Genomic DNA, 41,953 nt, shown 5'->3' on the forward strand with positions numbered 1-41,953 from the left:
GGCACAGGAACCGGTGCGTGAGCACCGGGCTGCCGGCCGCCTCGTCGGCGTGGTGCCTGGCCAGGGCGTCGCCCATGGGCAGCGAGGTGGGCGGGAACAGTCCGGCGTCGTCCACCAGATCCGTAAAGAGCCGGTTCATCCCGTACTCCAACATGTCGTCAACGGGCCCAAGTCCAAGCGTAGGCCGAATCCTCACAGGCCAGCGCGGCGGGGCCGAGGTCCAGCGGGCGGAACGTGTCGATCATCACGGCCAGCTCGCTGGTGGTGCCGACCCCGCGGGACACCGCCTCAACGACCGCCTCGACCGCGCCCGGCTGCGGGCCGTGCGTGAAGCCGGCCGGGTGCAGCGAGATGGACCCGACGTCGATGCCCGACCCTTTGCGTGCGCTGTAGTCGCCGCCCACGTAGAACATGAACTCGTCGGAGTCCACGTTGTGGTGGTTGTAGGGGATCGGTATCGCCTCGGGGTGGAAGTCCAGCGGGCGCGGGCAGAACGAGCAGATCACGAACCCCGGGCCCTCGAACGTCTGGTGGACCGGCGGCGGCGCATGGGTGCGCTTCACGATCGGCTCGAAGTCGGCGATGTTGAACGCGTACGGATAGAGGTAGCCGTCCCAGCCCACCACGTCGAACGGGTGGTTCTTGTACGTGAGCCGGGTCAGCCCGCCCCGGGTGCGGACCAGCACCGGCACGTCGGTGCCGTCCCGCTGCAACGGCTCGGTGGGCCCGCGCAGATCGCGCTCGCTGTAGGGGGCGTGCTCCAGCAGCTGCCCGTACTGCGACAGGTAGCGCTTGGGCGGGCGGATGTGCCCGGCGGCCTGGACGGCGAGCACCGTCACCGGCTCGCCCGCCGGGACCCATCGGTGGATCGTGCCGGTCGGGATCACCAGGTAGTCGCCGGGACCGGCGTCGATCGCCCCGTAGGTGGTCTCCAGCCGGACCTGGCCGCTCTGCACATAGACGCACTCGTCGCCCATGGAGTTGCGGTACAGCTCGCTGGCGCTGCGCGCCGAAGCGTACGAAATGCGGACGTCTCCATTGCCCGCCAGCAGGTGCCGGCCGGTGACGAGGTCGCCGGTCTCGGGGAGTTCGGTGGTGCGGAAGTGGCGCGGCGACAGCGGCAGGTTGGCCGCCAGCTCGCTGCGCGGCTCCTCGGCGACCGCCTCGGACTTGATGATCGCGGTGGGCAGGTAACGGTGGTACAGCAGCGAGGAATCGGAGGAGAAGCCCTCCTCGCCCATCAGCTCCTCGGCGTACAGGCCGCCGTCCGGCCGCCTGAACTGGACATGGCGCTTACGTGGTACCTCGCCGACGACTCGGTAATACGGCATGCCTGTCAACTCCGGGCTCGTCCGTTTATCGGACACGTATGTCCTATATACGTACGACCCTCTGAGATTGGCAAAGCATTGTCAAGCGAGCGCCCGGGACAGTTCCCCGGCGGCGGCCAGTACCCGCGGCCCGGCCACTGCGGCGTCCAGCGCCCCGAACGTGACCACCCCCACCGACGCCTCCAGCCCCGGTGGGCCGCTCAGCGGCGCGGCCAGCCCGCGCGCCCCCTCCTGGAGCTGGCCCTCGGTGACCTGGTAGCCGCCCCGGCCCTCGCGCAGCGCCAGGATCGCCAGCCCGGCCGCGCCGCTGGTCAGCGGATGCCGCGCGCCCTCGCGGTAGGCCACGTGCATGTCGGTCCAGGACGGTTCCACCACCGCCACGGCCAGCCCGTCGTCCCCCTCGGCCACGGTCAGGTGCGCGGTCGCGCCCGCCCCCTCGGCCAGGGCGCGCAGCGTGGGCAGCGCCGCCGCGCGCAGCAGCGGATGCACCGCCCGCGCCAGCGCCAGCACGCCGAATCCCAGGTGCACCCGGCCGCGCCCGTCGCGGCGGGCGAACCCCTCGCTCTGCAACGTGGTCAGCAGCCGGTAGAAGACCGGGCGGCTCAGCCCGAGCGCCCCCGCCAGCTCCGAGGGCGTGCGCCCGCCGTGCCCGTCCGCGAGCAGGCGCAACAGGCGCAGCCCGCGTTCCATGGTCTGTGACGACTCCGCCATTGTTCGATTATGAAAGGCATGAGGTCTGCGGTGGTGGCAGGGGCCGGGATCTGGGGCGCGTCGGTGGCGCTGGCCCTGGCCGAGGACGGATGGCGGGTCACCCTGGTCGAGCGGCACCAGCCGGGGCACCTGCGGCAGGCCAGCGCGGGGGAGACCCGGCTGCTGCGCTGCTCGCACGGCGACGACGAGTGGTACGCGAAGCTGGCCCGGCGGGCCAGGGACGGCTGGCGGGAGCTGTCCCGCCGGGCCGGGGAGGAGCTGTACACCGAGTCGGGGGTGGTGTGGTTCGCCCGGCGGGCGGACGGCTGGGAACGGCGCAGCGCGGCCGTCCTCGCCCGGCTGGGCATCCCGCACGAGGTCTGGGAGCCGGACCGGGCCGCCCACATGTTCCCCGGCTTCCGCGGCGATGACCTGACGTTCGCGCTGTGGGAGCCGCTGGCGGGGGTGCTGCGGGCGCGGCGTGCCGTCCAGGTCACGGCCGGGCTGGCGCTGGACGCGGGCGTGCGGCTGGTACGCGGGCGGGCCGAGCCCTACGGCGCGGGCGCGGTCCGCGTCGGCGAGGAGGTGATCCGGGCCGACCGGGTGGTGTGGGCGGTCGGCGCCTGGCTGCCGGAGGTGTTCCCCGAGGTCGCCCGGCGTACCGGGCTCATGGTGACCCGGCAGGACACCCTGCACTTCGCCGCGCCCGCCGAATGGGCGCTGCCGCCGGTGCCCGCCTGGCTCGACTACGACGGCTCGATGTACGGGCACGGCGATCTCGGCGGGGCCGGAATGAAGGTCACCTCCGATGAGGAGGGCCCGCCGTACGAGCCGGAAGGCGGCGACCGGCGGGTGTCCGCGCGCGGCGAGCAGGTCGCCCGCGCCTACCTGGAACGCCGCTTCCCCGCGCTGGCCGGGGCGAACGTGCTGCTCGGCCAGGTGTGCCAGTACGGGCTCACCCCGGACGCCGAGTGGATCATCGCCGAGGTCGCCGAGGACACCTGGGTGCTGGGCGGGGATTCCGGACATGGCTTTAAGCACGCTCCGGCGCTCGCGGCGTACGTCCTGGCGGTCCTGAACGGCGAGCGCGAGCCGGAGACCCGCTTCGGCCTGCACGGACGTACGGCGACGCGCGGACTGCGGACCAGCGGCGGCACCGACCTGTCATCCGGAGTTAAGGGCGATCTTGACTCTTAGGTCTGGCTTGTCGGGTTACGGATGGGTAAGGTTTCTGGCGATCTCCGTTCCGGCGACCGCGCCGGTTCCAAAGCCCCCCGGGGAGCAATACGACATGCGATGGAACCTCCGCAGGACGCTCGCCCTGGGGGCGGCCGTCACACTGATCGGCGTGGGCCTGCCCAGCGCGGCGTACTCGGAGCGCGACCCGAACCTGTGCAAGGAGCTGTACGGCCCCAGCGCGCCGGACTACATGGTCTGCGACAACATGACCGCGCCGGAGGACGTCCTGGACGTCGTCAACTTCTGGCTGAAGGACGACGGCAAGAACCTCAAGGACGCCGAGCCGAACCCGCCCAACGTCGCCGACTGCTCCGAGCCGGGCGCGGTCTGCCCCGAGGACGGCGAGGGCGACGGCACGCCGCGCGGTGACGGCGACCCCGCGCCGGACGACTACAAGGAGCCCGAGGGCAAGCCGGAGTGCGACACGCCGGGCTCGATCTGCTCCATCGACGGCACCCCGGTGGACGCCCGCAAGCTCGCGGTCGGCGCGGCCGACATCCAGGGCGCCGCGCAGACCGCCGAGGGCCGCGCGCTGATCTCCGCCAAGGACGCCGGGCTGCGGGCGTGGATCGACACCGAGCTGGCCGACGACTGGAAGGCCGGAGCCGAGCAGTTCGCCGCCGCCGTCAAGCGGGTCGGCGCGCTCGCCGCCCAGCCGGGCGTGCAGGGCATCAGGTTCACCTCCCAGCTCGGCTACAACCAGACGTTCACCGACGCCGGCCAGATCGCGAAGTTCGTCACGGCCACGTCGGCGGCGCTGCGGATCGCCGCGCCGGGCAAGAAGCTCGCCGTGCACACGGTGGTGCCCGAGCTGGCCTGCGGCGCCGACGACACCTGCAAGCAGGCGATGGCGCAGAAGTACCCGCTGCTCACGCCGGACAAGGTCGAGTCGTACCTGACCACCGGCGCGGTGGACCACCTCGCGCTGGACAGCGGCCTGATGCGCAGCGAGTACGCCCCCTACAAGCTGGACGCCAAGCGGGCGCTGCGCAACCAGTGGGTGCAGATCCGGGCCCGCGCCTGGGACGCCTTCCTGCACATCGCGGCCGAGGACGCGTCGTTCGCCGGGGCGGGCGGCTCCAAGCTCACCGCGCAGCAGACCACCGGCGTGATCGCCGAGCGGGTCAGCCAGGCGATCATGGACGGCGCGGCCGAGACGGTCAACCTGTGGAGCCGCTGGCAGGACGACCAGGGGCAGGTCTACCGGATCATGGGCGAGAAGCACGCCGGCAGCGCGAGCTGGGACCAGCTCACCAAGCTGGACGAGATCCGGCCCCGGCTGGCCACCCTCTACAACCCGGGCGCGCCCGAGGTGGACCCGGCCGCCGACCTGAAGAAGCTGTCCGAGGCGTTCGGCCAGGTCTTCGTGACCGTCGGCTGAGCTGTACGTGGAGAAACGCCCCGGTTCGCCGGGGCGTTTCTCATGGGGCGTCCAGTGTGCGAGCGAGCACCCCGGCCAGCACGGCGTGTGCGTCCGGCCCCGCAGGGTCGGAGGTCCGCCAGGCGATGAACCCGTCCGGCCGGACCAGCGTCGCCCCCTCCGGGGACGTACCGGACATCTCCGGCCAGCGGCCCTCCACGTCGATCGCGTCGCCGCCGATGACATCGCCGATGACATGGCCGGTGAGCGGCAGGCCGCGGGCCCTGGCGACCGCGTCGGCCGCCCGCGCCCATCCCCCGCCCTCGGCCCCGGCCAGCAGGACCATCCCCCGAGCCCACAGGTCCACGGTGGACAGCCGCTCGCCGCCGATCTCCAGCCACACGTGCGGCACCCGGCTCCCCGGCTCGCCGCCCGGCCGCCGCGGGTCCTCCACGAGCGGCCCGTCCGTGCCCGGCGGCGGATATCGGTAGCCGAACAGCAGGCTGACCTCGTCCAGCAGTTCCGTCTCGGGCGTGCCGGAGGGGTTCGCCCGGCCGAACCACGCCGTCCGGGTGGCCACCGCCTGGTTCATGGTGATCTCGGCGATCGGCCGCCGCTCGGCGTCGTAGCCGTCCAGCAGGGCGGGACCGGCCCAGCCGCGGCTCACGTACGCGAGCTTCCAGGCCAGGTTCGCCGCGTCGTGGATGCCGGTGTTGCCGCCGTAGGCCCCGGCGGGCGGCATGACGTGCGCGGCGTCGCCCACCAGGAACACCCGCCCGTCGGCGAACCGGTCGGCCACCGCCGCGGTCGTCTGCCAGGGCGTGACGTCGAGGACTTCGACGTCCAGGCCGGGGATGCCGGTGGCGGCCCTGGCCAGCTCCACACAGCGGGCGGCGGGGAACAGGTCGGCGGCGTCGCCGTCCGCCGGCCGGTACCGGACGTGCAGCGAGATCCGGTCGCCGACCACCCGGACCATCCCGGAGAAGCCCGGATTGCTGACCTGGCCGATCACGAACCGCTTGCCGCGCAGCGCGTCGCCGAGGTCGGCCCGGACCATGATGGCGGCCACGTTCTCCAGTACGCCGGGACCGTGCCGGTCGATCTTGAGCCGGTCGCGGATGGCGCTGTCCGCCCCGTCGGCGGCCACCAGGTACCCGGCCTCCACCTCGGTACGCGCCCCGGTCGCGCGGTCGGCCAGCACGGCGGTCACGCCGCCGGGGTCGTTGGCGAACGCCACCAGCTCGGTGCCGAACAGCAGGTCCGCGCCCAGGGCCTCGGCGTGCTCGCGGAGCACCGGTTCGAGCACGTCCTGGGACAGGATCGCGTCGTCGGCCGGGCTCACGTCGGAGTAGTCGGCCTGCGCGCCCCGGGCGTTGGGCGGCCGCAGCCAGCGGTGGTTCGGGCTGGTCAGGCTCTCGGCCCAGAGCAGGCCGGTGCCGTCCAGCGCCCAGGGCCCGGCCGCGCGCACGGCGTCCTCCACCCCGGCGGCGCGGAACAGCTCCAGCGTCCTGGCGTTGTAGCCGGGGGTGCGCGGGTGGATCGAGGTGCCGGGATGGCGTTCGGCCAGCGTGACGTCCAGCCCGTGGCGGCTCAGGAACAGCGCGGTGCACAGGCCGCTCAGGCTGCCGCCCACGACCAGCACCGGCGTCGTTCGGACGGACATGAGGTCCCCTTGCGTCGGCGAAGGGCTTAGGTCGAGCCAATCATCGCCCGACATGTCCGGCAATCAACGGACTGAAAAGACTTTCTCCGGGTTCTCGGGTACGGAGAGGGATGTGGCGGACAAACTCGGCAGGTACCGCGGCAAGCGCGACCCCCGGCGCACGCCGGAACCCGTGCCGGAGCACGCGCGGCCCCCGGGGGAGGGCGACACGTTCGTGGTCCAGGAGCACCACGCCCACGCCCTGCACTGGGACCTGCGGCTGGAACGGGACGGCGTACTGGTCTCCTGGGCCGTCCCCAAGGGCCTGCCGCCCGACCCCCGGACCAACCACCTGGCCGTGCACACCGAGGACCACCCGATGGAGTACGCGGCCTTCGAGGGGGAGATCCCGCAGGGGGAGTACGGCGGCGGGACGATGACGATCTGGGACCGCGGCACGTACGTCACCGAGAAGTGGACCGACCGGGAGGTCAAGGTCGTACTCGCCGGGGAGCGGGTCTCCGGGCGGTACGTGCTGTTCCACACCAGAGGCCGCAACTGGATGATCCACCGGATGGACCCGCCCGCCGCCGGGTGGGAGCCGCCGCCCTCGCCACTGGCCGCGATGCGCCCGGTCACCCGGACCCGGCTGCCCCGCGACCAGGGGGCCTACGCGTACGAGTTCGCCTGGCCGGGACGGCGGGCCTTCGCGTACGTGTCGGGCGGGCGGCTCACCCTGCACGCCGGTTCAGACGACATCACGGGGGACCACCGCCGGCTGCGCGCGCTCGGCGGCGAGCTGGGCAGCCGCGCGGTGGTACTGGACGGCGAGGTCGTCCCCCTCCAGGGCGACGAACTGTACGTCTGTTACGACCTCGTCTACGACGACGGCCGGTCCCTGCTGGACGAGCCGTGGTCGCGCCGCCGCGCCGCGCTGGAGGCCCTGTCCGTGCGGGGCGCGCGCTGGCAGACCGCGCCCGTCTGGCGCAGCGGCCCGCAGGACGTACGGCGGGCCGCCCGCGAGCAGGGCCTGCCCGGCATCGTCGCCAAGCGGCTGGACTCGCGCTATGAGCCGGGCGCGGAGTCGGCCGCCTGGGTGTACGTGCCGGGCTGAACGGCCACCGTCAGCGGCTCACGCCGACGATGCGCCGGGCCTCCTCGACGTTGGCGATCGGACGGCCGATCTGCTCGGCCATCTTGACCACGTTCTCCACCAGCTCGGCGTTGCTGCGCGAGGGCTCGCCGCCGGGCAGGTACGGGTTGTCCTCCCAGCCCACGCGTACGTGCCCGCCCAGCGCGATGGCCAGCGGCAGCAACTGCCACTGCGCCACCGGGTCCATCACGCTGATGTTCCAGTTGGTGTCCGGCGGGAGGTGCTTGACCATGTACATGAGCGCGTCCGGGGTGGGCGGGGTCCACGCGCCGCCCTGCCAGCCGAAGAAGAGCGTCGCCCAGGCCGTCTCCTTCAGCAGGCCCTGCCGCCGGACGTACTCAAGGTTCCAGAACGCGCCGGTGTAGAAGCACTCGATCTCCGGCTTGACGCCGTTCGCCTCGGCCGCGGTGACGAACTCGACCAGCTCGTCACGCGGGTGCAGGGAGTACATCTCGTTGGCCGGGTACGCCGGGTCCGGCTGGAAGTACTCGTCGTGCACGTTGAACGCGTACGACATCATGTCCGGGTTCAGCGACATCAGCTCCACCTTCTCCGGAAGGCGGGCGCTGGCGATGCCGAACTGGATGATCGGGTCGGTGCCGACCGTCCGGATCTTGTCGGTGAGGTCCTTCCACCCGGCAAAGTCAATCTTGGACAGCTTCTTGCCGTCCGCCTGGATGGCGTCCTCCAGGTAGTGCACACCGTGGTGGTGGCACAACGTCGCACCCGCGTTCACCGAGTCGATGTACTCCTGGCCGACCTTGCCGGTGTCCTCGATCGGCGGCATCCCCTGGTAGCCGGGATAGGACATCGTGCTGTCCACCGTGACGGTGATGACGAGCGGATCCATGGGGTCTTCTCCTTTATGTGCGTGTTGTTGGGGGGCTGGCTCAGAGCGGCACGGGCCGGCCCGTGGCCACCGACTCGTAGGCGCGCTCGATGACGCGCACCGCGTACGCGCCGTCCTCCGGCGCGACGGCGGTCGGCTCGCCGTTCGCGATCGAGTGGGCGAAGCTCTCGATCCCGGCCGCGATCGACTCGTACTTCCAGGTGTTCGGCGCGTAGGCGGTGCCGGGCAGCGGCGATCCTGCGTGGTCGCGCTTGCCGCGGAAGATCATCGCCGGGGGGTTCTGGTGCTGGTCCACGACGATCAGGCCCTTGGTGCCGTGTACCTCAAGGCGCTCGTTCCACGGCCCCCCGGAGGTGAACGTGGACTCCACCGAGAACAGCGCGCCGGACCGCATCCGGCCGCACACCACCGACCAGTCCTCCACCTGGCTGACCCCGACCAACTGCTCCGACAGCGCCCGCAGCGACGCGATCTCGCCGAACATCCACTTGAGCAGGTAGAAGGAGTGCGCCCCGGCGTCGATGATGGTGCCGCCGCCGGAGCCGTCCTGGCGTCCCTTCCACAGCTTCGGGTTGCCCAGCCGCTCGAACTCGTTGCCGCTGATCAGCGTGCGGACCAGCGTCACGTCGCCGATCTCGCCGGCGTTGACGGCATCCAGAGTGGCCTGGTAGGCGGGGATGAACCGGGTGTTCTCGTTGACGGTGAACGTGAGGCCCTTCTCGGCCGCGAGCGCGACGAGTTCGGCGGCGTGCGCCGCGTCCACGGTCATCGGCTTCTCGATCACGACGTGCTTGCCCGCCTCCAGGAACTCGCGGGCGACCTCGTAGTGGACGTTGTGCGGGAGCACCAGGTCCACGGCGTCGATCCGGTCGTCTTCCAGGAGCCGCCGGTGGTCCGTGCACGCCTCCGCGCCGAGCGCGGCGGCCGTCCGCTCGGCCACCGCCTGGTCGAAGTCGCAGACGACGACGGCGGCGAGGCCGTCCGCCCGCTGGTAGGCCAGGTGGTGGGCGAGCTGGTAGATCTCTCCGAGGCCGACGACGCCGAACCTGACGGGTCCGCTCACTTGGCCACGCTCCCTTCGAGGCGTTCGCGGATGATGGCGCGGTTGTGGGTGAGGGAGTCCATGACCCGCGACTCGTGCCGGAAGACCGCCACCGAGAGCACCCCGTCGAAGCCGGTGTCGCGCAGCGCGGTGAAGACCTCGTCCCAGTCGATGTCGCCCTGGCCGATGTCGAGGTGCTGGTGGTTGCGCACGCCGGGGCTCGACGGGTTGAGGAACGTACGTCCGGGCAGCAGCGTGTCCGCCAGGTGGACGTGGTCCATGGTGTCGCCCGCGTAGGCGATGATGTCGCGGTTGACGCCCTCGATGTGGCCGCGCTCGTCCTCCACGCCGGTGAGGTAGTAGGTGTGCGGCACGCAGTGCAGGTAGGTCACGTTGTCGCTCTGCAACCCGCGGATGAAGTCGACGGCCCCGACGCCGGACTCCACCCAGTCGCCCGGGTGCGGTTCGAGCGCGATCGTGATGCCCTCCGCCTCGGCGAGCGGCAGCACATCCTCAAGGGAGCGGCGCATCGCGGCCTCACCGGCCTGCGGGGCGGCCGGGTGCCCGGTGAACTCGGAGTTGATCCGGTCGCAGCCGAGATCGACGGCCAGCTGGACGGTCTGCTTCCAGTAGCCGACCGCCGCCCGCCGGATGTCCTCCTCCGAGCTGCCCCACGCCTGCTCGATGAAGATGGACGCGATCTCGACGCCGTGTGTCTTCGACGCCGCCGCGATCTCGGCGATCTTGGCCTTGGACGCCCGCCTGCCGCCGTAGCTCGGCATCACGTCCGGCCGGGGGGACAGCTCCAGGTACTCGAAACCGGCCTCGCGGACGGTCGAGAACACCGTGTCGATGGGGTGTGGACGCAGCATCCACGTATCGGTCGCGATCTTCATCTCGCTCCTCGTTGATCGGTTGCCGTGCTTGTGCGGTGGTCGCGCAGCGCCTCGTGCGTGATCACGACCCGGCCGCTCGCCTGTCCGCTGCGCAGGCGGGCCAGCGCCTCGTTGGAGCGCTCCAGCGGGTACTCCTCGTCCAGCGGCGGGGTGATGACGCCCTTGGCGAGCAGCCGCAGCGCGTCCTGCTGGTCGCGGCGGTCGCCGTTGCGCGAGCCGACGATCTCCAGCTCGCGCTGGGCGATGGTCGTCGAGCTGATGCCCGGGAAGTCGGGTTCCTCGCCGACCACGACGATCCGGCCCCGGCGGCGTACGTACTGGGCCGCGTCGGCCATCGACGCCGACGTTCCCACCAGGTCGATCACCAGGTCGGCCCCGTCGGTCCACGCCTGGATCCGTGCCACGCGATCCGGTGCCGAGGCCAGGGCGGTGAGAGCGGCCCCGTTGCGGGCGGCCAGCGCCAGGTTGTCCTCCCGCGTATCGACGGCCGCCGCCGCGATACCGGCGTCGGCCAGGATCTGCAGGACGATCTGCCCGATGCCGCCCGCGCCGATCACCACCGCCGTCTCCACCGGCGTCACCGTGCCGCGGCGGTAGGCGTGCAGGGCGGTGACGACCGCGCAGCTCGACAGCCCGGCGATCCTGGGGTCCAGCCCCTCGGGGACCTTCAGCAGGTTGCCGGCCGGGGCCGTGAAGTACTCGGCGAAGCCCCCCGGCAGCGTCACGCCGATGATGCCGCGCAGGTGCAGGGCCTGCGCGTGGGCGCCCTCCCGGGTGAACCGGCACTCCCGGTCCGCGACGAACAGGTGGGGGACGACGACCTCGCCGACCTCCACCTCAGACACCGCCGCGCCGCGTTCGACCACGACGCCCGCGGGCTCGTGGCCCATGATGTGCGGCAGTTCCGGGACGTAGGCGAGGCCGTCCTGGATGTGCAGGTCGGTCCGGCACACGCCGCTGGACAGCGTGCGGATCAGCACCTCGTCGGGGCCGATCCGGGGGACCGGCACCTCGCGGATCTCCAGCGGGCGGCCGATGCCGGTCAGCAGCGCGGCGCGCATGAGGGCGCTCATCGCCACCGCTCCGCCCACGCGTCGAAGAACCGGGTCGCGGCAACGGCGGTCGAGTCGTAGTAGCCGTAGCAGCCCTCGGTGGTCACCAGCGTCGGCAGGCGTAGCCCGGCGATCCGGTCGGCCAGGACGGCGAAGTCGTCCACCTCCAGGCGGAGCAGCCCGAACCCCTGTTCCTGGTGGGCGTCATAGCCCAGGGCCAGGACCAGGTACTTCGGCGCGAAGCGGCCGATCGCGGAAAGCGCGGTCGCCAGGGCGGCCTCGTAGGCGGCGAAGCCCGAGCCGACCGGCAGCGGGAGGTTCAGGTTGGCGCCCGGCGCGGCGGGGCCGCCGGTCTCCTCGGCGAACCCGGCGACGTGCGGCCAGCCCTCGGCGTGGATCGAGACCGTCAGGACCGAGGGGTCGTCGTAGAACGCGGCCTGGGTGCCGTTGCCGTGGTCCTGGTCGATGTCGAGCACGGCGACCCGGCCGTCCCGGGAGAGTTCGCGCGCGGCGATGGCGGCGTTGGCGAACAGGCACAGGCCGCCCCCGATGGCGGGCAGCGCATGGTGGCCCGGGGGACGGCACGGCACCAGCACCATCGCCGGGTCCCCGCCGCGCCCGGCGAGCCAGCGGGCCCCCTGATGGGAGGCCGCCGCGCTGTGCAGCGCGCCCTGGCACACCGCGGGCGTGGCCCGGGTGACCTCGTCGAAGAAGTACTGGATGTGCCGGCCCTCGAAGGTCCGCGGCTCGGACACCCGCAGCTCGGGCATCGCGATGACGTTCAGCGGGAACTTCGTGGCGCCCTCCGGCCGCCCGGCGCCCTCCTTGACGAACTCGACGTAGCCGGGGGCGTGCACGGTGAGCGCCGCCGCTCCGTCGTCCGTCTCGGGCACGAGCCGCGCCGCGTCCGGGAACGCCCGCCGGAACGCCGCCAGCGTGGCCGTCACCGACGTCGGATAGACGAGGTCGGGGAACTCCTGGTGCTCGACGTAGGGTTCGGTCATCTCCGCGAAGACCGGGTTGAAGCTCATGAGTCCCCCATTCGGCTCAGTGCCACGCGTACGGTGCGCACGAGCCAAGCCATGACGAACCGGAGGAGTACCGCGACCGCTCCCGCGCCGAGCAGGACGACGGCGACGACGGCTGTCCTCGGGCTCACTTCGAGTTTGATGTCCTGGAACATCCGCAGCGGCAGCGTCACCGCGGTCGGCCCGGACATGAAGGTGGCCACGACGACGTCGTCGAACGCGGTGAGGAAGGCGAACACGAAGCCGCTGACCAGCGCCGGGCGCAGCGCGGGCAGCATCACGTGCCGCAGCACCGAGATCGGCCCCGCGCCCAGGCTGCGCGCGGCGTTCTCCAGCCGGACGTCGAGGTTACGCAGCGCCGCCGCGGTGATGGACACCGCGAAGGGCAGCCCGAGGACCACGTACGGCAGGATCAGGCCCTGCGGCGTGCCGACCAGGCCCTGCGGCGCCACCAGCAGGAAGAAGCCCAGGCTGTAGATCATCGGCGGCACGATCATCGGCATCGCGACCAGGATCGCGACCGGCCCCCGGGCCCGCCGCGGGCCGCGTACCAGGCCGAACGCCCCGAGGCCGCCGATGACGACGCCGATCGCGGCGGACCCGGACGCGACGGCCAGGCTCAGGAACGTGGAGTCGAGCCACGCCGTGTCGGCGAAGTACTCGGCGAACCACCGGGTGGAGTACTCCTGCGGCGGGAACGTCAGGTACGTCGCGTCGCTGAACGACCAGATCGCCACCACGACCAGCGGCGTGACCAGCAGCGCCGCCCCGGCGACCCAGCTTCCCACCAGGATCGGCAGGCGCAGCCGCCCGGCGAGGCCGAGGCCGGTGTCCAGCACCCGGGCCCACAGCCCGTCGAACCGTCCGCCAGCCCGGACGCGCCGGGCCGGGCGTACATCGCCCGACGGTTCGACGGCGAGCTGCGGCGCGAGGAAGCGGAACAGCACGGTGAACAGCGCCAGCACGATCAGCAGCAGCAGCGCGGCCTGCGCCGCGGCCCCGGCGGGATCGACGAGGTTGGAGAACTGCACCAGGATCGACTGCGCGATGAGCGTGTCCCCGGGCCCGCCGAGCAGCGCGGGCGTCACGTAGAAGCCCAGGGTGCTGATGAAGACGAGGGCCGCCGCCGCCAGTACGGCCGACGAGGTGGCGGGCCGGTAGACGTGCCAGTGCGCGACGGCGGGCGCGGCCCCCAGGCTCTGCGCGGCGCGCACCGGGGCGCGGTCGATGCCGCTCATCACGCTGTAGATCGGCAGCAGCGCCAGCGGCAGCAGGATCTGCACCGTGCCGATCAGCATGCCGGTCTGGTTGAACACCAGCTCGGGGGGCGAATCGACGCCGAGCAGTTCGAGCGTGCCCGCGACCAGCCCGTTCGGCGCGAGGATCGCGATCCACGCGTAGGAGCGGATCAGGATGCTGGTGAAGTACGGCACGAGCACCACGACCATCAGCACGCCGCGCACCCGCTTGGGCATGCGGGTGAGCGCGTACGCCATGCAGTACCCGAGCACCACGCAGATCACCGTGGACAACGCGGCGATGACGAGGGTGCGGCGGATCGCGCGCCAGAAGACCGGCGAGGTCACCTGCTCGCGGTAGTTGTCCAGGGTGAACCCCTGCCCGCCGCCGAAACTGTCGGCCAGCAGCGTGCCCAGCGGGACGACGAACAGCAGGATCAAGACCGCGAGGAGCGGCACGAGGGTGAGCCACCGGCGGTCCGGCCGGCCCCGCGAACGGGAGGCCAGACCACCGGTGACCCGCACCGGGGAGCTGTCGACCGACATGGATCTCCTAGATCGAGGTCGTCTTGTCGCAGGAGGTCATGGGGCTACTTGGAGACCCACGCCTGCCAGCGCTCGATGGCGACTTCCTCGTTGCTCTTGTCCGACCCGGGGGCGGTGGCGGTCCACCACGCGTAGTCCTGGGTCACGGCGGACTCGATGTTCTTCGGCGACGTCGGCAGCAGGGCCGCGCGGTCGGCGGAGAGCGTGTCGAACGCCGCGGAGTTGGCCGGGGAGTAGGTGATCGCGTTGGCGAACTCGGCCTGCGGCCCGGCCTCCATCATGAAGGCGAGCAGCTTCTGCGCGTTCGCGGCGTTCTTGGCGCCCTTGAGCACGGCCCAGTTGTCGTACTGGAGGATCGCCCCGTTCCACGTACCGGCCACCGGCGCGCCCTTGTCCTCGGCCCCGGCCACCCGGCCGTTCCAGGCGCTGGCCGCCGTCGCCTGACCGCCGGTGAGCAACTGGATGGGCTCGGCCCCGGTCTCCCAGAACTTCACCAGGTTCGGCTTGAGCCGGTCCAGGCTCTTGAACACGCGGTCGTAGTCGATCGGGTAGAGGTCGTCCGGCGCCACGCCGTCGGCCAGCGCGGCGATCTCGAACGTCCCGCTGCCCGCTCCCCACGAGCCGGGGGCGAGGGTCCGCTTGCCGGGGAACTTCGCAACGTTCCAGAAGTCGGCCCAGGAGGTCAGCTTCTGGCCGCCCAGCTTGTCGGTGCTCCAGGCCGGGATGACGGAGATGAAGTACGCCGGTACCGCGTCGTCGGCGGCCTTGACCGGGGCGATCTTGTCGCGGACGCCGTCCTTCCAGACCTTGTAGTCGATCGGCTCCAGCGCCTTGTCGTCGCGGAACCGCTGGAGCACCGCGCCGTTGATGTTCACCAGGTCGAAGGCGGGGGCCCCGGCCTTGACGCCGGTGAGCACCACGGCGGCGTCGAACTCGCCGGAGGCGAGCACCACGTCGATCCCGGTCGCCTTCTCGAACGGGTCGAAGAACGCCTTCTTCATCGCCTTGCCCAGGTCGCCGCCGGGGTCGGGGACGATGACCTTACCGGCGGAAGAGGTCTTCCCGGAGTCGGCGCCGCCGCCACAGGCGGCCGTCGTGAGCAGCGTGCTGACCGCCACCACCGCCCCCAGCGCGGTCTTGCGAGACATCTTCATCAGCCGAACCTTTCTGTCGTGCAGATCTCTGAAGGGGATTTGGCCGGCGGCCTGTCACGAGGCCCGGTCCGCCGCGGGGTAGCCCCGTGCGGCCCGGGCGTCCCAGTGGACGGCGACACGGTCGCCCACGTCCCACCGGGTCTCCCGGATGCTGCCGAGCGAAAGGCGGGCGCTCAGATCGCCGATCGGCGTCTCGACGACGTGCAGGGCGGTCGCGCCCTCGTACAGCACGTCGCTGACGGTGCCGGGTACGGCCGGCGCTTCGGCCTGGTCAGGGGGGAGCAGGGAGACCTGCTCCGGGCGTACTCCGACCTCGACACCGGAGCCGGGCCGCAGCGACGCCACGTTCTCGACGTCCCTGTGGTGCTCGGGCCGGTCGCCGTCGAGGACGACGCGGACGCGGCCGTCGGGGTCCAGCACGGCGCGGCCGGTGAAGAAGTTGGTCTCTCCGACGAAGTCCGCGACGAAGGCGCTGGACGGGCGTTCGTACAGGTCATCGGGGGTGCCGAGCTGTTCGACGACGCCGTCGTTCATCACCGCGACCCGGTCGGCCATGGTCAGCGCCTCGTTCTGGTCGTGGGTCACGTAGATGACGGTCGCGCCGAGGTTGCGCTGGAGGCGTTTGATCTCCACCCGCATGTGCTCGCGCAGCCGCTTGTCGAGCGCGCCGAGCGGTTCGTCCATGAGGAGCAGGGCGGGGCGGAACACGATGGCCCGGGCCAGCGCCACCCGCTGCTGCTGGCCGCCGGAGAGCCGGTCGGGGAACCGGGCGGCGTACCCCTCCAGCTTGACCAGTTCGAGGGCGTGCTGGATGTGGCCGCGCTGCTCCCGCATCGACATACCGCGCATACGCAGCGGGAACCCCACGTTCTGGGCGACCGTCATGTGTTTGAATAGCGCGTAGTGCTGGAACACGACGCCGATGCCGCGCTTGTGCGGGGCCAGGCGCGCGACGTCCCGGCCGTTGATCCGGATCGCACCGCTCGTGGGCTTCTCGAAGCCGGTGAGCATGTTGAGCAACGTCGTCTTTCCCGCGCCGGAGGGCCCAAGGATCGCCAAGAACTCACCGCGGCGGATGCTCAGCGAGATTCCCCGTACCGCCTCGACCGTTCCGTACTTCTTCGTCAGGCCGTCCAGCTCAACCTCACCGCCCGTCGCGGCCCCATCCAGGGTGCGGTCCCCAGCTTGGACGCCCTCCGAGACCTCGGACATCCTCAACTCCTCAACTAAGTTGCAGCCATTGCAACGCGTTTGGCTGAACATAGGCAGCCCAAGTGGGCGTGTCAAGAGGCTTCGTGCTGGCTTATGGCCATATGTCCGGCTCTACCGGCGGATCTGACCGCCATCTTCCCGTGTGGCGCACAGCGTGCTATGTTGCGGACAGCGCAACGCCGCTCAGTCTCTGGCGTGTGCCGTTGCGTAGTGAGAAGATTCCGCGAAGACGGTCCGTCCTGGATCTTGGTAAGGAGAGAATCATCTCTATGCCAGACAAGCGATCACCGGACGACGACCTCGGGAACATGTCGCACATCCGGCGTGGCCTCATGGTTCTTGAACAACTGGCCACCCGGTCGGCGACGGCTGCCGAGGTGGGTCGGTTGGTCAACGTGAACCGCAGCAGCGCGCTGCGCATCCTCGGTGATCTGGTGGACGCCGGCTACGTCGCCCGCGACGACGCCACCAAGGAGTTCACCATCCGCCCGGAGCGGTTCTACGGGCTGATCGTCAACCATCCCGCGCACGAGCAGCTGATGGAGAAGGTCGGGCCCCTGCTCAAGCGGCTGACCGGCGAGACCGGCGAGGCGTCGCTGTTCGCCGCCCCGGCCAGCGGCAGCATGGTCTACGTCCACTACCAGCCGTCGTCGGAGGTGCTGACGCTGCGCGAACGGATCGGCACCGTGCGGCCCATCCACTGCTCGGCGGTGGGCCGGGCCTACCTGTCGACGATGGACGCCAGGGCGCTGGACGAAGTACTCGGCACGCTCGACTACTCGGGCGGCACCGAGCGGGCCGCCAAGGGCCCGCTGGAACTACGGCGGCGGGTCGAGGAGGCGCGCGACGCCGGTTTCGCGCTCGACATCGACGAGACGCTGGTCGGCGCGTCGTGCGTCGCGGCCCCCCTGAACCACCACGGCCGGTGCATCGGCTCGATCGCGCTGTCCGGCCCGACCTCCCGCATGCCCCCCGAGCGGCTCGTCGAGCTGGGCGCCCTGGTGGCCAAGGAACTCATGCAGACCTTCTGATCTGTTCCGCGTTGGCGTACTGAACGCCGAGCGGGTCCGGATCGTCGGCGGACACGCGGTGCCGGAACGTCCACCACGCCCATGCCTGCGTGGCCAGCAGCAACGGCGTCACCACCGCCATGACCGGCACCAGGAACGTCGGCTCGGCGAGCGAGTCGCGCAGCGGGAGCCGGGCGCCCGCCAGTACGCCGAGGGCGGCCAGCGCCACCGCCGTCACCCCGAACGCGACCCGCTCGCCCGGCCGCGCCGCCGTCCCGGCCCACAGGCGTCCGGCCCGCTCACGCGGCGCTCCCGGCAGCCGCAGCGCCGCGAACGTCAGCCCATGGGCACAGAACAGCGCCGCCACCAGCGGCACCCCCACCAGCGGGGACAGCCCGGCGATGCCGGACAGCAGCAGCCCCAGGGACACCGCCACCGTCCAGCTTCCCGCCGTGATCGCCGCGACCGCCGTCCGGCCGCCCCCGCCGTACAGCCAAAGGCCCAGGTCCCGCACGACCCAGCCGAAGAGCAGCAGCACCACCGCCGTGTAGTTGCCGCCGATCAGCGTCTCCTCCAGCGCGGGGAACGCCCCGGCGATCACCCCCACCGCCGCGACCAGCCAGACCTCGGTGGTCAGGAAGAACGGCATGACGGCCAGCCGAACCAGCCTGCGTTCGGCGCGCGTCCGGCCCAGGTAGGGCAGCAGCATCCCGGCGCCGAGGTCAGCCCCGGCCAGCACGAGGTAGCCGACCGCGTAGCAGGCGAGTACACCGATGGCGAGCAACTCCATGCCGCAAAGGCTCGGCCATCGGGGCGTTCGCACGCATCCCCCAGGCGGACCGGATCGGTGTACGACGGTGGTTTCATCGGCCGCCCGCGGCTACATCCCGGGTTGTGCGGCAGGCCGCTGACCTGGGCGGAAAAATCTCCATGTGCGGCGACCCCCGGCCGCGGTCTAATCTCCCCGGGGTAAGCGGAACCGCCGCGAACGCGGGCAACGGGCGCGGCGGTTCCTCGGCACTTCCAGTACCTTGCAGGGAGTCTAGGTGACAACACTGGTGACAGGGGCGAGCGGCCGCATCGGCAGGTGGGTGGTCCGCGGGCTGGTCGGAGCGGGTGCGCGCGTCCGCGCGATGTCCCGCGACCCCGAGGCGGCACGGGCCCTGCTCCCGGCCGGAGTGGAGATCGTCCCCGGCGACTTCACGCGGCCCGAAACCTGGTCCGCGGCGCTCGACGGCGTGCGGCGGGTCCACCTCTTCCCGCGCGTCGATCCGGAGGGCGGGTTCGTACGGCGGGCGGTCGAGGCCGGGACGCGCAGGTTCGTCGTCCACTCCGCGGTGGCGGCCGGCTTCGCGGAGGGCGGCACGCCCACGTCCGCGCTGTCCCCCCTGGAACGCCACCTCGCCCACGAACGCGACTGGCACCGCGGCGTCGAACGCTCGGTGGAGGCCACCGGCGTCGAATGGACCCACGTACGTCCCGGCCTGCCCGCGAACTGGGCCTTGGGCTGGGCCGATGGGATCCGCGGGGCGGGCGAGGTACGCTCACCCCACCCCGGCAGCGCGAGCGTGGTCGTCCACGAGGCCGACGTCGCCGAGATCGCTGTGTCCGCACTTCTTACCGACGACCACTTCGGCGCGACCTACACCATCACCGGGCCCGGTCCGATCACGCAGGCCGAACAGGTCCGGACGATCGGCGCGGCGCTGGGGCGGGAGATCCGTTTCGTGGAACTCACGCCGGAGCAGGCGCGGGCGGAGTGGCACGACCCGGCGGGTGGCATCGACGACGACGTACTGGACTGGCTGATTCCGCTGCTCGCGTCCCCGCTCGTCGATATCGTCCCGGCGACGACGACGTACGAGGAGATCACCGGCCGTCCCCCGCGCACATTCGCCCAGTGGGCACACGACAACGTGGCCGACTTCCAATAACCGGCTGTCCGGCCCCCGACGATGCGGAGGTCGTCCGGGGCGCCCCGGACGACCCCACCGGTTACTTCCCCCGGTCGATCCGCTCTCATCAATGCCAAGTACCTACTCGCCCTCGTCAATACCTAGTACCTGATCGCCTTCGCTTCGTTCAGCCGCCCTTGCCTTGCCGGGCTTCGCCCGGCCTGTCGCTTCGGTCCGAGCCGTCCTGCGGGTGTGTGCCGGTGCGGGTCAGAAGAGAGATGGGCCTGCTGACACTCCGCATACAGATTCCGCCAACGCCGAGTACCTGATCGCCTTCGCTTCGCTCAGCCGCCCTTTCCTTGCCGGGCTTCGCCCGGCCCGTCGCTTCGGTCCGAACCGTCCTGCGGGTTCTGCGCCGGTCTGGGGGATGGGCGGTGTTGGGCGTGCGGATTCGACTGATGCGCCCCGGCCCACCTGGTCGACATCGCCGTCCGCACCCCCCTGGCAGAACATGTCGCCCTGCCCAGCGTGGCCCACATGGGCTACCCAGAAAGGGAACCCCTCCGAGCGCATCTCCACCACCGCCTGCGCCCTACTCAAGCCATGTCCGTGGCTGATCGCGTTCGCTTCGCTCAGTCGTTCTTCCTTGCCGGGCTTCGCCCGGTCTGTCGCCTCGGTTGGAGCTGTCCTGCGGGTCTGTGCCGGTGCGGGTCAGAGGAGGATTCTTGCTGCTCACCGGGCCGCTGCCGGAGGCCCGGGGGTAAGTCAAGCCTTACCTTTTGGTGATTTCTCCGCTTATGCTCGCTGGCGAGGAAACGACCATTGGGGAGGTTGATCGGCGTGGCCGAGAATATCGGTGAGAAGGCTGTTCGGTGTCTGCGGCTGCTGGAGTCCTACGATTTCACAGGGGTTCAGGAGATGTGTACCGAAACGGCGACCGTCTGGCACAACGACGGCAGCGGGGAGCAGCTAATGGGCGAAAAACTGGAACAGCTCAGGCTGCTCGTGGGTGGTGTTCGCTCGTTGCGCTATGAGATCATTCGGCAATTCTTTGATTCAGATGAAGTGCTACAGCAGCAGGTGCTTCGGGCGATCACGGCCGACGGCACGGTGAATGAAATCCACGCCACGATGTACTTCCGCTTCGATGGCGGTCTCATCGATCGGATCGAGGAGTACTCCTACGCGGTCCCGGCCGGGCGCTGAGGGGGGTGGGCACGGTGGAAGGCAAGATCGCGGTGCCGGGCGGGAAGGTCTGGTACCGCAGGACGGGCGGTGGTGGCGTGCCGCTGTTGCTCGTCCATGGCGGGCCCGGCTACCCGAGTGATCTGTTGTTCGAGGCGTTCGAGCCGCTGGCCGGTGAGCGTGAGGTGATCTGGTACGACCAGCTCGGGGTGGGGCGTTCCGATCCTCTCGATGATGTGTCGCTGCTGACGGTGGACCGCTTCCTGGACGAACTCGGCGCGGTCATCGAAGGTCTCGGCCTGCGCCGGCCGCACGTCTATGGGCATTCCTGGGGGGCCATGCTGGGGCTTCAGTACGCGGCGCAGCGGGCCCCCGATTGGACGAGCCTGGTCTGTGCCAATGGGGTGGCGAGCGTGCCGAGGTTCCAGGAGGAGTTGCAGGGGCTGATGGCGGGGTTGCCGGGGGATGTGCTGGATCGGACGTACGGGCGGGAATTGCGCGGGGAGACGGACGACCCGGATTATTGGGCGGCTCAAGAGGAGTACTTGCGCGCATGCGTGGTACGGACCTCAACGATCAGCCTCGACGCGGGCCGAATGAGCCTGCTGACATTCCGTACACTGATCGGACACGCCGATTACCACATCACCGGCACCTTGAAGGACTGGGACATCTTCCCTGAGCTGGGTCGAATTCGCGTCCCCACACTGGTCTTCGGCGGCGAATTCGACGAGTGCGTCCCGACGCATCTGGCCGACATCGCCGCCCGGATACCAGATTCAGAACACATCACCCAGCCCGGCGCGGCCCACATGGGCTTTCTGGAAAAGGAACCCCTCCGCAGCGAGTATATCTCCACCATCGCCGCCTACCTCGCCCGCATAGAGTCCCGCCCACGCCCCACCTGATCCCCAGCGCCATCCATTTGCCCTGCGTCCGTCAATGCCAAGTACCTGATCGTCTTCGCTTCGCTCAGCCGTTCTTTCCCTGCCGGGCTTCGGTTCGAGTCGAGAGTCCACATTCAGGCGGTACGGTCGCGTTTGCGCAGGTCGTGGCAATCGGCCTCGGGCTCGGTCCCATGAGTTCCACTGCTGGCTGAAAACCGCTGAGTTGGGTCCGAGAGGTCTGTGCGGCTGCGTGGCCGAGGGGACGCCCGGGGGATTGCGCCGCCGAGTCCTCGTTGCCGTTGCTTCCGTGGTTGGGCCGCTCGTGCCCGGGTGCTGGCTGATCCTCGCCTTTGGACGCGAGCCGAAAGTGGATACGAAATGGTCTGGCGGGTGGTGAGGGATGTGCGGCACGGTCCCTAACCGGACAAGGTGGTGTCGAGGCGGGAGTTGGCGTGGCTGAGAAGAAGGTCGCCGTTGTGACCGGGACGTCCAGTGGGATCGGTCTGCACACCGCTGTGGGGCTGGCCCGGGCGGGTGTACAGGTCGTGGCCACCATGCGGGACACCGGTATGGCCGGTCCGTTGCTGGCGGAGGCGGCGGGGCAAGGGGTGGAGATCGCGGTACGCGGGCTGGATGTCACCGATCGGGCCGGGGCCGTGCGGTGTCTGGATGAGGTGGCGGAGGAGTACGGGCCGGTGGGCATCCTGGTGAACAATGCCGGGCAGTGCATCGCCGGGACGCTGGAGGAGCTGGACGACGCGGCCCTGCAGCACATGCTGGACGTGAACTACCTGGGAGTGGCCGCGCTCACCCGTCATGTGCTGCCGTCGATGCGCGAGGCCGGAGCCGGTCGGATCGTCACCGTCAGCAGCAATGGTGCCGCCCATGGCGAGCCCTTCCTGGACGCGTACTGCGGCTCGAAGTTCGCCGTCGAGGGGCTGATGCAGTCGCTCGCGCCCGTGGCCGCGCGTTTCGGGGTGGCGGTCAGTGTAGTCGAACCCGCGTTCACCGCGACGAAGATGACCGAGAACATGGACTTCAGCCGGGTCTTCGGCCCCGATGACCCCTACAACGGCCTGGCGGAGAACTTCGCCCGCCATGCCAACGGCCTCATGGCGCAGGCCCAACCGGCGGCCGAGGCGGCGGCGGTCGTGGTCGAGGCCGCGATGACCGACAGCCCGCGTTTCCGGTGGCAGACCTCCGAGGCGGCCAGGGAGCTGGTCGGGCTGTCCATCTCGGATCTGGACGGCGGCAACGTCATCAGCGCGATGTCCACCTGGCTGGACTGACGGCCGTGACGGTACGGCGTATGATCATCACAGCATGTCATCGAGGGGGCGATGAGCAGGCACGTTGCTCGGCCCATCGGTTTGTCGGTGCGGTGATCTAGTGTCCCGGCCATGACTTCAGCGACGCAGGCGTACACGTACGCCGCGCCCTCCTCCCTCATCGACGGTCGCCTCGGACTGGCGACCTCCGGCGGCCGGGCCCTGTCCGGCCCGGCCGTGGCACCCCGCTTCTTCAGCGGCGTGGTGACCCAGACGGCCCCCGCCGCGGCGGCCCTGCTCGGCGTCGCCGATGTGGCGCTGGCCCGGTACCACCAGCCGCAGGCGCGGCCCGGGTGGGTGCGTGACCCGGTGGTGACGTGCAATGGGGACCGGCTGCGGTTCGAGTCGTTCTCGGCCTGTGGCGGGGTGTACGCCCGGCTCGACCTGCTCGGTGGCGCGCTCGACGGCGAGGTGTTCGACCGGGGCACCACCAACGTCGATGTGAACCCGCCGCTCCGGGAGGCGCTGGCGCGCATCGGGGCGCGGGATCCGCTGCACCTCGGGGTCGGGCTGGACGAGCTGGTCGTGACCACGATGGAGGGGGCGGTCGTGGAGAAGAAGGTGCCGCTGCCCGAGCGGTGGTTGCGTGGTTTCGCCGAGGTGCAGGTCATCGCCTCGGGGATGGACCAGCGCGGCGAGCTGACCGGCATGGCGGCGGTGCGGTTCCTGCGCGGGCTGCCCAAGAAGGGCACGGTGTGGGTGGCGCAGGCGGGGCGTGACCTGAAGGTCTCCGACCGGCGGGTACCGGGCTCGGTACAGCTCGCGGGGCCCAACCGGCTCGCCACCCTCCTGCCGCTGCTGCGGTTCGCGAAGTCGCTGCGGGTGTACGGCCCGGCCGACGCCGCCTCCAGCGCCTGGGAGCTGGAACTGCCCGGCATGCGCTACACGCTCACCCTCTCGCCCGAGGGCTGGCGCGGGTTCTCCGGCGAGGGCGCGGTGCTCAACGACCTGGCCACCGACGAGGCCGAGAACGACGCCGACGTGGTCGGCATGCTGCTCAACTTCGAGCCCGAGGTCGAGATCGGCCTGCTGGCCGACCGCGCGGGCCTGCCCGCCGACCGGGTGCGGGCCGCGCTGACGCAGCTCGGCGTGGCCGGCCGGGTCGGGTACGACCTGTCGGAGGCCGCCCACTTCCACCGCGAGCTGCCCTACGACAAGGACAACGTGCTTGTGCTCAACCCGCGGCTGGCCAAGGCGCGCAGGCTCGTCGACGCGGGCGCGGTGCACCTCGAAGGCGAGCTGGCCACCGTCACCACCTCGGGCGGCGCGCGCCGGGTCTCGCTGACCGACGGGTCCTGTACCTGCGAGTGGTGGTGGGACCATCGCGGCTCCCGCGGGCCGTGCAAACACGTGCTGGCCGCCCGGATCGTCGCCCGCGCCGCCGTGGAGGTCTCCCGATGACCCTGTGGACGGAGATCTGTGACCTGGTCCTCCGTGACCGGGTCGCCCGCTTGGCCGACCGGCTGGTCGCGCTCACCGAGGAGGAGCGCGCCGAGCTGGGCGGGCGGTTGCCCGGCCTGGTCAAGGAGCTGCGCCGGGTCCGCATCGAGGAGATGTTCGGCGATCGCGCCGACGACTCCGCGGAGGTCGCCTGGGAGATCGGCGAGCTGCTCGACGGGCGGGCCGACGCGCTGCTGCTGGCCGGGGTCGGCGTCATCACCGGCCCGGCCGCCGCCGTGACCTGGATGACCAGCCGCGATGTCAACCGTCGCTGGGCCGGGGACATCGATGTCGCCCAGGCGTGCCGGGTGGCGGCCTCCCGTCCTCTGGAGTGGCGGCGTGAGGTCGCGGTCCGGCTGGCCCGGCGGATACGCCGGCCCGCCGACCGGATCGCGCCGCTGGCCGTGGCGTTGCTGCGCGAGTCCGGTGCCGCGCCGCCCGACCACGACCCGCTGGTGGCCGCCTGGCTGGCCGAGCCGCACGTGGTCTATGACCCGCTGACCCCCCTGCTGCTGCCGCGCGTCTTCGACGCCGAGGGCGCGGGCCGCGCCCTCCGTGACGAACGCCTGGAGCCCCGCCCCACCCGCTGGCTGGCCGCCGCCACCCGCGAGCTGCCGAGGGAGCGGGTGCTCGACGGCTGCGTGAGCCGTTTCCTGCGCGGTGGCGACACGCAGGACCTGCGGTTCTTCGTACGGCTGCACACGCTCGCCGACCCCACGCCCGCCGAGACCGCGTCCCGGCTGCGCGACTACCTGCGGCTGCTGCCGTCGGCCCCGGGCACGGTCGCCGAGCTGGCCGCCGGGCAGGTGCGCGCGGCGATGCCGCTCGACCACGCCGACCTGGTGGAGGCGATCGAGGCGCTCACCTTCAGGGAGGAGGCCAAGCTCGCCGCCATCGGCCTGCGCTGGCTCGACCAGGCGGTGCGGGCCGCGCCCGAGTCGGCCGCCGATTTCGTGACCGCGCTGACCACGGCGTACGCGCACAAGTCCTTCGACGTGCGCGACCGCGCGGTCAAGGTGACCCTGAAACACGCCGGCCTGCTCGGCGAGCACGCCGAGGTGATTCTCGACGGCATCCGCGATCTCCCCGCCCACCTGGGCGTGAAGCTGGCCGAGCGGCTGGGCGGGGAGATCCCGGTCGAGGAGCTGCTGGAACGCAAGGTGTTCCCGCCGCTGCCCGAGCCGCGAAAGCCGCAGCGGTTTCCCGAGCCGTCGATCTCCGCCGGCTACGGTGAGGACTGGGTCGGCCAGGAGAGCTGGCTGGCGGCCTTCGTCGCCGGGGCCGCCGCCGACCGGGCCGGACTGCGCCGGCGGCTTCAGCCGCACGCCGAGCAGAACGAGGGCTACTGGCGTTCCAGGGAGGTGCGCTACGACGTCGACGACTGGCGGTCGGCGCTGTCCGCCGAGCTGATCAACCCCGGCAGTGTGCCGGAGGTGCCGCCGTTCGGGCCGGAGAAGTTCTGGGACGAGTCAAGCCATTCCGTGCGAGTACGCGTCCTCACCCGCGGCGAGGAGCCCGAACCGGAGCCGTCGAAGAGGCGGATCACGGTCGGCGGTGTCTACCGGCCGGGCCGCTACCTCGACGACGACGCCCCGCTGCGCGCCTTCTTCATCACCTGGAACACCGATGACGGTCCGGGCGGGGCGGTGGCCCGCGAGGGCGACCAGGAGATCCCCTTCGCCAGGGGCCGGATCCACCTGAACGGTTCCCCTGCCGACGACGAGAACGAGGAGAACGTCCAGTACGAGCAGGACGACCCCCGCTCGGTGCGGTCGAGGCCGGGCGTCGTGTACGACGACTCCGAGGAGGCCATGCCGTACCACATCCTCGACCGCGCCTACGAGCGCATGGCCGAGCTGGGCGTGGACCCGGCCCGGATCGCCGCCATGCGGGCGGGGGAGCAGGTGCCCCCGCCCGGCCCGGACGAGCCGCTGGTGCAGGTGACCGTCGCGTTCGTGCCGTCCCGGCTGCGTTCCTTCCTGCGCAAGGCGCTGCCCGAGCAGGACGAATGGCGGCGGCGCAACCATCTGCCCCACCCCAGGCGCGTCTCCCCGCCGCACGACTTCCTGCTGCACCGCTACGCGGAGCTGGCCGAGGCCCTGCGCAACGACACCCTGCCGCCCGTACTGCTGGCCACGCCCACCTGGATGAGCGGCCACCTCGACCCCGACGTACTGGTCGATCGGCTGGAGACCTGCGCCGCCGCCGGGGTGGAGCCGCCCCCGGCCGACCTGGCACAGGCGCTGCTGCGGCTGCCGCGCGGCGCCCACCGGGCGGCGGCCGACCGGGCCGCCAAGGTCGATTCGGAGGCGGCGCGCTCGGCCGCCCGCTGGCTGGCCGGTGGCGGCATGGCCGACCCCGAGTGCGGCCTCGTGTGGCGGCACATGGTGGACGCGTCCATGGTCGAGTTCGGCGACGGCGAGCCGGAGCACTTCACGTCGGTCAGGCTGAAGCCGGTGCTGCGGGTGACGGCCCCGACCGGCCATCGGCTGATCGACGAGGTGCTGTTGTCCGAGCCGCACGACTGGGCGGCCGACTTCAAGGGCACGCCGCGGGCGTGGCCCGCCATGCTGCCCTCGCATCGCGAGGTCGTGGCCGTCAACCTGCTGCCCTACCTGCTGCACGGGCACTGGAGTGTGGGGGTGACATCCACGGACGTCACCGGCCTGGACATCGCTCAGGGTCCGATGGGCGAGCCGATGGCGGTGATCCTGGCCTTCCTCCTGTCCGGCGACGCGTCCGGCATGATCCCGCTGGTCCTGGACATGGCCGCCAGGGGCGAGCTGCCCGCCGAGGCGATCGGCCGTCAGCTCGCGCTGGTGCTGCGCCGCACCTGGCGGGAGATCCGGCCCACCGTCGCGGCCCTGGGCGAGCTGGCCGCCGCCGGTGGCCACCGCGAGGTGTGGCGCATCCTGCGTGAACTGCTGCCGGAGCTGTTGCCGGGCCAGGGCAAGCGCACCACCGTCACCCACACCGAACTCGTCGCCTTCGCCGCCGACGTGGCCGGCTGGACCGACGCGCGCGGGGAGATCCCGATCATCGCCGAGTACGCGGGCAGCACCCGGACGAACCGCTTCGCCCACGAATGCAGACGCCTGCACACCCAACTCACCGGCTGAACACTTGTATTGGAAGCAATGTGTCTGTATATGATGCTGAACGTGCGACCAATATCGGAAGAGGATCTGACCGCGCGGGCCCGGATTCGGGACGCCGCGATGGGGCTGTTCGCGGAGCAAGGGGTCAAGGCGACCACCATTCGGGGGATCGCCGAGGCGGCGGGCGTCTCGCCCGGCCTGGTACAGCATCACTTCGGGAGCAAGGAGGAGCTGCGGCGGGCCTGTGACGAGTACGTCATCGGCTACATACGCGAGCAGGTGACCATCGGGACGAGCGACCGCAATCTGGAGCGGCCGGAGTTCATCGAGAGCGTCCACCGCAACGCGCCGCCGCTGATGAAGTACCTGTGCCGGGCCCTGGTGGACGGCTCGCCGGAGGCGCGGGCCATGTTCGACGAGCTGGTCAGCGTGACGGAGGAGCATCTGGCCCGCGAGAGCGGGCCAGAGGTCGATCACCGGGCCCGGGCGGCGGTGCTGACCGCGATGAAGCTGGGCATCACCGTGCTGCACGAGCACGTCTCGCGGGCCATCGGCACCGACATGTACGCCGCGCCCGGCGCGATACGCGTCGGCAAGGCGCATCTCGACCTGATCAGGCCCGAGTTCCTGGGCCGGGAGCTGTTCGACCAGGCCCGCACCGGGCTGGCGAAGTACGAGGAGGAGCGATGAGCGCCGCCGCCGTCATCCGCGTCGAGGGGCTGGTCAAGGCGTTCGGGAAGGCCAGGGCCCTCGACGGGCTGGACCTCACCGTACGCCCCGGCGAGGTGCACGGCTTCCTCGGGCCCAACGGCGCGGGCAAGACAACGACGATCCGGATCCTGCTCGGCCAGATGCGGGCGACCTCCGGCCGGGCCGAATTACTCGGCGGCGACCCGTGGCGGGAGGCCACCGAGCTGCACCGGCGGCTGGCGTACGTGCCCGGCGACGTCACCCTGTGGCCGTCGCTGACCGGCGGCGAGGTCATCGACCTGCTGGGCAGGACGCGCGGCGGGCTCGACCCCGGCAGGCGGGCCGAACTCCTGGACCGCTTCGAGCTGGACCCGCGCAAGAAGTGCCGTACCTACTCCAAGGGCAACCGGCAGAAGGTGGCGCTGGTGGCGGCCTTCGCCTCCGACGTCGAACTGCTGGTCCTGGACGAGCCGACCTCCGGCCTGGACCCGCTGATGGAGGCGGTCTTCCGCGAGTGCGTCGCCGCCGAGAAGCGCACCGGGCGCACGGTGCTGCTGTCCAGCCACATCCTGTCGGAGGTGGAGGCGCTGTGCGACCGGGTGAGCATCGTGCGTGCCGGGCGTACCGTCGAGACCGGCACCCTGGCCGAGCTGCGGCACCTCACCCGCACCTCGGTGACCGCCGAGCTGGCCGGACCCGCGCCGGGGCTGGCCGCGCTGCCCGGCGTCCACGATCTCAGCCTGGACGGCGACCGGCTGAGCTGCCAGGTGGACGGCGACGCGCTGACCGCCGTGCTCGGCGGGCTGGCCGGGGTGGGCGTACGCGCGCTGACCACCCAGCCGCCGACGCTGGAGACGCTGTTCCTGCGCCACTACGCGGGAGCGGCGAAATGACCGGTACCTGGACTCTCGTCCGGCTCATCCTGCGCAGGGACCGCGCGCTGCTGCCGGTGTGGATCGTCATCGGCGCGATCCTCCCGTCCTCCATCGCCTCCGCGACCGTCCGCCTGTACCCGGGCGAGGCGGCCCGCGAGGCGTTCGCCGCCGCGTCGATGAGCAACCCCGCCCAGCTGGCCATGCGCGGCGTCGTCTACGACGCGAGCGTCGGCGGCCTGACCGCCTGGACGCTCGGCGCGTCCGGCGCGCTGCTCGGCGGCCTGATCAGCATCCTGCTGGTGATCCGGCACACCAGGGCGGAGGAGGGGGCCGGGCGGCGCGAGCTGCTGTCGTCCGGCGCGATCGGCAGGCACGCGCCGCTGACCGCCGCGCTGGTGGCCGTCCTGGCGGCGGGCCTGCTGATGGGCCTGCTGGCGGTGCCCGGCCTGGCCGGGAACGGCCTGCCGGTGGGGTCCTCGCTGCTGTTCGGGCTGTCCTACGCGGTGGGCGGCTGGGCGTTCGCCGCCGTGGCCGCGGTCACGGCGCAGGTCAGCGCCTCCTCGGGGGCGGCAGGCGGGCTCGCCATCGCGGTCGCCGGGCTGCTGTTCGGGGTGCGTTCCGCGGCCGACACGACGGGGACCGGCTGGCTCGGCTGGCTGTCGCCGTTCGGCTGGGTACGGCTGACCGAGCCCTACGCCCGCGACCGGTGGTGGGTGCTCGGCCTGGTCGTGGCGTTCGTCGTGGCGCTGTCGGCGGTGGCGTTCGCGCTGTCCGCGCGGCGCGACGTGGCGGGCGGCCTGATGGCCGCCCGGCAGGGTCCGGCCGAGGGGGCGCTCACGGGCGTGTTCGGGCTGGCCGCGCGGCTGCACCGGGGTACGCTCGCCGGTTTCGCGGTGGGGTTCGCGGCGATGGGCGCGCTGGTCGGCGGGGCGGCGCGCGGGCTGGACGCCCAGTTGGACACACCGGAGTTCCGGGAACTGGCCGTGACCATGGGCGGCACGGACGCGCGGGTCTCTGAGGTGTTCTTCACGTTCGTCATCTACGTGCTCAGCCAGCTCGTCGCGGGCGCGGCGCTGGTGTCGGCGCTGCACGTCCGCGGCGAGGAGGCCGCGGGCCTGGCCGAACTCCTGCTGTCCGGCCCGGTCGGCCGGGCCCGCTGGGCGCTGAGCCATCTGGTGTTCGCGTTCGCGGGCCCGGCGCTGCTGCTGGCCGTACTGGGGGCGGCGGCGGGGCTGGTCTACGACGGTGACGCGCTCCGCGTCGCGGGGGCGGCGCTGGCGTACCTCCCGGCGGTGTGGTTCGTGACGGGGGTGGCGGTGCTGCTGTTCGGCGTACTGCCCAGGGCGGCCACGGCGGTGAGCTGGACGGTGCTCGGCGGGTTCCTGGTCATCGACCTGCTGGCGGAGTTCCGGCTGGCGGAAGGGGTCGTGGTGGACCTGTCGCCGTTCGTGCACGTGCCCGCGCTCCTGCTGGACGCCGGAGCGGCGCAGGCAGGGCCGTTGGCCCTGCTGACGCTGCTGGCCGCGGCCATGGCGGCGGCGGGGGTGGCCCTGCTGCGCCGGCGTGACCTGGTGCCCTCGGGTTAGGGCTCGCCCCGCGGGCCGTAGGCGCGCAGGAAGGCCGCGACCGCCGTGTCCGCGAGCCGGTCGCGGTCGGCGTCGGGGACGGCGCCCGCCTCGCTGCCGACGAACATCGCCCGGTTCACCGGAATCCACAGCAGCAGGCCCACCAGGTGGTGGGCGGCCATGGCGGCGTCGTCCAGGGAGAGCCGGCCGCGGGCGGCGAGGCGTTCGAAGCAGCCGGCCAGGGTCGTGAGTACGCGCTCGAAGCCGTTCTCGTACCAGGCACGGCCGAGTTCGGGGAACCGGTCGGCCTCGGCGATGACCAACCGGCGCAGCCGGAGCACCTCGGGGCGCAACAGCGCGTCGAGGAACGTGCGGGCCAGCCGGCGCAGGTCCTCCGCCGGGTCGTCGCCCTCGTCGAGGGTCGCCGCCACCACCTTGACGAGGGCGTCCACCTCAGTGGTGGTGGCGAGGACGATGTGGGTGAAAAGCTGCTGCTTGTCGGTGAAGTGCTTGTACACGGTCTGCTTGGAGACCCCCGCGAGCGCCGCCACCTCGTCCATGCTCGCGCCGACGTAGCCGTTGCGGAGGAAGACCGCCGTCGCGGCCTCGGCTATCTGGCCGCGCTTGCGGGCCGTACGGCTCGCCTCACCATCGATGTCTGTCATAGGCCCTCTCTCTCCGATGGGGAAGAGAGTACTGGACAGTTCCGTACTGATGCCAGTACTGTACCGTCCAGTTCCCATAGAGAAATGGACATATGACCATGAACGTCCTTCAGGAGCAGGTGCAGCAGGCCGCCGACGAGCTGGTGGCGTCCGGCCGCGAGCGCGGCCTCCAGGTGGCCGTCTACCAGGACGGCGCGCAGGTGGTCGATGTGGTCGCCGGGATCGCCGACCCCGAGACCGGGCGGCCGGTCACCGCGGACACCCCCTTCTACAACTTCTCCATCGGCAAGGGCGCCACCGCGACCGTCGCCCACCTGCTCGCCGAGCGCGGGCTGTTCGGCTACGACACTCCGGTGGCCGAGCTGTGGCCGGAGTTCGGGGCGCACGGCAAGGGCGGGGTGACCGTACGCCACGTGCTCACCCACACGGCCGGCGTGCCCGGGGTGCCGCTGGACACCACGCCCGAGGACGTCTGCCGCTGGGAGACCATGGTCGCCGCGCTGGAGAACGCCGAGCTGTGGTGGGAGCCGGGGACCAAGGTGGGCTACCACGCCTACACGTTCGGGTTCCTCGTGGGTGAGATCGTGCGGCGGGTGACCGGCAAGCCCATCTCGCAGGTGCTGCGCGAGGAGATCGGCGAGCCGCTGGGCGTGGCCCGCGAGCTGTACTTCGGCATGCCCGCCGCCGAGCACCACCGGCTGGCCCGGCTGGAGGACGCGCCCGTGGACATGTCGGCGTTCGCCGACATGCCGGATGACCTGCCGATGTTCAAGGCGGGCCCGATGAGCCTGATGCCCACCGCCGCGCTCGGCAGCAGGCCCGACTACCTGACCGCCGACATCCCCGCCGGGGGCAAGACCACGGCCAGGGCCATCGCCCGCATGTACGCGGCCCTGCTCGGCGAGGTGGACGGCGTACGGCTGATCTCGCCGGAACGGCTGCGCGAGGCGACGGCCGTCGCCGTCAGCGGGCCCGACGAGGTGTTCGGCATGCCCTCCGCCTGGGGGCTCGGGTACGCGATCGGCCGGCCGGACTCCTCGCCGGACCAGACGCCGGCCGTGTTCGGCATGGCCGGGGCCGGGGGCAGCGCCGCGTACGCCGACACCGCCACCGGGGTGACCGTGGCCATCACCAAGAACCTGCTGACGAACGACTTCGACACGGTGACCGTGATCGGTGACATCGTCGCCAAGTCCGTTTCCCGATGAATACCTGATGTGAATTGTCGGCCTGGGCCGCGAACCGATCCGGCCCATCGGCCGTCCAACTAAATGAGTGGCGATCGGCGGAGCCCACGGCTACGTTGAGAGCCCGACAACACACGGCAACGGACAAGGATCAGCAAGTGGACCACGAGGTGGATCGCATTCGCAGGCGCGGCCGTACGCGGTCCCGCGTGCGCCTCGTGTCCCGGTGGCGATGCCGCTGACCTGCGAAGGTTCGGCAAAGCCGCCCGGGACACCACCCAGGCGGCTTTTTCATTGGAATGACCATGTTCGGCCTCGTAGCTCAGTGGAGAGAGCGCCGGTCTACGAAACCGGGTCTGCCGCAGGTTCAAGTCCTGCCGGGGCCACGATCGGAACAACCGAATAACCGAGAAACGGCCTGTAGCTCAGCCGGAAGAGCACCGGTCTTACAAACCGGGTGTCGCGGGTTCGATTCCTGCCGGGCCGACGTGGGTGACCGTGGTGTAGGCGGGAGCATACCGGGCGTCGATTCCGGTGGTGCCAGTTCAAATCTGGTCGGTCGCCCTTCACGCTCCGGACACCTAGAGCACGTTGCCAATGTGCGAACGCACATGGTAGATGTGAGAAACATGAAGTGGGTGCTGTTCGACTTCGGCGGGGTCATCTGTGATCCTCCTGGGCCGCGCGAGGCCGCGGCCCTGAGCGGGCTCATCGGAGTGCGGGAGGAGCGCTTCTGGGAGGTCTACTGGGAGGGCCGGCTCGACTACGACATGGCCACGGTGGACGCGGCCGGGTTCTGGGGCGGCGTCTACACCGGGCTCGGCCTCACGGCGGCCGACGCGCCGCTCGATGAGCTGATCGCGCTCGACCTCAAGATGTGGGGCTATCTCAACTCCGGCACTCTGGACATCCTGCGCGAGCTGGAGGGCCGCGCGGTGCCGCTGGCGCTGCTGTCGAACGCGCCGCTGGAGATGGCCCGGCTGATCGACGAGCAGCCGTGGGCGGCGGTGTTCAGCCACCGCTTCTTCAGCGCCGACCTGCGCCGGGCCAAGCCCGACCCGGCGATCTACCGGGAGGTGTGCGAGCGGCTGGGCGTGTCCCCGGGCGACGTGGTGTTCGTCGACGACCGGGCGGACAACGTCGAGGCGGCCACCGCGCTCGGCATCTCCGGCGTGCTGTTCACCGACGCCGACCGGCTGCGCGCCGACCTGGATCGCCTGGTGTCCACATGATGAGATGACGTTCTCATATCATGGGATGACCTGTTAGGGTCCCTGTCGAGCGGCGATCGCGAGGAGGGTGCCATGAGCAGGCATGCCGTCTACACGCACGGCCACGACGAGTCCGTACTGCGCTCCCACCGGTGGCGCACCGCGGACAACTCCGCGGCGTACCTGCTGCCGCACCTCGCGCCGGGCCAGGCCCTGCTCGACATCGGCTGCGGACCGGGCACCCTCACGCTGGACCTCGCGGCCCGCGTCGCGCCCGGCCGCGTCACCGCCGTGGAGGTGACGCCCGACGCGCTCGACCTGGCCAGGGCGGAGGCGGCCCGGCGCGGCCAGGACGGCGTGGAGTTCGTGGTGGGCGACGTCCACGCCCTCGACCTGCCCGGCGACTCCTACGACGTGGTCCACGCCCACCAGGTGCTCCAGCACGTCGGCGACCCGGTGGGCGCGCTGCGCGAGATGCGGCGGGTCTGCCGTCCGGGCGGCGTGGTCGCCGTCCGCGACAGCGACTACGCGGCCTTCGCGTGGTACCCGCAGCCGCCCGAGCTGGACGACTGGCTCGCCCTCTACCAGCGGGTGGCCCGCGCCAACGGCGGCGAGCCCGACGCCGGGCGGCGGCTGCTGTCCTGGGCCCGCGCCGCCGGTTTCACCGACATCACCGCCACCTCGGCCACCTGGTGTTTCACCACGCCCGAAGACCGGGCCTGGTGGGGCGGCATGTGGGCGGACCGCATCCTGCGTTCGGACATGGCGGCCCAGGCCCTCGCCACCGGCGCGGCCACCGACGACGACCTGCGCCGCATCTCGGCGGGCTGGCTCGCCTGGGCCGAGTCGCCGGACGGCTGGCTGTCCATCCCGCACGGCGAACTCATCTGCCGCGCCTGACCAAGGGCGAACGAAAAAGCCCGCGACAATCGAACGTCGCGGGCCTTTCTCGTCAAGACCGGTGTTACTCGAGGTACTCGCGGAGCGCCTGGGAGCGGGACGGGTGTCGCAGCTTGGACATCGTCTTGCTCTCGATCTGGCGGATCCGCTCGCGGGTCACGCCGTACACCTTGCCGATCTCGTCCAGCGTCTTGGCCTGGCCGTCGGTCAGCCCGAACCGCATCGAGACCACCCCGGCCTCCCGCTCCGACAGCGTGTCCAGCACCGAGTGGAGCTGCTTCTGCAGGAGCGCGAAGCTGACCGCGTCCTCGGGCACGATCGCCTCGGAGTCCTCGATCAGGTCACCGAACTCGCTGTCGCCCTCCTCACCCAGCGGGGTGCTCAGCGAGATCGGCTCACGGCCGTACTTCTGCACCTCCACGACCTTCTCCGGCGGCATGTCCAGCTCACGGCCCAGCTCCTCCGGGGTCGGCTCGCGGCCGAGGTCCTGCAACATCTGGCGCTGCACCCGGGCCAGCTTGTTGATGACCTCGACCATGTGAACCGGGATGCGGATGGTGCGGGCCTGGTCGGCCATCGCCCTGGTGATCGCCTGCTTGATCCACCAGGTGGCGTAGGTGGAGAACTTGAATCCCTTGGTGTAGTCGAACTTCTCGACCGCACGGATCAGGCCCAGGTTGCCCTCCTGGATCAGGTCCAGGAAGAGCATCCCGCGCCCGGTGTACCGCTTGGCGAGCGACACCACCAGCCGCAGGTTGGCCTCCAGCAGGTGGTTCTTCGCACGGCGGCCGTCCTCGGCGATCCATTCCAGCTCGGCGCGGACGTCGACCGGCAGCGACCCGAACTCCGAGGCCAGTTGCTCCTCGGCGAACAGCCCGGCCTCGATCCGCTTGGCCAGCTCGACCTCCTGCTCGGCGTTGAGCAGGGAGACCTTGCCGATCTGCTTGAGATAGTCCTTGACCGGGTCGGCGGTGGCGCCGGCCGCGGCGGCTATCTGGGCGATGGGCTCGCCATCGTCACCGATGTCGTCCTCAGCGTCGAGCAGGGTGAAGGACTCGTCCTCCGGCCCGGCGGGCTCGGCCGGCGGAACCTCATCCGGCTCGGCGATGGGTTCGGCGACCTGCGACGAGGTCGCGGCCGACGAACGACTCGAACGGGCAGGCGACACAGATACCTCCTGGCGCGACCGGACCCGCATCTGCCATGTCAGATGCGCGGGTCCCACTTCAGGTATTGACGTATAACGCGATACCTGACGTTCCCGATTCCCGGTTATCGCATTTTCACTGGTCAGAGCCATACCGCCCGGTCGGAATCGGTGCGACGGGCCCTTTCGTAGGAGGGTATCCGCTGTTCGGCGGTGCCTGGACCACCCCGCCGGAAACCCCGCCCCGGTCGGCGAAACCGCTGGCTAGAGTGCTGAACGTGCGGCACATGGGGGAAACCCGCGAAGGCTTACGGCAGTCCGCGCTGACCGGCGTGGTGATCGCCGTCATCCTGGCCGGCCCGTGGGTGGCGTCGCTGGTGAAGCCGTCCGTGCCGGTGGGGCCGCTGGACATCGGAGCGTCCGTGGCCGCGTCCGCCGCGATGCCGGCACGCCGCCGGTGGCCGCTGGCCGTACTCCTCGGCGCCACGCTGCTCTGCTTCGTCTACTACCCGCTGTCCGCGCTGGACGGCCCCCTGGTCGCCGCCCTGTTCCTGGCCCTCTACACGGCCGCCGACCGGGGCCGCGTACTGCCCTCGCTGCTGCTGACCGTCGCCGCGCTGGCCGCGATCGGCGTCGAGGAACTGCGCGGCGACCTCCGGCACGTGGACGACAGCATGATCATGCTGGTCGGCGGGTGGATGCTCGCCGCCGTGGCGATCGGCGGGGTCACCCACAACCACCGCGCCTACCTGCGGGAGGCCGAGCAGCGGGTCCGCGCCGCCGAGCACGGCAAGGAGGAGGAGGCCCGCCGCCGCGCGCTGGAGGAACGGCTGCGCATCGCCAGGGACCTGCACGACGTACTCGGCCACAACCTGTCCCTGATCAACGTCCAGGCCGGGGCGGCCCTGCACCGCCTGGCCGACCACCCCGAGCAGGCCGCGCCCGCGCTCGCCACGATCAAGGAGACCAGCCGCGACACCCTGCGCGAACTGCGCGCGACGCTCGGCGTACTCCGGCAGGGCGACCCCGAACGGCCCCCCGGCCTGGCCGGTCTCGGCGAGCTGATCGGCCGCTGCGGGCTCGACGTACGCACCGACGTGGCGGGCGAGCTGACCGGCCTGCCGCCCGAGGTGGACACCGCCGCCGCGCGGATCGTCCAGGAGGCGCTGACCAACGTCGCCCGCCACTCGGGCGTGCGGGCCGCCACGGTACGGATCCGCAGGTCCGGCGGCACCCTACTGGTCGAGGTGGACGACGAGGGCCACGGTACGCCGTGCGCCCCCGGCTACGGCATCACCGGCATGCGCGAACGCGCCGCCGCACTCGGCGGCACCCTCACCGCCGGCCCACGCCCCGGCGGCGGCTTCCGGGTGGCCGCCGAGATCCCATGCGCGACTAACGCACCAGGCGTATAAGGGGCGTGGGGCCACATCCGGGGGAGTACATCGAAAACCCGCTCAGGCGGGACGCGCTGGACGATACCGCCCGGCCATCCTCTCTTGTCATGGAGAGCACGCTCGACCTCGCCCGCTCGATGTTCGCCGTCACGGCGGGAGGGCACTTCCTGTTCGTGGCGCTGACGCTGGGGCTGGCCACGGTCGTCGCGGTGATGCAGACCCGGGCGACCATCGGCGGCAGCGCGATCCACCTGCGGATGACCCGCTTCTGGGGACGCCTCTACGTCATCAACTACGCCATGGGCATCGTCACCGGGCTGGTGATGGAGTTTCAGTTCGGGCTGAACTGGAGCGGCCTGATGCACTACACGGGCAGTACGTTCGGCGCGGCGCTGGCCATGGAGACGCTGCTCGCGTTCTTCCTGGAATCGACGTTCCTGGGGCTGTGGATCTTCGGGTGGGGGCGGCTGAACCGGTGGGTGCACCTGGCGACGATCTGGGTGGTGGCACTGACTGCGTACGCTTCGGCGTACTTCATCCTGGTTTCCAACGGGCTGATGCAGAACCCGGTCGGGTACGCGGTCGTGGACGGAGAGATGCGGCTCACCGATCCTGTCGCGGTGTTCACCAATCCGGCGGCGCTGCAGGCGTTCGGGCACGTCGGCTCGGCGGCGCTGGTGGTCGCGGGGTTCCTGCTGGCCGGGGTGAGCGCGTACCACCTGCGCCGACGTACGTCCGAGCAGGAGTTCTTCCGGCGCTCGCTGCGCATCGGGGTCGGGCTGACGCTGCCCGGACTGGTGGTCGTCACCGGGTTCGGCGGCGTGCAGTTCGAGATCATGCAGGGCATGAAGGGGGCCGTCTTCGGCGGTGACGCGGCGCAGGTCGCGCGGTACCAGGAGATGATGGTGGCCGCCCACGGTCCCGGTGACTACGTGCCTCCGGCCGGGCCGGTGCAGGCGGGCGGCACGGTGATGCTGGCGCTGTGCGCGGTGATGCTGCTGATCTCGCTGGTGAGCTTCGTGCTGATGTTCTTCCCCGCGGCGGTGCGGGGGCTGCGGGCGTGGCACGTACTGCTCATCGCGGCGGTGCCGCTGCCGTACGTCGCGATGCTGGGCGGGTGGGTTCTGCGCGAGATCGGGCGTCAGCCGTGGGTCGTGTACGGCAGGCTGACCACCGCCGAGGCGCTGTCGGACCTCACGCCCGGGCAGGTGCGGGTGTCGTTCTTCGGGTTCACCGCGCTGTTCGTGGCGATCGTGGCGCTCAACGCCTGGATGCTGGCCCGGCACGCGCGGCGGGGGCCGGAGGAGTCGGTGGTGACGCCGGTGGCGGTGCCGGTCGTCAGCTATTAGCGGGTTCGCCGGGAATGCGAAAGGGCCGGCCCGTCCCCCGGGTAGCCGGCCCTTTCCGTGTCGTGCTCAGGGTGCGACGGGCTCTTCTTCGGCCGGACGCTCGCGCTGGGCGTGCTCCGCCGCCTCAACCGACTCGCGGTCACGGTCGCGACGGTACTCCCTGACCGAGTACGCGATGGCGGCGGCCCAGATCAGGGCGATGACGATGTAGGCGACCGTCTGCACGCCGCTGCCGGCGTCCACCCAGTCGCTGCGCAGGATGGTCCGCACGTTGGTGAGGATGATGACGCCGCCCACGGCCGAGCCGAGGATGCGCGGCGGGATGTGCCGGACCAGCCAGGCCGCGATCGGCGCGGCGATGACGCCGCCGAGCAGCAGCACGAGGACCCAGGACACATTGATGTTCTCCGACCCGATGCCGACCAGGAAGCCGATGCTGGCCGCGATGGCGACGATGAACTCGCTGGCGTCGATGGAGCCGATCACCTTGCGCGGCTCAAGCCGGCCGCTGGCCAGGATCGCCGGAGTACCGACCGGACCCCAGCCGCCACCGCCCGTGGCGTCGACGAACCCGGCGACCAGGCCGAGCGGGGTCAGGAAGCGCTTGCGCAGCGGCTTGCCGAGGTTGCCCCGGGGCAGGCCGAACGCGGTGAACCGGATGATGATGTAGACACCGAGCGCGAGCAGGATGAGCGACATCACCGGGGCCGCGACCTCGGTGGAGAGGGTCGACAGGAAGGTGGCACCCGCGAACGCGCCGACACCACCCGGGATGCCGATCTTGGCGACGACCTTCCAGTCGATGTTCTTGAATCGCCAGTGCGAGATGCCGGACGCCAGCGTGGTGCCGATCTCGGCTAGGTGGACGGTCGCCGAGGCGGCGGCGGGGTTGGTGCCGATGGCGAGTAGCAGCGTGGTCGAAGTGACGCCGTAGGCCATGCCGAGGCTGCCATCGACGAGTTGTGCCGCCAGGCCGACGAGGCCCAGGAGGACGAGTGCGCGCACAACATCCCCTTCCTAGTATACCTACTGTGCTGATAGGAATTATGGTTTAACGTGATTGCGGATACGTCAAGTCCGTTTGGAACGTTGCGAAGATCGGGCAGTCGCTGACGTGTCGCGTTATGTCGCGAAAACGGGCCCTATAGCACCCAGCCGACGCGGAAGCAGCGATGGTTTCCCCCGCATAAGCCCAGGTCAGATGCTTGATCGCCTACACCTAGATCAGATACCCCGCACGCCGCCCCAGAAATGATCTATGCCTGAAGCCCCCCTCGTGACCGAACCGGTATACGAGACGCCCCCATCCACCAGTACGCAGATGTCCCATTAGCGCCCCCGAAGCCCCATGCCCCGCCCCCAATCGTCCTCGCTGACGCTCGGCCTGTTCTTCCTCGTGTCGGCCTCCGCCCGACACCCCGCCTCCGTCGGGAACGACGCGCTCCGCGCGGGAGGGCGGGCTTCGCCCAGGGGGCCGCGCCCCATGGGTTCGCGCTACGCGCGGGGGCAGGGCCTCGCCTAAGGGGTCGCGCTCTGCGCGAGAGGACAGGGCTCCGCCCATGGGTTCGCGCTCCGGGCGCACAATCGCCTTCGCTTCGCTCAGCCGTGCTTTCGATGTCGGGCTTCGCCCGACGCCCCGCCTCCGGCGGGAACGACGCGCTCCGCGCAAGAGCAGGGGCTTCGCCCAGGGGCCACGCTCCGCGCCAGGGCAGGGCTTCGCCCCATGGGTTCGCGCTCCGCGCGGAGGCAGGGCCTCGCCTAAGGGGTCGCGCTCCGCGCGAGAGAGCAGGGGCTTCGCCCAAGAGGCCGCGCTTCGGGTCGGCTCTTCGCCATCAAGGTAGATGACGGCATCCTCCTGACCATCAGAGAAGCTACACCCGGTCCTCGCCGAGAAGGCGTCGCACATGGCGGCGTACAGGATGTTGCAACTCCGCGTAGTCGTCCACGCGGTAAGACCGGCTGAGGATGTGCGCGGCGGCACCGAGCTGGGCAACCTGGCCGGTCGGTGAGGCCAGTAGGTCGGCGAATTCGTCGTGTACCTGCCCCGCCATGTCGGGGACCAGGAGGCTGTGCAGGTACAGGGTGGCAACGCCGAACCCTGCGGGGGCGCGGCCCCAGTACTCCCAGTCGAGGATCCACAGCCGTGGTCTGGTCAGGTTGGACCAGTGCAGGTCCGTGTGCTCGGTGCGCATCGCCGGGGGCGGCAGGGCCAGGGGACGTTCGTAGGTGTCGCCGAGTTCGCGTAGGTAGGCGTCGGCGTCGTGGTCGCCTCGTTCGGTGGGGTGACCGGCGAGGGTGTTGAGGGCCTCGCGCAGGTCTGTCCACCAAGCGTCGGGGAGTGTGATGGCCTCGCGCAGGTCGGGGGTGGGTGAGCATGGTGTGTCGGAGACGTAGGTCATCAACTCGGCGTACATCTCGACGGGCGGTTCACTCCATTCGACACGGTTGATCAGGAGAGGCTTGGGGACGCCCGTGATGTCGGCGGCGTCCGGGTTGCCGTTCCAGGCTTCGCCCTGTGCCCAATCTCTGTGCTCGGCGGTCGCCCGCAGCCAGAACCGGCCGTCCTGGCGAAGGGCGGCCGATCCGATCGTACGGTCGCGCCACCCGAACACCATGTCGCCGGACAGCGTGACGCGGAGCCTTTCGGCTCCCTCGGCCAGGATGCGCCGCAGGAAGAGGCGTTGCCCGCTCTCGTGGTCTCCGGTGGTCACGCCGTGTCTTTCTAGCTGGTGGGCCTGCACTTGTTGGGCTTGCACCCTCGGTCGGGGGTGCACAGCCGCTTATCAGGGTCGCACGATCCGTAGTCAGGAGCGCATCCCTGGCGGGGCCTGCACGGGGTGCGGTACTGCGGGACGCACGCGGGTCCGCACGAGGGGCCGCAGCGAGGGGTGCAGGCGTCGGGGCCGCACTCGGCGTCCGCTGTGGCGAATGTGGCCCGCAGTTCGCGGGTGATCCGCTCGAACACTTCGCCTTCCACGATGTCGGCGAGCGAGGACCGCAGGACGTTCCCGGCGGTGAGCCAGCGTGAGAAGACGCAGGGCCAGACGTCACCCGCCGGGGAGATGGCCGCCTTGCGGTCTGCGCAGTGCCCGCAGAGTTGATCGATGCCGGGGCCGGCCTCGCGGACGCCGCGACCCACCTCGCGTAGGTCGTCGTATCCGATGTCGGGGATGCCGATTCGTTCCAGGACGGAGATGCCCTGCCTGACGCGCTGCCTGTTGAGAACACCGACGACGCCGGCGCGGACCGGTATGCCGTACTCGTGCGCGCGGGCGATGTTCCTGCTGGTGGCCCGTAGCGTAGGCCGCCCTGTGATGACTTGGTGTTCCTGCTGGTCATCGGTGTGTCGGGTAGCCCCTGCTCCTCTCGGATGCAGGGGCCCCCTCAGAACCGGGCGTGCGACTCTCACCGCACCCGGCTCAAGCAGGTCGCAAGAGCTATGCATTGGGAATTCTCCTTGGTCCAGGCTGGTGGTCGGCTGCATGGTGCTGCCGGTGGCACGCAGCGTGGATGAGCACGAGATTGGACCTGTCATCTGTGCCACCTTGGCGCCGGTAGATCAGATGGTGCCTGTTGATCGTCCTGGCGTTTGCCACGAACCATTCCGCCCAGCTACGAACGGAGTCCGGCTCATAGCCCACGCCTTCGATCAAGTCCAGTCCGCAGAGCGGACATAGACCCTTTTGCCTGG

General features: G+C 71.0%; 37 protein-coding genes and 3 tRNA genes (1 of these 40 running past the window's edge). 21 read left to right on the forward strand and 19 right to left on the reverse strand.

Features of this window, described 5'->3' with window-relative positions; genetic code table 11:
• From DP939_RS35000 to DP939_RS35010, 3 genes are all read right to left on the reverse strand, one after another.
• Window positions 1–139, reverse strand: partial view of a hypothetical protein gene (locus DP939_RS35000; RefSeq protein ID WP_199565620.1) — the beginning only. Its footprint begins 659 nt before the window's first position; only the first 139 of its 798 coding nucleotides appear in the window; the start codon lies at window positions 137–139; its stop codon lies off the left edge, out of view.
• 19 nt (window positions 140–158) lie between these two features.
• Window positions 159–1,331 (reverse strand): homogentisate 1,2-dioxygenase, encoded by a 1,173-nt coding sequence (locus DP939_RS35005; RefSeq protein ID WP_113985130.1) that lies wholly within the window; start codon window positions 1,329–1,331, stop codon window positions 159–161.
• An 81-nt stretch (window positions 1,332–1,412) separates the two neighbouring features.
• Window positions 1,413–2,042, reverse strand: coding sequence for an IclR family transcriptional regulator (locus tag DP939_RS35010; RefSeq protein ID WP_113985131.1), 630 nt, complete (start codon window positions 2,040–2,042; stop codon window positions 1,413–1,415).
• An 18-nt stretch (window positions 2,043–2,060) separates the two neighbouring features.
• Here DP939_RS35010 and DP939_RS35015 point away from each other — a divergent pair, with 18 nt between their 5' ends.
• Both DP939_RS35015 and DP939_RS35020 read left to right on the forward strand, forming a co-directional pair.
• Window positions 2,061–3,218: an NAD(P)/FAD-dependent oxidoreductase gene (locus tag DP939_RS35015; protein WP_158578871.1), complete on the forward strand. Its 1,158-nt coding sequence runs from the start codon at window positions 2,061–2,063 to the stop codon at window positions 3,216–3,218.
• A gap of 94 nt (window positions 3,219–3,312) precedes the next feature.
• On the forward strand, window positions 3,313–4,641 hold the full coding sequence (locus tag DP939_RS35020; RefSeq protein WP_113985133.1) for a hypothetical protein: 1,329 nt from the start codon (window positions 3,313–3,315) through the stop codon (window positions 4,639–4,641).
• A 40-nt stretch (window positions 4,642–4,681) separates the two neighbouring features.
• Here DP939_RS35020 and DP939_RS35025 read toward each other — a convergent pair whose 3' ends face one another.
• Complete coding sequence (locus tag DP939_RS35025) at window positions 4,682–6,283, reverse strand: FAD-dependent monooxygenase (protein ID WP_158578873.1); 1,602 nt, start codon at window positions 6,281–6,283, stop codon at window positions 4,682–4,684.
• Window positions 6,284–6,395: 112 nt separating this feature from the next.
• On the opposite strand from DP939_RS35025, the gene DP939_RS35030 reads away from it, so the two are divergent.
• The gene (locus DP939_RS35030) at window positions 6,396–7,376 is read left to right on the forward strand and encodes a DNA polymerase ligase N-terminal domain-containing protein (protein ID WP_113985135.1); all 981 of its coding nucleotides are present in this window, start codon (window positions 6,396–6,398) and stop codon (window positions 7,374–7,376) included.
• A 10-nt stretch (window positions 7,377–7,386) separates the two neighbouring features.
• Here DP939_RS35030 and DP939_RS35035 read toward each other — a convergent pair whose 3' ends face one another.
• Genes DP939_RS35035 through DP939_RS35070 form a run of 8 tightly spaced genes read right to left on the reverse strand, consistent with a single transcriptional unit; the run spans window position 7,387 to window position 16,433 of the window.
• Window positions 7,387–8,265 carry a BKACE family enzyme gene (locus DP939_RS35035; RefSeq protein ID WP_113985136.1) on the reverse strand — a complete coding sequence of 293 codons (879 nt, stop codon included), beginning with the start codon at window positions 8,263–8,265 and terminating at the stop codon, window positions 7,387–7,389.
• Between the two features lie 40 nt (window positions 8,266–8,305).
• A complete protein-coding gene (locus tag DP939_RS35040; RefSeq protein WP_113985137.1) occupies window positions 8,306–9,328 on the reverse strand; it encodes a Gfo/Idh/MocA family protein in 1,023 nt (340 codons plus the stop codon).
• Entirely contained in the window at window positions 9,325–10,203 is an 879-nt protein-coding gene (locus DP939_RS35045; RefSeq protein ID WP_113985138.1) for a sugar phosphate isomerase/epimerase family protein, read from the reverse strand. The genes DP939_RS35040 and DP939_RS35045 overlap by 4 nt, the downstream gene beginning before the upstream one ends.
• The gene (locus tag DP939_RS35050) at window positions 10,200–11,276 is read right to left on the reverse strand and encodes an alcohol dehydrogenase catalytic domain-containing protein (RefSeq protein WP_147268252.1); all 1,077 of its coding nucleotides are present in this window, start codon (window positions 11,274–11,276) and stop codon (window positions 10,200–10,202) included. The genes DP939_RS35045 and DP939_RS35050 overlap by 4 nt, the downstream gene beginning before the upstream one ends.
• Window positions 11,273–12,286: an arginase family protein gene (locus DP939_RS35055; RefSeq protein ID WP_113985140.1), complete on the reverse strand. Its 1,014-nt coding sequence runs from the start codon at window positions 12,284–12,286 to the stop codon at window positions 11,273–11,275. Before DP939_RS35055 ends, DP939_RS35050 begins: the two co-directional genes overlap by 4 nt.
• The gene (locus DP939_RS35060; protein ID WP_113985141.1) at window positions 12,283–14,067 is read right to left on the reverse strand and encodes an ABC transporter permease subunit; all 1,785 of its coding nucleotides are present in this window, start codon (window positions 14,065–14,067) and stop codon (window positions 12,283–12,285) included. The genes DP939_RS35055 and DP939_RS35060 overlap by 4 nt, the downstream gene beginning before the upstream one ends.
• A 44-nt stretch (window positions 14,068–14,111) precedes the next feature.
• Entirely contained in the window at window positions 14,112–15,221 is a 1,110-nt protein-coding gene (locus tag DP939_RS35065; RefSeq protein WP_113985142.1) for an ABC transporter substrate-binding protein, read from the reverse strand.
• 54 nt (window positions 15,222–15,275) lie between these two features.
• Entirely contained in the window at window positions 15,276–16,433 is a 1,158-nt protein-coding gene (locus DP939_RS35070; protein ID WP_113985143.1) for an ABC transporter ATP-binding protein, read from the reverse strand.
• 269 nt (window positions 16,434–16,702) lie between these two features.
• On the opposite strand from DP939_RS35070, the gene DP939_RS35075 reads away from it, so the two are divergent.
• Window positions 16,703–17,464 (forward strand): IclR family transcriptional regulator, encoded by a 762-nt coding sequence (locus DP939_RS35075; RefSeq protein WP_158578875.1) that lies wholly within the window; start codon window positions 16,703–16,705, stop codon window positions 17,462–17,464.
• On the opposite strand, the gene DP939_RS35080 is transcribed toward DP939_RS35075, so the two are convergent.
• Entirely contained in the window at window positions 17,448–18,233 is a 786-nt protein-coding gene (locus DP939_RS35080) for a cytochrome d ubiquinol oxidase subunit II (RefSeq protein ID WP_113985145.1), read from the reverse strand. The genes DP939_RS35075 and DP939_RS35080 overlap by 17 nt on opposite strands.
• Window positions 18,234–18,489: 256 nt before the next feature.
• Here DP939_RS35080 and DP939_RS35085 point away from each other — a divergent pair, with 256 nt between their 5' ends.
• From DP939_RS35085 to DP939_RS35125, 9 genes are all read left to right on the forward strand, one after another.
• Entirely contained in the window at window positions 18,490–19,377 is an 888-nt protein-coding gene (locus DP939_RS35085; RefSeq protein ID WP_225878689.1) for an NAD(P)H-binding protein, read from the forward strand.
• An 801-nt stretch (window positions 19,378–20,178) separates the two neighbouring features.
• Window positions 20,179–20,544 (forward strand): nuclear transport factor 2-like protein, encoded by a 366-nt coding sequence (locus DP939_RS35090; RefSeq protein ID WP_113985171.1) that lies wholly within the window; start codon window positions 20,179–20,181, stop codon window positions 20,542–20,544.
• Window positions 20,545–20,558: 14 nt separating this feature from the next.
• On the forward strand, window positions 20,559–21,431 hold the full coding sequence (locus tag DP939_RS35095; RefSeq protein ID WP_158578877.1) for a proline iminopeptidase-family hydrolase: 873 nt from the start codon (window positions 20,559–20,561) through the stop codon (window positions 21,429–21,431).
• 431 nt (window positions 21,432–21,862) lie between these two features.
• Window positions 21,863–22,699 (forward strand): SDR family NAD(P)-dependent oxidoreductase, encoded by an 837-nt coding sequence (locus DP939_RS35100; protein ID WP_113985148.1) that lies wholly within the window; start codon window positions 21,863–21,865, stop codon window positions 22,697–22,699.
• A 111-nt stretch (window positions 22,700–22,810) separates the two neighbouring features.
• Window positions 22,811–24,139, forward strand: a complete 1,329-nt coding sequence (locus DP939_RS35105) for an SWIM zinc finger family protein (protein ID WP_113985149.1) — start codon at window positions 22,811–22,813, stop codon at window positions 24,137–24,139.
• Window positions 24,136–27,297, forward strand: a complete 3,162-nt coding sequence (locus DP939_RS35110; protein ID WP_113985150.1) for a DUF7824 domain-containing protein — start codon at window positions 24,136–24,138, stop codon at window positions 27,295–27,297. The genes DP939_RS35105 and DP939_RS35110 overlap by 4 nt, the downstream gene beginning before the upstream one ends.
• A gap of 42 nt (window positions 27,298–27,339) precedes the next feature.
• Complete coding sequence (locus DP939_RS35115) at window positions 27,340–27,966, forward strand: TetR/AcrR family transcriptional regulator (RefSeq protein WP_158578879.1); 627 nt, start codon at window positions 27,340–27,342, stop codon at window positions 27,964–27,966.
• Window positions 27,963–28,859 carry an ABC transporter ATP-binding protein gene (locus DP939_RS35120; protein WP_113985152.1) on the forward strand — a complete coding sequence of 299 codons (897 nt, stop codon included), beginning with the start codon at window positions 27,963–27,965 and terminating at the stop codon, window positions 28,857–28,859. Before DP939_RS35115 ends, DP939_RS35120 begins: the two co-directional genes overlap by 4 nt.
• Window positions 28,856–30,427 (forward strand): ABC transporter permease, encoded by a 1,572-nt coding sequence (locus tag DP939_RS35125; protein WP_113985153.1) that lies wholly within the window; start codon window positions 28,856–28,858, stop codon window positions 30,425–30,427. Before DP939_RS35120 ends, DP939_RS35125 begins: the two co-directional genes overlap by 4 nt.
• Here DP939_RS35125 and DP939_RS35130 read toward each other — a convergent pair.
• Window positions 30,424–31,071, reverse strand: a complete 648-nt coding sequence (locus tag DP939_RS35130; protein ID WP_113985154.1) for a TetR/AcrR family transcriptional regulator — start codon at window positions 31,069–31,071, stop codon at window positions 30,424–30,426. The genes DP939_RS35125 and DP939_RS35130 overlap by 4 nt on opposite strands.
• 98 nt (window positions 31,072–31,169) lie before the next feature.
• On the opposite strand from DP939_RS35130, the gene DP939_RS35135 reads away from it, so the two are divergent.
• The 6 genes from DP939_RS35135 to DP939_RS35160 all read left to right on the forward strand — a co-directional run bounded on the left by DP939_RS35135 (window position 31,170) and on the right by DP939_RS35160 (window position 34,369).
• Window positions 31,170–32,279 carry a serine hydrolase domain-containing protein gene (locus DP939_RS35135; protein WP_113985172.1) on the forward strand — a complete coding sequence of 370 codons (1,110 nt, stop codon included), beginning with the start codon at window positions 31,170–31,172 and terminating at the stop codon, window positions 32,277–32,279.
• A gap of 290 nt (window positions 32,280–32,569) precedes the next feature.
• Window positions 32,570–32,644: transfer RNA gene (locus DP939_RS35140), tRNA-Arg, on the forward strand.
• 28 nt (window positions 32,645–32,672) lie between these two features.
• Window positions 32,673–32,745, forward strand: a tRNA-Val gene (locus tag DP939_RS35145).
• Between the two features lie 5 nt (window positions 32,746–32,750).
• Window positions 32,751–32,822 (forward strand) — tRNA-Arg (locus DP939_RS35150).
• Window positions 32,823–32,887: 65 nt separating this feature from the next.
• Complete coding sequence (locus tag DP939_RS35155) at window positions 32,888–33,490, forward strand: HAD family hydrolase (RefSeq protein ID WP_113985155.1); 603 nt, start codon at window positions 32,888–32,890, stop codon at window positions 33,488–33,490.
• Between the two features lie 72 nt (window positions 33,491–33,562).
• A complete protein-coding gene (locus DP939_RS35160; protein WP_113985156.1) occupies window positions 33,563–34,369 on the forward strand; it encodes a class I SAM-dependent methyltransferase in 807 nt (268 codons plus the stop codon).
• A gap of 64 nt (window positions 34,370–34,433) precedes the next feature.
• On the opposite strand, the gene DP939_RS35165 is transcribed toward DP939_RS35160, so the two are convergent.
• Window positions 34,434–35,669 carry an RNA polymerase sigma factor gene (locus DP939_RS35165; RefSeq protein ID WP_450097548.1) on the reverse strand — a complete coding sequence of 412 codons (1,236 nt, stop codon included), beginning with the start codon at window positions 35,667–35,669 and terminating at the stop codon, window positions 34,434–34,436.
• Between the two features lie 134 nt (window positions 35,670–35,803).
• Between DP939_RS35165 and DP939_RS35170 the strand changes: the two genes are divergently transcribed.
• Both DP939_RS35170 and DP939_RS35175 read left to right on the forward strand, forming a co-directional pair.
• Window positions 35,804–36,931: a sensor histidine kinase gene (locus tag DP939_RS35170; protein ID WP_113985157.1), complete on the forward strand. Its 1,128-nt coding sequence runs from the start codon at window positions 35,804–35,806 to the stop codon at window positions 36,929–36,931.
• Between the two features lie 89 nt (window positions 36,932–37,020).
• On the forward strand, window positions 37,021–38,262 hold the full coding sequence (locus tag DP939_RS35175; RefSeq protein WP_113985158.1) for a cytochrome ubiquinol oxidase subunit I: 1,242 nt from the start codon (window positions 37,021–37,023) through the stop codon (window positions 38,260–38,262).
• 66 nt (window positions 38,263–38,328) lie between these two features.
• On the opposite strand, the gene DP939_RS35180 is transcribed toward DP939_RS35175, so the two are convergent.
• The 4 genes from DP939_RS35180 to DP939_RS48210 form a co-directional block, all read right to left on the reverse strand.
• A complete protein-coding gene (locus DP939_RS35180) occupies window positions 38,329–39,267 on the reverse strand; it encodes a sulfite exporter TauE/SafE family protein (protein ID WP_113985159.1) in 939 nt (312 codons plus the stop codon).
• Window positions 39,268–40,133: 866 nt separating this feature from the next.
• Complete coding sequence (locus tag DP939_RS35185) at window positions 40,134–40,973, reverse strand: aminoglycoside phosphotransferase (RefSeq protein WP_199565622.1); 840 nt, start codon at window positions 40,971–40,973, stop codon at window positions 40,134–40,136.
• A gap of 11 nt (window positions 40,974–40,984) precedes the next feature.
• Window positions 40,985–41,401 (reverse strand): SPASM domain-containing protein, encoded by a 417-nt coding sequence (locus tag DP939_RS46445; RefSeq protein ID WP_158578880.1) that lies wholly within the window; start codon window positions 41,399–41,401, stop codon window positions 40,985–40,987.
• 298 nt (window positions 41,402–41,699) lie between these two features.
• Entirely contained in the window at window positions 41,700–41,903 is a 204-nt protein-coding gene (locus DP939_RS48210) for an HNH endonuclease (RefSeq protein WP_318656336.1), read from the reverse strand.
• Between the last annotated feature and the right edge of the window lie 50 nt (window positions 41,904–41,953).

The organism is Spongiactinospora rosea, from assembly GCF_003315795.1.
Classification (GTDB): domain Bacteria; phylum Actinomycetota; class Actinomycetes; order Streptosporangiales; family Streptosporangiaceae; genus Spongiactinospora; species Spongiactinospora rosea.

What these genes read in the sequence shown, in the direction of transcription:
- DP939_RS35005 (WP_113985130.1), bottom strand. Translation starts at nt 1,331, where the DNA reads ATGCCGTATTACCGAGTCGTCGGCGAGGTACCACGTAAGCGCCATGTC.
- DP939_RS35010 (WP_113985131.1), bottom strand. Translation starts at nt 2,042, where the DNA reads ATGGCGGAGTCGTCACAGACCATGGAACGCGGGCTGCGCCTGTTGCGC.
- DP939_RS35015 (WP_158578871.1), top strand. Translation starts at nt 2,061, where the DNA reads ATGAGGTCTGCGGTGGTGGCAGGGGCCGGGATCTGGGGCGCGTCGGTG.
- DP939_RS35020 (WP_113985133.1), top strand. Translation starts at nt 3,313, where the DNA reads ATGCGATGGAACCTCCGCAGGACGCTCGCCCTGGGGGCGGCCGTCACA.
- DP939_RS35025 (WP_158578873.1), bottom strand. Translation starts at nt 6,283, where the DNA reads ATGTCCGTCCGAACGACGCCGGTGCTGGTCGTGGGCGGCAGCCTGAGC.
- DP939_RS35035 (WP_113985136.1), bottom strand. Translation starts at nt 8,265, where the DNA reads ATGGATCCGCTCGTCATCACCGTCACGGTGGACAGCACGATGTCCTAT.
- DP939_RS35045 (WP_113985138.1), bottom strand. Translation starts at nt 10,203, where the DNA reads ATGAAGATCGCGACCGATACGTGGATGCTGCGTCCACACCCCATCGAC.
- DP939_RS35050 (WP_147268252.1), bottom strand. Translation starts at nt 11,276, where the DNA reads ATGAGCGCCCTCATGCGCGCCGCGCTGCTGACCGGCATCGGCCGCCCG.
- DP939_RS35055 (WP_113985140.1), bottom strand. Translation starts at nt 12,286, where the DNA reads ATGAGCTTCAACCCGGTCTTCGCGGAGATGACCGAACCCTACGTCGAG.
- DP939_RS35060 (WP_113985141.1), bottom strand. Translation starts at nt 14,067, where the DNA reads ATGTCGGTCGACAGCTCCCCGGTGCGGGTCACCGGTGGTCTGGCCTCC.
- DP939_RS35065 (WP_113985142.1), bottom strand. Translation starts at nt 15,221, where the DNA reads ATGAAGATGTCTCGCAAGACCGCGCTGGGGGCGGTGGTGGCGGTCAGC.
- DP939_RS35070 (WP_113985143.1), bottom strand. Translation starts at nt 16,433, where the DNA reads ATGTCCGAGGTCTCGGAGGGCGTCCAAGCTGGGGACCGCACCCTGGAT.
- DP939_RS35075 (WP_158578875.1), top strand. Translation starts at nt 16,703, where the DNA reads ATGCCAGACAAGCGATCACCGGACGACGACCTCGGGAACATGTCGCAC.
- DP939_RS35080 (WP_113985145.1), bottom strand. Translation starts at nt 18,233, where the DNA reads ATGGAGTTGCTCGCCATCGGTGTACTCGCCTGCTACGCGGTCGGCTAC.
- DP939_RS35105 (WP_113985149.1), top strand. Translation starts at nt 22,811, where the DNA reads ATGACTTCAGCGACGCAGGCGTACACGTACGCCGCGCCCTCCTCCCTC.
- DP939_RS35110 (WP_113985150.1), top strand. Translation starts at nt 24,136, where the DNA reads ATGACCCTGTGGACGGAGATCTGTGACCTGGTCCTCCGTGACCGGGTC.
- DP939_RS35120 (WP_113985152.1), top strand. Translation starts at nt 27,963, where the DNA reads ATGAGCGCCGCCGCCGTCATCCGCGTCGAGGGGCTGGTCAAGGCGTTC.
- DP939_RS35125 (WP_113985153.1), top strand. Translation starts at nt 28,856, where the DNA reads ATGACCGGTACCTGGACTCTCGTCCGGCTCATCCTGCGCAGGGACCGC.
- DP939_RS35130 (WP_113985154.1), bottom strand. Translation starts at nt 31,071, where the DNA reads ATGACAGACATCGATGGTGAGGCGAGCCGTACGGCCCGCAAGCGCGGC.
- DP939_RS35135 (WP_113985172.1), top strand. Translation starts at nt 31,170, where the DNA reads ATGAACGTCCTTCAGGAGCAGGTGCAGCAGGCCGCCGACGAGCTGGTG.
- DP939_RS35155 (WP_113985155.1), top strand. Translation starts at nt 32,888, where the DNA reads ATGAAGTGGGTGCTGTTCGACTTCGGCGGGGTCATCTGTGATCCTCCT.
- DP939_RS35160 (WP_113985156.1), top strand. Translation starts at nt 33,563, where the DNA reads ATGAGCAGGCATGCCGTCTACACGCACGGCCACGACGAGTCCGTACTG.
- DP939_RS35165 (WP_450097548.1), bottom strand. Translation starts at nt 35,669, where the DNA reads ATGGCTCTGACCAGTGAAAATGCGATAACCGGGAATCGGGAACGTCAG.
- DP939_RS35170 (WP_113985157.1), top strand. Translation starts at nt 35,804, where the DNA reads ATGGGGGAAACCCGCGAAGGCTTACGGCAGTCCGCGCTGACCGGCGTG.
- DP939_RS35175 (WP_113985158.1), top strand. Translation starts at nt 37,021, where the DNA reads ATGGAGAGCACGCTCGACCTCGCCCGCTCGATGTTCGCCGTCACGGCG.